The sequence below is a fragment of the Streptomyces sp. NPDC088553 genome, assembly GCF_044752965.1.
Lineage (GTDB): Bacteria > Actinomycetota > Actinomycetes > Streptomycetales > Streptomycetaceae > Streptomyces.
In genome coordinates, this window is sequence record NZ_JBIVMG010000017.1 from 55,976 (window position 1) to 110,546 (window position 54,571).

The 54,571-nt window shown below is 72.5% G+C and carries 55 protein-coding genes and 1 pseudogene (1 of these 56 only partly in view); 29 read left to right on the forward strand and 27 right to left on the reverse strand.

Annotation, left to right across the window (positions count from 1 at the left end):
- Window positions 1–47, reverse strand: partial view of a helix-turn-helix domain-containing protein gene (locus ACIP8Z_RS36895; protein WP_051820705.1) — the 5' end (the start) only. Its footprint begins 292 nt before the window's first position; 47 of the gene's 339 nt are visible here — the first part of the coding sequence; the start codon lies at window positions 45–47; the stop codon falls past the left edge of the window.
- A 44-nt stretch (window positions 48–91) separates the two neighbouring features.
- Entirely contained in the window at window positions 92–343 is a 252-nt protein-coding gene (locus ACIP8Z_RS36900) for a thiamine-binding protein (RefSeq protein ID WP_402091387.1), read from the reverse strand.
- 140 nt (window positions 344–483) lie between these two features.
- Here ACIP8Z_RS36900 and ACIP8Z_RS36905 point away from each other — a divergent pair, with 140 nt between their 5' ends.
- From ACIP8Z_RS36905 to ACIP8Z_RS36920, 4 genes are all read left to right on the forward strand, one after another.
- Entirely contained in the window at window positions 484–1,317 is an 834-nt protein-coding gene (locus ACIP8Z_RS36905; protein ID WP_402091261.1) for a TIM barrel protein, read from the forward strand.
- Window positions 1,318–1,406: 89 nt separating this feature from the next.
- The gene (locus tag ACIP8Z_RS36910) at window positions 1,407–2,297 is read left to right on the forward strand and encodes a 2-hydroxy-3-oxopropionate reductase (protein ID WP_402091263.1); all 891 of its coding nucleotides are present in this window, start codon (window positions 1,407–1,409) and stop codon (window positions 2,295–2,297) included.
- A 188-nt stretch (window positions 2,298–2,485) separates the two neighbouring features.
- Window positions 2,486–3,943, forward strand: coding sequence for a catalase (locus tag ACIP8Z_RS36915; protein ID WP_402091265.1), 1,458 nt, complete (start codon window positions 2,486–2,488; stop codon window positions 3,941–3,943).
- Between the two features lie 474 nt (window positions 3,944–4,417).
- A complete protein-coding gene (locus ACIP8Z_RS36920) occupies window positions 4,418–5,083 on the forward strand; it encodes an HNH endonuclease (RefSeq protein ID WP_402091267.1) in 666 nt (221 codons plus the stop codon).
- Here the strand turns inward: ACIP8Z_RS36920 and ACIP8Z_RS36925 are convergent.
- Window positions 5,019–6,245, reverse strand: coding sequence for an MFS transporter (locus tag ACIP8Z_RS36925; RefSeq protein WP_402091269.1), 1,227 nt, complete (start codon window positions 6,243–6,245; stop codon window positions 5,019–5,021). The two genes, ACIP8Z_RS36920 and ACIP8Z_RS36925, sit on opposite strands and share 65 nt — an antisense overlap.
- A gap of 73 nt (window positions 6,246–6,318) precedes the next feature.
- Between ACIP8Z_RS36925 and ACIP8Z_RS36930 the strand changes: the two genes are divergently transcribed.
- Complete coding sequence (locus ACIP8Z_RS36930) at window positions 6,319–7,368, forward strand: ArsR family transcriptional regulator (protein WP_402091271.1); 1,050 nt, start codon at window positions 6,319–6,321, stop codon at window positions 7,366–7,368.
- Here the strand turns inward: ACIP8Z_RS36930 and gcl are convergent.
- Window positions 7,358–9,136: a glyoxylate carboligase gene (gene gcl / locus ACIP8Z_RS36935; protein WP_402091389.1), complete on the reverse strand. Its 1,779-nt coding sequence runs from the start codon at window positions 9,134–9,136 to the stop codon at window positions 7,358–7,360. The genes ACIP8Z_RS36930 and gcl overlap by 11 nt on opposite strands.
- A 332-nt stretch (window positions 9,137–9,468) precedes the next feature.
- Between gcl and ACIP8Z_RS36940 the strand changes: the two genes are divergently transcribed.
- From ACIP8Z_RS36940 to ACIP8Z_RS36950, 3 genes are all read left to right on the forward strand, one after another.
- Complete coding sequence (locus ACIP8Z_RS36940; RefSeq protein WP_402091274.1) at window positions 9,469–10,656, forward strand: hypothetical protein; 1,188 nt, start codon at window positions 9,469–9,471, stop codon at window positions 10,654–10,656.
- A 147-nt stretch (window positions 10,657–10,803) separates the two neighbouring features.
- Window positions 10,804–11,607: a TIGR04222 domain-containing membrane protein gene (locus ACIP8Z_RS36945; protein ID WP_402091276.1), complete on the forward strand. Its 804-nt coding sequence runs from the start codon at window positions 10,804–10,806 to the stop codon at window positions 11,605–11,607.
- Between the two features lie 19 nt (window positions 11,608–11,626).
- The gene (locus ACIP8Z_RS36950) at window positions 11,627–12,205 is read left to right on the forward strand and encodes a GNAT family N-acetyltransferase (RefSeq protein ID WP_402091278.1); all 579 of its coding nucleotides are present in this window, start codon (window positions 11,627–11,629) and stop codon (window positions 12,203–12,205) included.
- On the opposite strand, the gene ACIP8Z_RS36955 is transcribed toward ACIP8Z_RS36950, so the two are convergent.
- On the reverse strand, window positions 12,202–13,872 hold the full coding sequence (locus ACIP8Z_RS36955) for an AMP-binding protein (protein WP_402091280.1): 1,671 nt from the start codon (window positions 13,870–13,872) through the stop codon (window positions 12,202–12,204). The two genes, ACIP8Z_RS36950 and ACIP8Z_RS36955, sit on opposite strands and share 4 nt — an antisense overlap.
- Complete coding sequence (locus tag ACIP8Z_RS36960) at window positions 13,869–15,554, reverse strand: AMP-binding protein (RefSeq protein WP_402091283.1); 1,686 nt, start codon at window positions 15,552–15,554, stop codon at window positions 13,869–13,871. The genes ACIP8Z_RS36955 and ACIP8Z_RS36960 overlap by 4 nt, the downstream gene beginning before the upstream one ends.
- Before the next feature lie 91 nt (window positions 15,555–15,645).
- Between ACIP8Z_RS36960 and ACIP8Z_RS36965 the strand changes: the two genes are divergently transcribed.
- Window positions 15,646–16,461: a response regulator transcription factor gene (locus ACIP8Z_RS36965; RefSeq protein ID WP_402091286.1), complete on the forward strand. Its 816-nt coding sequence runs from the start codon at window positions 15,646–15,648 to the stop codon at window positions 16,459–16,461.
- 51 nt (window positions 16,462–16,512) lie between these two features.
- On the opposite strand, the gene ACIP8Z_RS36970 is transcribed toward ACIP8Z_RS36965, so the two are convergent.
- From ACIP8Z_RS36970 to ACIP8Z_RS36995, 6 genes are all read right to left on the reverse strand, one after another.
- Window positions 16,513–17,397, reverse strand: coding sequence for an SUKH-3 domain-containing protein (locus ACIP8Z_RS36970; RefSeq protein ID WP_402091392.1), 885 nt, complete (start codon window positions 17,395–17,397; stop codon window positions 16,513–16,515).
- Window positions 17,357–17,620 carry a hypothetical protein gene (locus tag ACIP8Z_RS36975; RefSeq protein ID WP_402091404.1) on the reverse strand — a complete coding sequence of 88 codons (264 nt, stop codon included), beginning with the start codon at window positions 17,618–17,620 and terminating at the stop codon, window positions 17,357–17,359. Before ACIP8Z_RS36975 ends, ACIP8Z_RS36970 begins: the two co-directional genes overlap by 41 nt.
- An 11-nt stretch (window positions 17,621–17,631) precedes the next feature.
- A complete protein-coding gene (locus ACIP8Z_RS36980) occupies window positions 17,632–18,024 on the reverse strand; it encodes a YwqJ-related putative deaminase (RefSeq protein WP_318212844.1) in 393 nt (130 codons plus the stop codon).
- Entirely contained in the window at window positions 18,017–18,487 is a 471-nt protein-coding gene (locus tag ACIP8Z_RS36985; protein ID WP_402091289.1) for an SUKH-3 domain-containing protein, read from the reverse strand. Before ACIP8Z_RS36985 ends, ACIP8Z_RS36980 begins: the two co-directional genes overlap by 8 nt.
- A gap of 14 nt (window positions 18,488–18,501) precedes the next feature.
- Window positions 18,502–18,933 carry a YwqJ-related putative deaminase gene (locus ACIP8Z_RS36990; RefSeq protein ID WP_402091291.1) on the reverse strand — a complete coding sequence of 144 codons (432 nt, stop codon included), beginning with the start codon at window positions 18,931–18,933 and terminating at the stop codon, window positions 18,502–18,504.
- Window positions 18,934–19,051: 118 nt separating this feature from the next.
- A complete protein-coding gene (locus ACIP8Z_RS36995; protein WP_402091293.1) occupies window positions 19,052–20,170 on the reverse strand; it encodes a winged helix DNA-binding domain-containing protein in 1,119 nt (372 codons plus the stop codon).
- 257 nt (window positions 20,171–20,427) lie between these two features.
- Here ACIP8Z_RS36995 and ACIP8Z_RS37000 point away from each other — a divergent pair, with 257 nt between their 5' ends.
- Window positions 20,428–21,534: a magnesium and cobalt transport protein CorA gene (locus ACIP8Z_RS37000; RefSeq protein WP_402091296.1), complete on the forward strand. Its 1,107-nt coding sequence runs from the start codon at window positions 20,428–20,430 to the stop codon at window positions 21,532–21,534.
- 46 nt (window positions 21,535–21,580) lie between these two features.
- Window positions 21,581–21,979, forward strand: a complete 399-nt coding sequence (locus ACIP8Z_RS37005; protein ID WP_402091298.1) for a molybdopterin-binding protein — start codon at window positions 21,581–21,583, stop codon at window positions 21,977–21,979.
- Here the strand turns inward: ACIP8Z_RS37005 and ACIP8Z_RS37010 are convergent.
- The gene (locus ACIP8Z_RS37010; protein WP_402091394.1) at window positions 21,927–22,148 is read right to left on the reverse strand and encodes a helix-turn-helix domain-containing protein; all 222 of its coding nucleotides are present in this window, start codon (window positions 22,146–22,148) and stop codon (window positions 21,927–21,929) included. The genes ACIP8Z_RS37005 and ACIP8Z_RS37010 overlap by 53 nt on opposite strands.
- Between ACIP8Z_RS37010 and ACIP8Z_RS37015 the strand changes: the two are divergent.
- From ACIP8Z_RS37015 to ACIP8Z_RS37035, 5 genes and pseudogenes are all read left to right on the forward strand, one after another.
- Window positions 22,105–22,542, forward strand: a pseudogene (locus ACIP8Z_RS37015) ((2Fe-2S)-binding protein); the annotation flags it as partial. The gene ACIP8Z_RS37010 and the pseudogene ACIP8Z_RS37015 sit on opposite strands and share 44 nt — an antisense overlap.
- Before the next feature lie 26 nt (window positions 22,543–22,568).
- On the forward strand, window positions 22,569–22,850 hold the full coding sequence (locus ACIP8Z_RS37020; RefSeq protein WP_402091406.1) for a hypothetical protein: 282 nt from the start codon (window positions 22,569–22,571) through the stop codon (window positions 22,848–22,850).
- 136 nt (window positions 22,851–22,986) lie between these two features.
- Entirely contained in the window at window positions 22,987–23,202 is a 216-nt protein-coding gene (locus ACIP8Z_RS37025) for a MerR family DNA-binding transcriptional regulator (protein WP_402091300.1), read from the forward strand.
- A gap of 89 nt (window positions 23,203–23,291) precedes the next feature.
- Window positions 23,292–24,104, forward strand: a complete 813-nt coding sequence (modA, locus tag ACIP8Z_RS37030) for a molybdate ABC transporter substrate-binding protein (RefSeq protein ID WP_402091302.1) — start codon at window positions 23,292–23,294, stop codon at window positions 24,102–24,104.
- 82 nt (window positions 24,105–24,186) lie between these two features.
- Window positions 24,187–26,124 carry an ABC transporter permease gene (locus ACIP8Z_RS37035; protein WP_402091305.1) on the forward strand — a complete coding sequence of 646 codons (1,938 nt, stop codon included), beginning with the start codon at window positions 24,187–24,189 and terminating at the stop codon, window positions 26,122–26,124.
- 182 nt (window positions 26,125–26,306) lie between these two features.
- On the opposite strand, the gene ACIP8Z_RS37040 is transcribed toward ACIP8Z_RS37035, so the two are convergent.
- On the reverse strand, window positions 26,307–26,642 hold the full coding sequence (locus tag ACIP8Z_RS37040) for a YnfA family protein (protein WP_402091308.1): 336 nt from the start codon (window positions 26,640–26,642) through the stop codon (window positions 26,307–26,309).
- 5 nt (window positions 26,643–26,647) lie between these two features.
- On the opposite strand from ACIP8Z_RS37040, the gene ACIP8Z_RS37045 reads away from it, so the two are divergent.
- Together ACIP8Z_RS37045 and ACIP8Z_RS37050 are read left to right on the forward strand one after the other, a co-directional pair.
- Complete coding sequence (locus ACIP8Z_RS37045; protein WP_402091311.1) at window positions 26,648–26,869, forward strand: hypothetical protein; 222 nt, start codon at window positions 26,648–26,650, stop codon at window positions 26,867–26,869.
- Between the two features lie 201 nt (window positions 26,870–27,070).
- Complete coding sequence (locus tag ACIP8Z_RS37050; RefSeq protein ID WP_402091313.1) at window positions 27,071–28,243, forward strand: ABC transporter substrate-binding protein; 1,173 nt, start codon at window positions 27,071–27,073, stop codon at window positions 28,241–28,243.
- 5 nt (window positions 28,244–28,248) lie between these two features.
- On the opposite strand, the gene ACIP8Z_RS37055 is transcribed toward ACIP8Z_RS37050, so the two are convergent.
- Window positions 28,249–29,034: a DUF4239 domain-containing protein gene (locus ACIP8Z_RS37055; RefSeq protein WP_402091315.1), complete on the reverse strand. Its 786-nt coding sequence runs from the start codon at window positions 29,032–29,034 to the stop codon at window positions 28,249–28,251.
- A gap of 210 nt (window positions 29,035–29,244) precedes the next feature.
- Window positions 29,245–30,465 (reverse strand): hypothetical protein, encoded by a 1,221-nt coding sequence (locus ACIP8Z_RS37060; RefSeq protein ID WP_402091317.1) that lies wholly within the window; start codon window positions 30,463–30,465, stop codon window positions 29,245–29,247.
- A 344-nt stretch (window positions 30,466–30,809) separates the two neighbouring features.
- Between ACIP8Z_RS37060 and ACIP8Z_RS37065 the strand changes: the two genes are divergently transcribed.
- Window positions 30,810–32,018 (forward strand): serine hydrolase domain-containing protein, encoded by a 1,209-nt coding sequence (locus ACIP8Z_RS37065; protein WP_402091319.1) that lies wholly within the window; start codon window positions 30,810–30,812, stop codon window positions 32,016–32,018.
- A gap of 36 nt (window positions 32,019–32,054) precedes the next feature.
- A complete protein-coding gene (locus tag ACIP8Z_RS37070) occupies window positions 32,055–32,195 on the forward strand; it encodes a hypothetical protein (protein WP_402091321.1) in 141 nt (46 codons plus the stop codon).
- A gap of 11 nt (window positions 32,196–32,206) precedes the next feature.
- On the opposite strand, the gene ACIP8Z_RS37075 is transcribed toward ACIP8Z_RS37070, so the two are convergent.
- Window positions 32,207–32,410 carry a hypothetical protein gene (locus tag ACIP8Z_RS37075; RefSeq protein WP_402091323.1) on the reverse strand — a complete coding sequence of 68 codons (204 nt, stop codon included), beginning with the start codon at window positions 32,408–32,410 and terminating at the stop codon, window positions 32,207–32,209.
- 449 nt (window positions 32,411–32,859) lie between these two features.
- Between ACIP8Z_RS37075 and helR the strand changes: the two genes are divergently transcribed.
- Together helR and ACIP8Z_RS37085 are read left to right on the forward strand one after the other, a co-directional pair.
- Window positions 32,860–35,064 carry an RNA polymerase recycling motor ATPase HelR gene (gene helR / locus ACIP8Z_RS37080; RefSeq protein WP_402091325.1) on the forward strand — a complete coding sequence of 735 codons (2,205 nt, stop codon included), beginning with the start codon at window positions 32,860–32,862 and terminating at the stop codon, window positions 35,062–35,064.
- A gap of 144 nt (window positions 35,065–35,208) precedes the next feature.
- Window positions 35,209–35,628: a hypothetical protein gene (locus ACIP8Z_RS37085; protein ID WP_402091327.1), complete on the forward strand. Its 420-nt coding sequence runs from the start codon at window positions 35,209–35,211 to the stop codon at window positions 35,626–35,628.
- 21 nt (window positions 35,629–35,649) lie between these two features.
- Here the strand turns inward: ACIP8Z_RS37085 and ACIP8Z_RS37090 are convergent, their stop codons facing one another.
- Complete coding sequence (locus ACIP8Z_RS37090; RefSeq protein ID WP_402091329.1) at window positions 35,650–36,141, reverse strand: SRPBCC domain-containing protein; 492 nt, start codon at window positions 36,139–36,141, stop codon at window positions 35,650–35,652.
- A gap of 372 nt (window positions 36,142–36,513) precedes the next feature.
- On the opposite strand from ACIP8Z_RS37090, the gene ACIP8Z_RS37095 reads away from it, so the two are divergent.
- Window positions 36,514–38,268, forward strand: coding sequence for a beta-galactosidase (locus ACIP8Z_RS37095; protein WP_402091331.1), 1,755 nt, complete (start codon window positions 36,514–36,516; stop codon window positions 38,266–38,268).
- A gap of 8 nt (window positions 38,269–38,276) precedes the next feature.
- Here the strand turns inward: ACIP8Z_RS37095 and ACIP8Z_RS37100 are convergent, their stop codons facing one another.
- Window positions 38,277–39,104, reverse strand: coding sequence for a helix-turn-helix domain-containing protein (locus ACIP8Z_RS37100; RefSeq protein WP_402091334.1), 828 nt, complete (start codon window positions 39,102–39,104; stop codon window positions 38,277–38,279).
- A 242-nt stretch (window positions 39,105–39,346) separates the two neighbouring features.
- On the opposite strand from ACIP8Z_RS37100, the gene ACIP8Z_RS37105 reads away from it, so the two are divergent.
- Complete coding sequence (locus ACIP8Z_RS37105; RefSeq protein WP_402091336.1) at window positions 39,347–40,012, forward strand: DUF4097 family beta strand repeat-containing protein; 666 nt, start codon at window positions 39,347–39,349, stop codon at window positions 40,010–40,012.
- An 82-nt stretch (window positions 40,013–40,094) separates the two neighbouring features.
- On the opposite strand, the gene ACIP8Z_RS37110 is transcribed toward ACIP8Z_RS37105, so the two are convergent.
- The 3 genes from ACIP8Z_RS37110 to ACIP8Z_RS37120 all read right to left on the reverse strand — a co-directional run bounded on the left by ACIP8Z_RS37110 (window position 40,095) and on the right by ACIP8Z_RS37120 (window position 44,594).
- Window positions 40,095–42,524: an RICIN domain-containing protein gene (locus ACIP8Z_RS37110; RefSeq protein ID WP_402091337.1), complete on the reverse strand. Its 2,430-nt coding sequence runs from the start codon at window positions 42,522–42,524 to the stop codon at window positions 40,095–40,097.
- A 159-nt stretch (window positions 42,525–42,683) separates the two neighbouring features.
- Window positions 42,684–44,135, reverse strand: coding sequence for an RICIN domain-containing protein (locus tag ACIP8Z_RS37115; RefSeq protein ID WP_402091339.1), 1,452 nt, complete (start codon window positions 44,133–44,135; stop codon window positions 42,684–42,686).
- Between the two features lie 279 nt (window positions 44,136–44,414).
- Window positions 44,415–44,594, reverse strand: a complete 180-nt coding sequence (locus tag ACIP8Z_RS37120; protein ID WP_402091408.1) for a hypothetical protein — start codon at window positions 44,592–44,594, stop codon at window positions 44,415–44,417.
- Here ACIP8Z_RS37120 and ACIP8Z_RS37125 point away from each other — a divergent pair.
- Window positions 44,533–45,528 carry a LacI family DNA-binding transcriptional regulator gene (locus ACIP8Z_RS37125; RefSeq protein WP_402091397.1) on the forward strand — a complete coding sequence of 332 codons (996 nt, stop codon included), beginning with the start codon at window positions 44,533–44,535 and terminating at the stop codon, window positions 45,526–45,528. The genes ACIP8Z_RS37120 and ACIP8Z_RS37125 overlap by 62 nt on opposite strands.
- A gap of 460 nt (window positions 45,529–45,988) precedes the next feature.
- On the opposite strand, the gene ACIP8Z_RS37130 is transcribed toward ACIP8Z_RS37125, so the two are convergent.
- Window positions 45,989–46,972, reverse strand: a complete 984-nt coding sequence (locus ACIP8Z_RS37130; protein ID WP_402091399.1) for a LacI family DNA-binding transcriptional regulator — start codon at window positions 46,970–46,972, stop codon at window positions 45,989–45,991.
- Window positions 46,973–47,292: 320 nt separating this feature from the next.
- On the opposite strand from ACIP8Z_RS37130, the gene ACIP8Z_RS37135 reads away from it, so the two are divergent.
- From ACIP8Z_RS37135 to ACIP8Z_RS37150, 4 genes are all read left to right on the forward strand, one after another.
- Window positions 47,293–48,219, forward strand: a complete 927-nt coding sequence (locus ACIP8Z_RS37135) for a carbohydrate ABC transporter permease (RefSeq protein ID WP_402091341.1) — start codon at window positions 47,293–47,295, stop codon at window positions 48,217–48,219.
- 4 nt (window positions 48,220–48,223) lie between these two features.
- Window positions 48,224–49,225 carry a carbohydrate ABC transporter permease gene (locus ACIP8Z_RS37140; protein WP_402091343.1) on the forward strand — a complete coding sequence of 334 codons (1,002 nt, stop codon included), beginning with the start codon at window positions 48,224–48,226 and terminating at the stop codon, window positions 49,223–49,225.
- Between the two features lie 75 nt (window positions 49,226–49,300).
- Window positions 49,301–50,638, forward strand: coding sequence for an ABC transporter substrate-binding protein (locus ACIP8Z_RS37145; protein ID WP_402091346.1), 1,338 nt, complete (start codon window positions 49,301–49,303; stop codon window positions 50,636–50,638).
- A 167-nt stretch (window positions 50,639–50,805) separates the two neighbouring features.
- Window positions 50,806–52,086 (forward strand): radical SAM protein, encoded by a 1,281-nt coding sequence (locus ACIP8Z_RS37150; RefSeq protein WP_319321772.1) that lies wholly within the window; start codon window positions 50,806–50,808, stop codon window positions 52,084–52,086.
- An 80-nt stretch (window positions 52,087–52,166) separates the two neighbouring features.
- Here ACIP8Z_RS37150 and ACIP8Z_RS37155 read toward each other — a convergent pair whose 3' ends face one another.
- The 4 genes from ACIP8Z_RS37155 to ACIP8Z_RS37170 all read right to left on the reverse strand — a co-directional run bounded on the left by ACIP8Z_RS37155 (window position 52,167) and on the right by ACIP8Z_RS37170 (window position 54,500).
- A complete protein-coding gene (locus tag ACIP8Z_RS37155) occupies window positions 52,167–52,319 on the reverse strand; it encodes a hypothetical protein (RefSeq protein WP_402091348.1) in 153 nt (50 codons plus the stop codon).
- Entirely contained in the window at window positions 52,253–53,692 is a 1,440-nt protein-coding gene (locus tag ACIP8Z_RS37160; protein ID WP_402091401.1) for an MFS transporter, read from the reverse strand. Before ACIP8Z_RS37160 ends, ACIP8Z_RS37155 begins: the two co-directional genes overlap by 67 nt.
- A 101-nt stretch (window positions 53,693–53,793) precedes the next feature.
- Entirely contained in the window at window positions 53,794–54,159 is a 366-nt protein-coding gene (locus tag ACIP8Z_RS37165; RefSeq protein ID WP_030326370.1) for a metalloregulator ArsR/SmtB family transcription factor, read from the reverse strand.
- Between the two features lie 134 nt (window positions 54,160–54,293).
- A complete protein-coding gene (locus tag ACIP8Z_RS37170; RefSeq protein WP_402091350.1) occupies window positions 54,294–54,500 on the reverse strand; it encodes a cold-shock protein in 207 nt (68 codons plus the stop codon).
- Window positions 54,501–54,571 lie beyond the last annotated feature (71 nt).

Here is a 54,571-nt window from a genome sequence, read left to right on the forward strand (position 1 = left end):
ACGTCGTCGGCCTCCGCCTGCGCGGGGACGAGCAGCTCGGCGCCCATGGCGTCGACCAACGGCTTCACCGCGGTGACCAGAGGATGCTCGTTCACTTGTCGCCCTCCCCGATCACATTGACCTGGAGCGAGACGCGGGTGGCCCCGGCCGCGAGCGACTGGCGCAGCAGCGCGTCGACGGCGGTGAGCACCTCGTCGGCGCCGCCTTCCGCCGTGTTCCCGAAGGGGCCGACGTCGACCGCGTCCAGCTGAGCCGACTGGATGACCTCACGAGCCACGACCGCGTGCGCCGGCGCCTCGTCGAGGTCGAACGGCTCGGTCGTGAACTCCACTCTCAAACGCACCATGGCCCCACGCTACGGCCCCGATCCCGCCGACGGGAGCCCCGGACCTGCGGGGACCTCTTGACAAGTGTGGCAACCCCCTTGCAACATTCCGTCAGACAGAAACTTACTTCCGCGATACGGAAGGAGCGCCGCCCCTCATGGGATACACGGACCAGCGCTTCGATGTGAACCTGTCGATCCTCTTCACGGAACTCCCGCTCCTGGAGCGCCCCGCGGCCGCCGCCGCGGCGGGCTTCACCGCGGTCGAGCTGTGGTGGCCCTGGATCGACACCGCCACCCCCGAGCAGAGCGAGCTCGACGCCCTCAAGAAGGCCCTTGAGGACGCCGGCACCCAGCTGGTGGGCCTGAACTTCTACGCCGGACAGCTCCCCGGCCCCGACCGCGGAGCCCTCTCCGTGCCCGGGGACGAGTCGGACCGCTTCCGCGCCAACATCGAGGTGGCCGCCGACTTCGCCGCCTCGGTGGGCTGCAAGGCGCTCAACGCGCTCTACGGCAACCGCGTCGAGGGCGTCGACCCGCAGATCCAGGACACCCTCGCCCTGGAGAACCTGGTCCTGGCGGCCCGCGCGGCCGACCGGATCGGCGCGATCCTCCTCGTCGAGACCCTCAACAAGCCGGAGTCGCCGCTCTACCCGCTGGTGAGCGCCCCCTCCGCGATCGAGGTGATCGACAAGGTCAACGCGGCGACCGGGCTCGGCAACGCCAAGTTCCTCCTCGACATCTACCACCTGTCGATGAACGGCGAGGACGTCAGCCAGGTCATCGCGGAGTACGCGGCCAAGACCGGCCACGTCCAGATCGCGGACAACCCGGGCCGCGGCGCGCCGGGCACCGGCGACCTGCCGCTCGAGCAGCTGCTCGACGAGCTGAAGAAGGCCGGCTACGACGGCTGGGTCGGCCTGGAGTACAAGGCCGCCGACGCCGCCGCGTCCTTCGAGTGGCTCCCGGCCGAGGCCCGCCCCGCCCGCTGATCCACCGGCCGGCCGCGCTGACGACCCTCAGGTCCGCGGGCCCGCGCCCCCTCCCCCGTACCACCTTGTTTTCGAGAGGCACCCTCACCATGAGCACTCTTCCCAAGATCGCTTGGATCGGCCTCGGCATCATGGGTTCGCCCATGTCCGAGAACCTGATCAAGGCCGGCTACTCGGTCACCGGCTTCACCCTCGAGCAGGACAAGCTGGACCGGCTCGCCAAGGCCGGCGGCACGTCCGCCTCCTCGATCGCCGACGCCGTCAGGGACGCCGACGTCATCATCACGATGGTGCCCGCGTCCCCGCAGGTCGAGGCCATCGCCTACGGCCCGGCCGGCATCCTGGAGAACGCCAAGCAGGGCGCGCTGATCATCGACATGTCGTCGATCACCCCGCAGACCTCGGTGGACCTGGCATCGAGCGCCAAGGAGAAGGGCATCCGCGTCATCGACGCCCCCGTCTCCGGCGGCGAGGCCGGCGCCATCGAGGCGGTGCTCTCGATCATGGTCGGTGGCGAGAAGGCCGACTTCGACGAGGCCCTCCCGATCCTGGAGGCCCTCGGCAAGACCATCGTCCTCTGCGGCCCGCACGGCTCCGGCCAGACGGTGAAGGCCGCCAACCAGCTGATCGTCGCGGTCAACATCCAGGCCTGCGCCGAGGCCGTGGTCTTCCTGGAGAAGTCCGGTGTGGACCTCCAGGCCGCCCTCGACGTCCTCAACGGCGGTCTGGCCGGCTCGACCGTGCTGACCCGCAAGAAGGACAACTTCCTGAACCGGGACTTCAAGCCCGGCTTCCGGATCGACCTGCACCACAAGGACATGGGCATCGTCACCGACGCAGCCCGCAACGTCGGTGCGGCCCTCCCGGTCGGCGCGGTCGTCGCCCAGCTCGTGGCCTCGCTGCGCGCCCAGGGTGACGGCGGCCTGGACCACTCGGCCCTGCTGCGCGCCGTCGAGCGCCTCTCCGGCCAGCAGGTCTGATCCAGCGCCCCCATGTGCGGGGGCCCCAGATTTCCGGTCGGTGGCGGCGCTGACAACTGTCCTGTCGCGCCCAGGCGCCGCCGCCGACCGGAACACCACACTTCCTTTTCAACAAACTGTTGACGTCACGTTCGAGCCGAATTTACGCTCCTCGCACCGTCACCAGAGCTCCCGTACGGAAGGTCACGATGTCGAAGCGCGTGCTTACGACCGAGTCCGGCGCCCCCGTCGCCGACAACCAGAACTCCGCCACCGCCGGCGTCGGTGGCCCTCTCCTCCTCCAGGACCAGCACCTGCTGGAGAAGCTCGCGCGCTTCAACCGTGAGCGGATCCCGGAGCGTGTGGTGCACGCCCGCGGCTCCGGCGCGTACGGCTACTTCGAGGTGACCGACGACGTCACCGCGTACACCAGGGCGAACTTCCTCGGTGAGGTCGGCAAGAAGACCGAGACCTTCATCCGCTTCTCCACCGTGGCCGACTCGCTCGGTGGCGCGGACGCCGTCCGCGACCCGCGCGGCTTCGCGCTGAAGTTCTACACCGAAGAGGGCAACTACGACCTCGTCGGCAACAACACCCCGGTGTTCTTCATCAAGGACCCGATCAAGTTCCCCGACTTCATCCACTCCCAGAAGCGCGACCCGTTCACGGGCAAGCAGGAGCCGGACAACGTCTGGGACTTCTGGGCCCACTCCCCCGAGGCCACCCACCAGATCACCTGGCTCATGGGCGACCGCGGCATCCCGGCCTCGTACCGTCACATGAACGGCTACGGCTCGCACACCTACCAGTGGACCAACGAGGCGGGCGAGGCCTTCTTCGTCAAGTACCACTTCAAGACGAACCAGGGCATCCGCAGCCTCTCCGCCGACCAGGCCGCCGAGCTCGTCGGCAAGGACGCGAACTCGCACCAGACCGACCTGCTGCAGGCCATCGAGCGCGGTGTGAACCCCTCGTGGACCCTGTACGTCCAGGTGATGCCGGCCGCCGAGGCCGCGGACTACCGCTTCAACCCCTTCGACCTCACCAAGGTGTGGCCGCACAGCGACTACCCGCTGCAGCGCGTGGGCCGTCTGGTCCTCGACCGCAACCCGGACAACGTCTTCGCCGAGGTCGAGCAGGCCGCGTTCTCCCCGAACAACTTCGTCCCGGGCATCGGCCCCTCGCCGGACAAGATGCTCCAGGGCCGCCTCTTCGCCTACGCCGACGCCCACCGCTACCGCCTCGGTGTGAACCACACGCAGCTCGCGGTGAACGCCCCCAAGGCGACCGTGGCCGAGAACTACGGCCGCGACGGCGCCATGGCCACCCGCCAGGGCTCGCGCCACGACAAGAACTACGAGCCCAACTCGTACCAGGGCCCGGCCCAGACCGACGCGGCGCTCTCCGCCCCGCTCGCGATCCACGGCTGGACCGGCACCCACGAGGCGCCGCAGCACACCAAGGACGACGACTTCTTCCAGGCCGGTGAGCTCTACCGCCTGATGTCCGAGGACGAGAAGAAGCGCCTGGTCGCCAACATCGCCGGCGGTCTGTCCCAGGTGTCCCGCGAGGACGTCATCGAGAAGAACCTCGCGCACTTCGCCGCCGCCGACGCGGACTACGGCAAGCGCGTGGCCGAGGCCGTCAACGCCCTGCGCGAGGACTGACCGACCGGCACCACCCAGACTGCGTACGGCACCTGACGGGAGGTCAGCGCCGTACGTGGTCCGGATCGCCGACCCGGATGAGGGGTGGCCGGCGATCCGGACAAGCGTGAGGACCGCGGCGGCGTCGAGCCAGTGCGGTGGTAAGGGCGCCGATCCCCCTTCTTGACCTGAAAGAAGGGGAGCACCGGTCGCCCGTCGGCACCGCCGCGGTCCCAACGCCCTCTCCCTGAGAGGCACGGCACAACCCAAGACTCCGCCCGGCGGCGCGAACGTCCTGTCGCGCCAGCCTCGTGCCGTCGGGCGGTCACAAGCCGGAGAGCGCGGAACCAGGTTTACGGTCCCTGGTTCCGCGCTCTTCTTGTATGTGGACGCCCGTCAACGCATCGTTTCCGCGGTGAAGATCCGCACCCGCTCGGAGGAGCGCGCCGCGGTTCGGGTCCCCCGCACCCGGGCGGCGGCGCTATCCACTCGTACATGATCAAGAACCTGTTGCGCGGGCTCGCCCCGCTCGCCCTCGTCCTGTCCCCGCTCGCCGTCACCTCCCCCGCCCTCTCCGCGAACGTCGTGATGCTGCCCGACGCGCTCGCCGAGCTCACCGAGGCGGCCGAGGACCCGGGCGGCTACCGGGCGAGCGCGTTCCCCCACTGGAACGCCGGCCTCGACGCGACGGACGGCTGCGACACCCGCTCCGAGGTCCTGCTCGCCGAGGCCGTCGAGGCGCCCACCACCGGTGCCGGCTGCACGCTGGCCGGGGGCCGCTGGACCTCCTCCTACGACGGTCAGAGCGTCTCCGCCCCGGCCGCGCTCCGCGTCGACCACCTCGTCCCGCTCAGCGAGGCCTGGGAGTCGGGGGCCTCCGGCTGGACCGCCTCGCGGCGCGAGCGGTTCGCGAACGACCAGGGCGCCACCGCGACGCTCGTCGCCGTCACCGCCCGCAGCCTGCAGGACAAGGCGGGACGGGACCCGGCCGGCTGGGTGCCCTCGGACGCCGCCCAGTACTGCCGTTACGTCGGCGAGTGGGTGTCCACCAAGCTGCGCTGGGGCCTGTCCGCCGACAAGGACGAGGTCGAGGCGCTCAAGCTGTTCGCCGACGGTCCGTGCGAGGAGACGGTCGTGATCCGCTCGGCGACACCGGAGTAGGCCCCTGCGCCCTCCCCTCGGCCCGTGCCAGCGCATACGTCACGGCGAGCGAGGCGAGGGCGAGGAGCACCATCCCCGTGCGCGGTGACGTGTACTGGGCGAGGGTGCCGGCGAGCGCCGCGCTCACCCCCTGGAGCGCGAGCATCCCCGCGCTGTGCAGGCCGAGGGCGTGACCGCTCAGCTCCTCCGGCACCAGGGCCATCAGCCGCTCCTGGTGCAGGAGGCTCGCCGCGTAGCCGCTCGCCGAGACCGTCACCACGAGGAGCACGAGCGGTAGGGCCGGGTCCAGGGCGAACACCAGGAACGGGGCCGCGAGCAGTGCCTGGAGCGGGAACCGGGTCCGCCCGCGCAGCCGGGGCGGCAGGAAACGGCCGACGGCGGTGTCCCCGGCCAGCATCCCGAGCGCCGCGCAGGCGAAGAGGAGCCCGGCGCGCTCGGGGTCGTACGGCACGAAGAGCGACTCGCAGCCCACGATCAGCCCGTTGGGGATCCAGAGGGCCAGATAGGCGCGGCGGCGCGCGGGCGAGGACAACAGCCGCCGGTTGGTGCGCCAGGTCTCGCCGACCGAGGCCCGGCCGGCGGCGCGCGGCGGGCGGGCCCCGAGGCCGAGGCGGGCGAGGAGCGCGGCGGTGAGGTAGAGGCCGGCGCCCACGAGGACCGTGCCCCGCGGCGAGAACAGGGCGATCAGGAGGCCACCGGTCGCGAAGCCGCCGATCTGGCAGACGCCGACGGCCATGTTCGTCACCGAGCGGCCGAGGAGGTAGTCCTCGCGGGCGAGGATCTCGTTGAGGAGGCCGTGGCGCACGCCGCCGCCGAGCGAGGCGGCGAGCCCCTCGGCGAGCAGGACGGCGAAGACCGCCCAGGCCGGCAGCCCGGGAACCGCCAGGACGGCGGTGCCCAGGGCGAAGAAGAGCGCGATCCCGGAGATCGCGGCCCGCGGCGGCAGCCGGTCGGCGGCCGAGAGCAGGGTGGTCGCGCCGATCAGCTGGGCGAGCGAGGGCCCGAAGAGGGCGAGCGCGGAGAGGAGCGGGGAACCGGTCGCGCGGAACACGAGCGTGGCGAGCCCGAGCCCGACGACCGTCTGCGCGGCGGTGTGGACGGCTCCGGTGAGGAAGAGCGGGGTGAACTCGGGGGTGCGGAAGAGGTCGCGGTAGCGGGGCATGCGGGGAGTCTCGGGCGCGGGCCGCGGCCTCGATAGTGTTTCGCGGAGCGGCGAAACGACGGGGGCGGGCGGCATGGGCTGGTGGCAGATCGGTACGGACTCCCTCGCCGGGAGCAGGTTCGTCGTCTCCCCGCTCGCCGAGACGATCGCGGCCCTCAAGACCCTGCACTCGGCTGCCCGCGGCCACGGGTCCGGCGCCCACCCGGGCGAGCGCGCCTGGCTGGCCGCCCATCTGCCCGCGTACCGGGCGCGGCTCGCCGCCGAGCCGCTCGACGCGCTGCTCGTACGGGCGGCCATCGGCCCCACCTGGAACGCCGACTTCCTGACGCCCACGCCGACGGGCGACCGCGAGCGGTCCTTCGAGGAGGAGGTCACGGCGGTCCGCGAGGCAGAACCCGCCGACGCGGTACCGCAGTTGGAGGTCGCGGTCGGCGGCCCCGTACCGGAGCCGCTACGGTCGGAGACGGACCTGCCGCGGCGGATGGCGGCGGTCCTGGAGTGGGTGTGGCGGGAGACGGTGCTGCCCGACTGGCCGCGCCGCCGCCGGATCCTGGAGGCCGATGTGGTGGCGCGGACGGCCCGGCTGGCCCGGGACGGCTGGGCGGCGGCGCTCGACGAGCTGTGCCCGGGAAAGATGCGCTGGCTGGGCGACGGACGGCTCCAGGTCAACCCCCGCGCGTACCCGCCGCGTTCGGTCGACGGCGGTCGACTGCTGTTCGTCCCGGTGACCCCGGACACGGGCTGGGTCTCCTGGGAGGGCACGGAACGGTTCGCGGTGGTCTACCCGTGCGCGGGCGTCCTGGCGGACCGCGTGGGCCCCGTCGCACCCCAGGCACTCGGGGCCCTGCTCGGCACGGCCCGCGCCGGGGTCCTCGTACGGCTCGAATCCCCCGCTTCCACCAGCCAGTTGGTGGCGCTCACCGGGCAGGGACTCGGCTCGGTGGGGCGGCATCTGAAGGTGCTGCTCGACGCCGGACTCGTACGGCGGGGACGAGCGGGCCGGTCGGTGCTGTACGAGTGGACGGAGGCGGGCGCGGTGCTGGTGGCGGCACAGGGAGACCCCCGCCCCGGTGCTCCTCGGGGCGGGGGTCTCCCTCTGACGAGGGGGACGATCAGACCTTGAGGGCCTTGATCGCGGTCGGCGCGTGGCCGGGCTCGGTGGCCAGCTCCTCGAACTCGGTGACATCGCTCATGTCGACCGTCTTGCTCATCGCGATGTTGGTGATGCGCTCCAGGATGGCCTCGACGACGACGGGGACCTGGTGCTCGACGGCCAGCTTCTTGGCCTCCTCGAACGCCTCGCCCAGCTTGTCGGGGTCGGTGACGCGGATCGCCTTGACGCCCAGGCCCTCGGCGACCTTGACGTGGTCGACGCCGTAGACGCCGATCTCCGGGGTGTTGATGTTCTCGAACTCGAGGTTGACCTCGAAGTTGATGCCCAGGTTGCCCTGCGCCTGGCGGATCAGGCCCAGGTAGGCGTTGTTCACCAGGACATGGACGTAGGGGACCTTGTGCTGGGCGGCGACCGCCAGCTCCTCGATCATGAACTGGAAGTCGTAGTCGCCGGAGAGCGCGACGATCGGGGTCTCAGGGTCCGCGGTGGCGGCACCGATGGCGGCCGGGATGGTCCAGCCGAGCGGGCCGGCCTGGCCGCAGTTGATCCAGTTGCGCGGCTTGTAGACGTGCAGGAACTGGGCCGCGGCGATCTGGGAGAGACCGATGGTGGTGACGTAGCGGGTCTCCGGGCCGAAGGCCTTGTTCATCTCCTCGTAGACGCGCTGCGGCTTCAGGGGGATGTTGTCGAAGTGCGTACGGCGCTGGAGGGTCGCCTTGCGCTCCTGCGCCGAGGCGGCCCAGGCGGAGAAGTCCGGCAGCTTGCCCGCGGCCTTGAGCTCCTTGGCGATCTCGACGAAGAGCTCCAGCGCGGCCTTGGCGTCGGAGGCGATGCCGAAGTCCGGGGCGAAGATCTTGCCGATCTGGGTGGGCTCGATGTCGACGTGGACGAACTTCCGGCCCTTGGTGTAGGCGTCCATGTTGTAGCCGGTGTGGCGGTTGGCCCAGCGGTTGCCGATGCCGAGGACGAAGTCCGACTCCAGGAAGGTCGCGTTGCCGTAGCGGTGCGCGGTCTGGACGCCGACCATGCCGGCGGCCAGCTCGTGGTCGTCCGGGATGGTGCCCCAGCCCATCAGGGTGGAGATGACCGGGATGTTGGTCAGCTCGGCGAACTCGACGAGCAGGTCGGAGGCGTCGGCGTTGATGATGCCGCCGCCGGCGACGATCAGCGGGCGCTCGGACTCCAGGAGGAGGTTCAGCGCCTTCTCGGCCTGGGCGCGGGTCGCGGCCGGCTTGTAGACCGGCAGCGGCTCGTACGTCTCCGGGTCGAACTCGATCTCGGTCAGCTGGACGTCGATCGGCAGGTCGATGAGGACCGGGCCGGGACGGCCGGAGCGCATCAGGTGGAAGGCCTGCTGGAAGACGCCGGGGACCTGCGCGGCCTCCAGGACGGTCGTCGCGGCCTTGGTCACCGGCTTGGCGATGGCGGCGATGTCGACGGCCTGGAAGTCCTCCTTGTGGAGCTTCGAGACCGGGGCCTGGCCGGTGATGCACAGGATCGGGATCGAGTCGGCGATCGCCGAGTACAGGCCGGTGATCATGTCGGTGCCGGCCGGGCCGGAGGTACCGATGCAGACACCGATGTTGCCGGCCTTGGCACGGGTGTAGCCCTCGGCCATGTGGGACGCGCCCTCGACGTGGCGGGCCAGCGTGTGGCCGATGCCGCCGACGTTCTTGAGCTCGCGGTAGAAGGGGTTGATCGCCGCGCCGGGCACGCCGAACGCGGTGGTGACGCCTTCGCGCTTGAGGATCTCAACGGCCGCTGCGGCGGCGGTCATACGAGGCATGGGAGTGCTCCTGCTTCGGCCGGGCGGATCCAAGCCCACCGGTCGGCTCGGGAGCCCGGAGCGGCTTGTTTCCGTAATGCGGAAATACTGTTCTGCTATACGGAAGCAATGTAGGTCGGGCTCCGGAGAGCCGTCAAGAGAAGTCCGACCGGCGGGATCACGGAAGTGGCCGAACACCTCCCCCCGAGGCGTCCGATGGGTGGACGATGGGGCGGAACGACAGGGGGTTGGTTGTGGGTGAGTCGGTACCGGTGCGCTGCCCGGAATGCCTGCGCACGCAGGCGTACGCGGCACCCGTCTTCCCCTGCGCGTGCGGAAGCCCGGTGGCGCCCCCCGTGACGGCGGGCGCGACGGCGGAACCCATCACGCACCGGAACTGGACGGACGAGTGGGTCACCGTCCGCTGCGGAGCCTGCGGCCGCGAGGACGACTGGCCGCACCCGGAGACGGGCTGCGCGTGCGGGACGGTCCTGCGGATACCGGTGCGGGCGGTGGAGTCGGCGACCCCGACGGCCGGCGGGCCGGCGGAGGGCTCCGGAGGCGCCGCCGGAGCGTGGCCGGAAGCGGGTGCCGACCGATCGGGCAGGGGTTCGGGTACGCGTCCGGGTACGGGTACCGGCAGGGACACGGGTACGGGCTCTGCCGGGCCGGGAGCGATCGACGACGGCCGGGTTTCGCCCTCGCCGCCCTCGCCGCCCTCGTCCTGGTCCGGCCCGTCCGATCCGATCGATCCGTCCGGGCCGTCCAGCCCCTCGGGACGGATCGGTCCGCCCGGTCCGTTCGACCCGCCCGGTCCGTTCGACCCGTTCGACCCGTCCCAGCCGATCGCTGCGGGCGAGCCCCCGTCGCCCGGGGCGGACGCCTCCCCCGGTACGGAGCACCCCCAGCCCGTCGAACCCGGCTCGGCGTGGTTCGGTACGGGTCCCGGCGCCGCGGCAGCCGGCCCCGGCCCCGCGAGTACGGCCCCCGGAGCCGTACCCGGTCCCGGTCCGGACTCCGACGCCGTACCAGGTCCCGCTTCCCACCGTCACCCCGCGAACCCGCCGAGTCCGGGCGGCCCCCGTACCTTCGCCGAGCGCTACCCCTCCCACATACCCCTGCCGCCCACCGCCCCGCGTCCGGCGCCGGTGCGCGGAGACTTCCGGCCGCTGACGATCCGGACCGCGCGGGACGCGGTCGCCGCGGCCGCCGGGTATCTGCGCTGGCTGGGGTTCCGGGACGTGGTCCAGCCCGAGGAGCGCCCCGCGTCCGGGGTGGACCTGCGGGCGCCGGGGCTCGTCGCGCAGGTCGACCCGAGCACCCGGCCCACCGGGCTCCGGGCCGTCGAGTGCCTCTGGCTGAACGGACTGAGCGCCTCCTCCGTGAGCGTGTTCTTCTCGCTCGCCGGCTACACCTCGGAGGCCCGTTCGCGGGCCGCCGAGGTCGGCCTTCCGCTCTTCGTGCTCGACCTGACCGGCACCCCGCAGCCGGTGAACGGCGCCGCCGACGACCTGGCCTCGGGCGCCGCCTGAGGGTGCCGTCCGAGGCCGCCGTCCGGGTGCCTTCCACGGGCGTCGGCCCCGCTGACGCCGCGCCCACAACACCTCGGCATCCGAAACCGGCCATTCACGCGTGACGATCACGCTCCCCCGGGCACAACACCCTCGGGGGTGGGCGTCATGCCGACGGCGATGTGGTGGTTCATAGGAGCGGCCTGCGGTCAACTACTGCTCGCCGTCGTGTTGTTGCGAAGCCGCAGCAAGGAAAGCGAAGGGCCGCGTCCGGACGGCGTGCCGCCGCCGCAGGCCCTGGCGCTGCTCCGGGGCGGGCGGCGGGCGGCCGTCACCGTGGCGCTGGTGGCGCTGCACCAGCGCGGGGCGGTCGCGGCGGGCCGCAAACATACGATTCGGGCCAACGGCGGCCCCGGCCGCACCCGGGACCCCGTCCAGCTGGGGGTGCACGGGGCGCTCCACAGGGCGTTCGCCCTGCGTGATCTGGCGCTGCGCCCCGAGGCGCGGCGGGCGGTGGACGCGCTGCGCCGCGAGCTGCGCGGGGCGGGGCTGCTGCAGCCGCCGGCGCGGCTGTGGGCGGCCAGGGCGCTGCTCGGCTGCGTACCGCTGACGGTGGCGGCGGGGGCGTACGCGACGGGGGCGACCGGCACCGGTCTGGCCGGGGCGCTGGGCGCCGGGGCCGCACCCGTCCTGCTCGCGGCGGTGGTGCTGCTGCGGCTGCCGCCGGCGACCCGGGCGGCGCGGCGGCTCCTCGCCGGACTGCGGGAGCGGTACCCGCTGCCGGCGCATCGGCGGGAGGTGACGGACGGGTGGCTCGTCCAGCTGTACGTGGCGCTGTACGGCGATCCGGCGCTCGCGTTGTTCCTGCCCCATTTCTCGCGGGACGGCGGGCTGCTCGACCGGCCCGCCGAGGTGGACCGGAACCGGCCGCCGCAGGCACGAGGACCGATTCCGGGCGACGGCGCGGGGTGAGGCCGAGCCATACTGTCGTATGCGCATCAGAGCGGCCGCTCCGGCCGAACTCCCGCTGCTCCAGGACATCGAACGGGCGGCGGGCGAGCCGTTCCGCACTCTCGGCATGGCGGCGATCGCCGACGACGACCCGCTGCCCCTGGACGTCCTGGAGTCCTATCGCCGCGCGGGCCGGGCATGGGTGGCGGTGGACGCCGCCGACCGTCCGGTCGCGTATCTGCTGACCGACACGATCGACGGCTCGGCCCACATCGAGCAGGTGTCGGTGCATCCGGACGCCGCACGCCGGGGCGTCGGCCGGGCCTTGATCGAGCATCTGGCGGCGGCCGCCGGGGAGCAGGGCCTGGCGGCGCTGACCCTGACGACGTTCACCGAGGTGCCGTGGAACGCGCCGTACTACGCGCGGCTCGGCTTCCGTCCGCTCACCGACTCCGACCCGGCGCTCACGGAGGGCCTGCGCGCCATCAGCCGCGCGGAGGCGGCCCACGGCCTCTCGGTCTGGCCCCGGGTGTGCATGCGCCGGGAGGTCCGGCCCGCCCCGGCGGACCGGCGCGTGCCGGAGGCGCGACAGGCCCGGGAGGCCCGACAGGGGGGCTAGGAGGTTCGGGGCGCGTCGCCCGGCCGCTCCGCGAGGTCCTGGGCCGTGCCGCCCGGCTCCGCGTACCGCTGCCGCAGTTCCACCTTCCGTACCTTTCCGCTCACCGTCATCGGGAACTCGGTGAGGATCTCCACCCGGCGCGGGATCTTGTAGTGGGCGAGCCGGTCGCGGCAGAAGGCGGTGACGTCCTCCAGGGTGGGCGGGTCGGCCGGGTCGCGGGGGATGACGCACGCGAGGATCTCCTCGCCGTAGCGCTCGTCGGGCACGCCGACGACCTGGACGTCGGCGATCTTCGCGTACCCGTAGAGGAACTCCTCGATCTCGCGCGGGTACACGTTCTCGCCGCCCCGGATGATCATGTCCTTGATGCGGCCGACGATCTGGACGTAGCCGTCCTCGCGGATCACCGCCAGGTCGCCGGTGTGCATCCAGCGGCCGGAGTCGATCACCTCGGCGGTCTTCTCCGGCTCGTCCCAGTAGCCGAGCATCACGCTGTAGCCGCGGGTGCACAGTTCGCCCGCGGTGCCGCGCTCGACGGTGAGGCCGGTCACCGGGTCGACGACCTTCACCTCAACGTGCGGCATGACCCGGCCGACCGTGCCCGTGCGGCGCTCCAGGTCGTCGTCGCGGCGGGTCTGGGTGGAGACCGGTGAGGTCTCGGTCATGCCGTAGCAGATCGACACCTCCGCCATGTTCATCTCGGCGACGACCCGTTTCATCACCTCCACCGGGCACGGCGAGCCGGCCATGATGCCGGTCCGCAGGCTCGACAGGTCGTAGTCGGCGAAGTCGGGGAGGTTCAGCTCGGCGATGAACATGGTGGGCACCCCGTAGAGCGAGGTGCAGCGCTCCTCCTGGACGGCCCGGAGGGTCGCGGCCGGGTCGAAGGAGGGCGCGGGGATCACCATGCAGGCGCCGTGCGAGGTGGCGGCCAGGTTGGCCATGACCATGCCGAAGCAGTGATAGAAGGGCACCGGGACGCAGACGCGGTCCTGCTCGGAGTAGGCGATCATCTCGCCCACGAAGTAGCCGTTGTTGAGGATGTTGTGGTGGGAGAGCGTGGCCCCCTTCGGGAAGCCCGTGGTCCCCGAGGTGTACTGGATGTTGACGGGCTCGTCGCAGGAGAGCGGCTCGGGGCGCAGCTCTCCCGGCGTACGGGCGAGGAACGCGTCCCAGCCCGGGTCGCCGAAGTAGACCGCCTCGCGGAACTGCGGGCATTCGGAGCGCACTTGCTCGACCATCGCCCGGTAGTCGCTCGTCTTGTGCGCGAGCGAGGCGAAGAGCAGGCTGACCCCGGCCTGGTTCAGGACGTACGCCAACTCGTGGGGACGGTAGGCGGGGTTGATGGTGACCATGACCGCGCCGATCCGGGCGGTGGCGTACTGCACGAGGACCCACTCGGCGCAGTTGACCGCCCAGATGCCGACCCGGTCCCCCTTCCGCACCCCGCTGCCGAGCAGCGAGCCGGCCAACCGGTCGACGTCGGCGCCGAATTGCGCGTAGGTCCAGCGGCGTCCGGTGGGCACGTCGACGAGTGCCTCCCGGTCCGGCCAGGCGGCGACGGCCCGGTCCAGGTTGGCGCCGATGGTTTCGCCGAGGAGCGGCGTCTCCGACACCCCGTGGGCGTAGGAGAGTTCGGTGGGCCCGACGGTTCCGGACGTGGTCATGCGAGGTCCCCTTCCACGAATTCCGTGCCGCCGCCCTCGGCGGTCAGCCGGCGCAGTTCCACCCGCCGGATCTTGCCGGAGACGGTCTTGGGCAGCTCGGCGAACTCGATGCGCCGGACCCGCTTGTACGGGGCGAGGACCGCGCGCGAGTGGGCGAAGAGGGCCTTCGCGGTCTCCGCGTCGGGCTCCCAGCCGGCCGCGAGGACGACGTACGCCTTGGGGACGGCGAGCCGCAGCGGATCCGGGGCGGGGACGACGGCTGCCTCGGCGACGGCCTCGTGCTCCAGGAGCGCGCTCTCCAGCTCGAAGGGGCTGATCTTGTAGTCGGAGGCCTTGAAGACGTCGTCGGCGCGGCCGATGTAGGTGATGTACCCCTCGGCGTCCCTGGAGCCGATGTCGCCGGTGCGGTAGTAGCCGTCGGCCATTGCCTCCGCCGTACGCTCCGGGTCGCCGTGGTAACCGGTCATCAGGCCCACCGGGTTGGTGGACAGGTCGAGACAGATCTCGCCCTCCGCCACGTCCGCCCGCCCGCTCACCGGGTCGACGAGGGTGACCCGGAAGCCGGGGCTCGGGCGCCCCATGGAGCCCTCCTTGAGCCGCTGGCCCGGGCTGTTGGACACCTGGACGGCGGTCTCGGTCTGGCCGAAGCCGTCGCGGATGGTGACGCCCCAGGCGCGCCGCACCGACTCGATGACCTCGGGGTTCAGGGGTTCGCCGGCGGCGACGACCTCACGCGGCGGGGTCTTCAGCCGGCCGAGGTCGGACTGGATCAGCATCCGCCACACGGTCGGCGGGGCGCAGAAGCTGGTGACGCCGTTGCGCTCCATCTCGTTCATCAGCCGCTCCGGGTCGAAGCGCGTGTAGTTGTGGATGAAGACGGTCGCCTCGGCGTTCCACGGGGCGAAGAGGTTGGACCAGGCGTGCTTGGCCCAGCCCGGCGAGGAGATGTTGAGGTGCACGTCGCCGGGCTTGAGGCCGATCCAGTACATCGTCGAGAGGTGTCCGACCGGGTACGAGGTGTGGGTGTGCTCGACCAGCTTGGGGCGGGCGGTCGTACCGGAGGTGAAGTACAGCATGAGGGTGTCGTCGGCGCGGGTGACGCCCTCGGGCTCGAACACCTCGGACGCGCGGGCGGCGTGCTCGTACCCCAGCCAGTTCACCCCGTCGCCGCCGACCGCGATCCGGGTGTACTCCCCCGGGACGTCGTCGAACTTGGCGGTGTCCTCGGCGCGTACGACGACGTGCCGGGCGCGGCCCCGGTCGACGCGGTCGCGGAGGTCGGCGGGGCCGAGGAGCGGGGTGGCGGGGATGACGACGGCGCGCAGCTTCATGGCGGCGAGCACGGTCTCCCACAGCTCGACCTGGTTGCCCAGCATCACGATGATCCGGTCGCCGGCGCGGACGCCCTGGGTGCGCAGCCAGTTCGCGACGCGGTTGGAGCGCGCGGACATCTCGGCGAAGGACACCTTCGTCTCGGAGCCGTCCTCCTCGACGAGGTGGAGCGCGGTCCGGGCGTTGCCCTCGGCGATGACGTCGAACCATTCGAGCGCCCAGTTGAACCGGTCGGACCGGGGCCAGGCAAATCCCTCGTAGGCCGTCTCGTAGTCCTCGCGGTGCTGGAGCAGGAAGTCCCGGGCCGCCCGGAACCTCTCCGTCGCACTGGTCGCGCTCTGTGCCGTCATACGTCCTCCTCGTTGCGGGACCGGTCCCGGACATCGTGTAATCAGTGACCCAGGTCTCACTACCCCCGTTCGGGGGTGAAGGAGTGGTCCCGTGCCCGAGCAGAGGGAAACGACCGAGCTGCGCGCGGCGCTGCTGCGGCTGCGCCGGGGCAGCGGGCTGCCCGTGGTCTTCGGCGGGCTGCTCCAGGACGGGCGGGCGATGCGGATCGGCGAGACCTGCGGGGCGGTGACGCCCGCGCTGCACGGCCTGACGATCTCGACCGGCTCGGGCCTCGGCGGCAAGTGCCTGGCCCTGTCGCGGCCGTGCGCGGTCACCGACTACCCCTCGGCCCGGCACATCACCCACGAGTACGACGGCCCGGTCGCGGCGGAGGGGCTGCGCTCGGTGATCGCGGTGCCCGTCGTCGTACGCCGCAAGGTGCGCGGTGTCCTGTACGGGGCACTGCGCGACGCCCTGCCGATCGGCGAGCGGGTCTTCGACGCGGCCGTCGCGGCGGCCCGTGACGTCGAGCAGGCACTGGCCGTACGGGACGAGGTCGGCCGCCTCGACACCCCGCCGGCCCCGGGGCCCTCCTGGGAGGAGGTCCGCCAGGCGTACGGGGAGCTGCGTGAGCTGGCCCCGCGGGTCCCGGACCCGGAGCTGCGGGAACGCCTGCTCGCGGTCTGCGGCCGCCTGGAGACGGCCTCGGGAGCGCCCCGCGACCTCCCGGGGGTGGCGCTGACCCCCCGGGAGACGGACGTCCTCGCGGCGGTGGCCTCGGGCGCGACGAACGCGACGGCGGCGACCCGCCTGGGCCTGCGCCCGGAGACGGTCAAGGGCTATCTGCGCTCGGCGATGCGCAAACTGGGCGCGCACACCCGCCTGGAGGCGGTGGTGGCGGCACGGAGGTCGGGGGCGCTGCCGTGACGCGGGGACCGGCCCCGGGGGCCTGGGCCGGGGCCGACGGGATCCGCGCGCTCAGAGCGTGGCGGACCAGGTGTCGAAGGCCGTGACGCAGGCTCCAGGGCGGTCGCCGGGCAGCCGACCGAGGCTCCCGGGCCGGCGGCCAGGGTCAGGGCGAAGCCCACGGGGCCGCCGAGCGCGACGGCGCACGCGAGGTCCGCCAGCGGGGCCGCCGTGCCCCGCGGTGCGGGCACCGACAAGGAGCAGCTCGCAGGAAGCGGAGGTCTGCGCCGGTCCGGACAGCTCCGCCTCCATCGCCGCGACGAGGGAGGGCGCGTTGTCCTCCAGGGATCCCGGGCGCAGACGAAAGTCCTGCTCCAGGACGGTCACGCCGCTTCCGCGGAGCGTGGTGGCCCGCAGGCGGAGGGTCCGGGCGTCGAACACCCCGTGGGTGTGCAGGACGTAGACGGCGACCAGCGCCGCCCGGACGCCGGCCGCCAGGTCGGCCGGTTCGGTCCGCAGGAGCCACTGCCACTCCCGTCCCCGCAGCCGTACGGGCCGCAGCCCCTCGGTGAGGGCGAGGAGCCCCTCGCGCACGGTCTCGCCGTGCAGCCAGGTGCCTCCGGCCCCGAGGGAGAACAGCCGGCCCTCCTCGTCCACGGCCATCGGCGCGTCCGCGGCCGTGCGGCCGAGCGGGAAGAGGCGGGAGCCCAACCGGTCGGCGAGCCCGCGCAGGGGCGGGCCGCCGTACCGCGCCTCCTGGGGGTCGACGACGCAGCCGGTCGCCGCGACCTCGCGGCCCCCGCGGGCCGCCGTCCGCGGACGGAGACCGTGGAACTCCCGGACGGCGCGCTCGGCGGCGGGGAACAGGGGCCAGGGGCCCATGCCCGCCGTCTTGAGGACGGAGAGCATGGCGGCGTCACCGGCGTCCCGCCCGGGGTACCAGCCGGCCAGGACCAGGGGGGTCGTCGTCCTGCCCCTCCAGAAGCCGGGCCGGTGTGGGCCCGGTGGACGCGGGCGCGGGCCCGGCCGGCGGTCCCTCGGCCGACGCGGAACCGGCCGCACCCCGCTCGGAGGTGTTCTGTCCGGCCGCGATCTGCCCGGCGGCGGTGGCCTTCGACGGCTGAACAGCCATGGTCCGCTCGGTCGACGGCTGATCGGCCGCGCTCTGCTCGGTCGTCATCGTCGCCCCGGTCAGGCGTCCTGGAGGACCGTGATGCCCAGCGTCTCGGCCAGGGCCGCGCAGGACCGGCAGAGAGGGGCGGGCGTGCCGTGCTCGGGGTCCCCGTGGGGGCGCACCTTGCGGGCGACGAGGGCCGCGCCCGCGAAGTGCGCGGGCGCCTCGGCAAGGCTCGTGACCCCGCCGTCCGGGCGCTGGGCGTCGACGGCGTACAGCCGGTCCGAGACGAGCGCGGACTCAGCGCAGTACCCGAGGAACGGCTCGCGCAGGCTCGGCGCGAGCCCGTCGAAGAACTCCCGTACGGCGGGGTGGAGTCGGGGTTCGCCGTCACCGGTCAGATTGGTCTGGCTGGTGATCGTCCCCTGGACGAGGAGCGAGGCGGCGGTTCCCGGAACGGTGTCAGACAAAGTAGTCCCGCGCTTCCTGCTGGGGGCCGCGCAGCAGACAGCTGATGGCCTCGTACGTGTTCGCCCCCAGGAAATAGGGACCGGTGTGGTGCATGAGAAAGAAACGCCCGGTCTCGTCGATGAGGACCATGGAGCCGTCGAAAGACTCGTAGCCGACGGGAAAGAGCTTCTTCCCCACGTTCGCAGCGAGTTCGGCGACGTCCTCGGCACTCTCCTCGTAGATCCAGTGCGGAGTGAATGCGACGGCGTCGGGCGGCGTTCCCGGAATCACCAGGCGGATTCCGCCGAATTCCCGGACGAAGTCCTGGGCGGCCCGGAAGGCCTCGACGGGGTGTCCTTCCTCGGCGAAGCGTTCCGTGACGACACCGAGGAGTTCGGGCAGCTGCGCACCGACGTCCCGCCCGCGTGTCCAGCCGACCTCGGCGAGGACCGCCTCGACTTCCTCCGTCGTCATTCTCGGCATGTGCAGGCTCCCTCTCAGTGGTACGCGATGACGCCGGCGAGGGGCAGCATTTTCTCACAGGACCGGCAGGGCGGTTTGTACTCGCCGTGCAGCAACTGGTCGTCCGCGGGGCGCATGTCGCCGATCCGGACCGAATAGACGCGGGACCCTTCCATGGCCTTCCGTACGTCCTCGGCCGTCACGATACCGGTTCCGTTCGGATCCAAGTGGTGCAACCGGTCCGAAATGAGGGAGACTTCCGCGCATTTCCCGTGGCCGCTGCCCAGCCGCTCGTTCTCCGCCGTCATGTCGTTCTTCACGCGGTCCAGGATCTGCTGCGGCGCCGGGTGGGTGGACATCGCGGAGTCGCCGGTGTTGGTGCTGCTGGAATGCGCGGTCGAGCGCGTCCCGCCGGTTCCCACCAGATCCAGCAGCGTGTCCGCCCAGTCCGGCACCGTCACAGCCATGAACGACATCCCCCCATGCCTACAGGCATTCGCAGAACGCACGTGCGAACAGCCTGTGGCGTCGCGAGGATTCCCTCAACGCGCTTCGCGCGCCGCCGAGCCTTCTCCTCACGACTCGTCAACTCTCCGCGAGCACGATGTCGTAGGGAGTGCCGGGCGGCGACATGAGCCGGAGGGTCCGCTCCGCCTCTGAAGTGAGGGCGATGCGCTCCCCACGCGTCACTCGTGCGAACGGCTCGACGGTGAGGGTGGTGCGGTCCTTGCCCTCGTCGAGGCGCCAGAGCCCGGCGAGGAAGCCGTCGAGGAGGAAGACGCGGTGGGCCTGGTTGCCGGTCCAGGTACGGCCCTTGAGCTCGCGGGGCACGACACGGCTGCGGTCGGCGTGCGACAGCAGCAGGTTGTCGAACTCGGGGAGGAAGCGCGGCGGGGCCGGGGTGTCCTCGTCGGGGCGGGGCGCGTCGGGCAGGTCGAAGAGTTCGGTGCCACGCTCGTCCTGGAAGACGAGGAGCCGGGGACGCAGCCGCTCGAAGGCGGGGCCGAGCTTGGTGAGGCCGCACCAGGTCTGCATGTCCTTGACGGAGGCGGGTCCGAAGGCGCCGAGATAACGGAGCACGGTCTCGTCGAGATCGGCGGCGCCGTCGGCAGGATCGTCGAACCACTGGTCGGTCGTGGTGAGCGCGACCTGGCCGCCGCGCCCCCAGAGACCGCGCGGGGTGACCTGGACCAGGGGAAGGAGACAGCGGGCGGCGACGGAGAGCGACTGCGGGTCCGCGTCGGGCCACTGGGGAAGCAGTTCCTCGCGCAGCTCCTTGGGGGTGCGGGGCCGCTCGGCGACGAGCGCTCGGGCGAGGTCGGCGAGCCGGTCGAGGTCGACGCCGTCGAGGCCCCCGCGGGAGACGAAGATGGCGAGCTCGCGGTCGATGGCCCCGCCCTGGGTGAGCCCGCGCAGGGCGACCGCGTCACGGGCGGTGTGGGTGTGCACGGTGGAGCGCATGGTGACGATTCGGGCGAGGTCACGGGACTCCATGAGCGCCGACAGCTGCTCGGGCCGGAACCCTTCGAGGCGGGCGGCGAGCGCGTAGTACGGGGGCTTGGTGTTCTGCGCCTGCAGGCCGAGAAGGTGCTCGACGGCCTCCGTGACGCCCAGGGAGGCGGGGCGGAGGAGCAGCTGGCGGTCGAGGGTGGCACGGTTCAGGGCGCGGGCACCGAGCACGGGGTGGGTCGTCTTGAGGGCCATACGGGCACGCTACTCGGACTTGCGGACAGATACGGTCCGCAAGGCGGGATCGAGGGGAAGGCGAGGGGTCACGAAGCCGGGACGGGCCGCCGGGGGCAGGCCGCGGGGGGCAGGCCACCGGCAGCAGGCCGCGGGGGACAGGCCCCCGGCAGCAGGCACGGGTGCGGACCGCAGGGGGCAGGCGCCGACCCCAATCCTCACCATTCACCTGAAACCAACCCCATATATCCTTCCCGGAGACTCAGGAGGTGCACGAGATGTCCGACCGTCGCCCACGTCCGGCATGGCGCCGCTCCCCGGCGGAGCCGCCCGCGACCGCCGCTCCGGAGGCGCCGGAGGAACGGCGGAGCGTGGTGCAGGCGAGCCTGTACCGGGACGGCCGGCGCGTCTCGTCCCCGTCGACGCTCGCGGAGACCTTCCGGCAGCTGCGCGAGCACCCGGACGGCATGGCGTGGATCGGTCTCCAGCGCCCGACCGAGGAGGAACTCCACTCCCTGGCGGCCGAGTTCGACCTCCATGAACTGGCCGTCGAGGACGCGATGGAGGCGCATCAACGCCCCAAGCTGGAGCGGTACGGCGAAACGCTCTTCGTGGTCCTCCGGGCGGCCCGCTATCTGGACGCGCAGGAGGAGGTCGAGTTCGGCGAGCTCCACATCTTCGTGGGCCCGGACTTCCTGATCACGGTCCGCCACGGCGCCGCACCGGACCTCTCCACGGTCCGCCGCCGCATGGAGAAGGACCCGGAGCTGCTCGCCCTGGGCCCGGAGGCGGTCCTGTACGCGATCCTCGACGCGGTGGTCGACGGCTACGCGCCGGTGGTGGCGGGCGTCCAGAACGACATCGACGAGATCGAGACGGAGGTCTTCGGCGGCGACCCGGCGGTCTCCCGCCGCATCTACGAACTCTCCCGGGAAATGGTCGAGTTCCAGCGCGCCACCCGCCCCCTGGTCGGCATGCTGCACGGCCTGATGGCCGGCTTCGCCAAGTACGGCACGGACGAGGAACTCCAGCGCTACCTCCGCGACGTGGCGGACCACGTCACCCACACCAGCGAGCGCGTCGACGGCTTCCGCCAGGCACTCGCGGACATCCTCACGGTCAACGCGACCCTGGTCACCCAGCAACAGAACGCGGAGATGCGAGCGTTGGCGGAGGCGGGCTTCGAACAGAACGAGGAGATCAAGAAGATCTCCGCCTGGGCGGCCATCCTCTTCGCCCCCACCCTGGTCGGCACGATCTACGGCATGAACTTCGACCACATGCCGGAGCTGCACTGGGCGGGCGGGTATCCGTTCGCCGTGGTGCTGATGGCGGTGGTGTGCGTGAGCCTGTACGTGGTCTTCAAGAAGAAGGACTGGCTGTAGGCGGCGCTCGGGAAGCGGAGGCGCCGGTGTGACCTAGAGTGCGGGTGTGCCGTCGTACAGCATTGGGCAGGCCGCTCGGCTGCTCGGAGTGAGTTCGGAGACCGTTCGCCGGTGGGCGGACGGCGGGCGTCTGCGCATGGACCGGGACGGCTCGGGCAACCGGGTGATCGACGGGGTGGGGCTCGCGCGGTTCGCGCAGGAGCGGAGGGCCGGGCCGCGCGCCGTCCCCGAGGACGAGATGTCGACCTCGGTGCGGAACTCCTTCGCGGGGATCGTCACCGGGGTGCGGATCGACGACGTGGCCGCGCAGGTGGAGGTGCAGTCCGGGCCGCACCGGCTGGTGTCGCTGGTGACCCGGGAGGCCGTCGAGGAGCTGGGGCTCGACGTCGGGGTCACGGTGACGGCGCGGGTGAAGTCGACCAGCGTGCACATCGACCTGCCGTGACCGGCCGCGACCAGCGGCAGAGGAGTGCGGCGCTCAGGTCCACCCGGTCGTCGAGGCGGGACAGGTCCCTGCCGGTGAGGGTCTCGACGCGTTCGACGCGGTAGTGGACCGTGCTGACGTGGATGTGCGGGGCCTGCGCGGTCCATGTCGACGGGGCACCCGTGCACAGCTGCCTCTACCCCGCCGTGCGCGTCGAGGGCCGGTCCGTCACCACGGTGGAGGGGCTCGCCTCCCGGGACGGCGAACTCCACCCCGTACAGCAGAGGTTCCTCGACGCGCAGCGGTACCGGTGCGGCTCTGCACCGCCGGCTTCCTGATGACGGCCGCCGCCCTGGAAGCCGAGCGGGAATCCGCTCACCACGACGGCAAGCTCTACGATCTCCCCCGCGCCTCAAGGGCAACATCTGCCGATGCACCGGCCACCGGGCGGTCGAGGACGCCGTCCGGGGCGCGCGGTACACCGAACGGCCCTGTGCGGACAGGCGGTGGGCCGCAACGTCGCCGCCCCGGTCGGACCGCAGGTCGTGACCGGCACCGCCCGCCACCCCTTCGACGTCGAGGTGCGCCGGTCGCGACCCTCTTCGAGACCGTGCGGCTCGACGAGCGCGGCGAGGTCACCACGCCCGCGTTCCGCCGCCACCGGCTTCCCCAGTACGCGGACGTCCCACGCACCGAGGTGCACTTCACGGAGACGTCCGACGCGATCGGCCCGCTCGGGGCGAAGTCCATGAGCGAGAGCCCGTTCGACCCGGTCGAACCCGCGTTCGCCAACGCCCTGCGGGACGCCACCGGCATCCGCTTCACCGAGCTGCCGGTGACCCGCGACCGCGTCCGGCTCGCCCTCGACCTCCGGGCAGGGTCCGAGGCGTGAGATCCCCGTACCGACCCGTGACACGTCGCGGCACGGCGGGATCTGTCGTCACTTCCTCCAACCCCCCTCTCATTCGCGATGGAGAGTCCCACGACGTTGTTGCAGATGAGATCAGACACGGCCTACGGTGTCGCATATGCAGTCCTACACGATCGGGCAGGCCGCTCGCCTGCCGGGCGTCAGCCCGGACACGGCGCGGCGCCGGGCGGACGCGGGCAGGGTTGCGACCCACCGCGACGAGAGCGGTCGGCGCGTCATCGACGGGAAGGCCGTGGAGGAACTGGGACTGGAAGTCGGCCTGCAGGCCACCGCCCGCGTGAAGTCGACCAGCGGGCACATCGACCGCACCTGACCACACCTCACGCAGTACCGAGCTTCTCGGCCGTCGGCGCGGCCGCCTCCCAGCGCCCCTTCCGTTCGCATCAAGGAGTCCAGACCCTCATGTCTCTCACGCTCACCCCCGCCAGACGTCGCACCGCCGCCGCCGTGCTCACCGCCGCCCTGCTCGTGCCGCTCGCGGCCTGCGGGAACAGCGACGACACCGGTAAGGCCGCCCCCGGCCCCTCCGGCTCCGCGAGCGGCGCGCCCGCGGCGAACCTCACCGTCCTCGCCGCCGCCTCGCTCACCGACGTCTTCAAGACCGCCGGTGCCGCGTACGAGAAGTCCCACCCGGGCACGAAGCTCACCTTCTCCTTCGCCGGCTCGCAGGAGCTCGTCGCGCAGGTCTCGCAGGGCTCGCCCGCCGACGTCCTGGTCACCGCCGACACCAAGAGCATGGACAAGGTGGAGGCCGACACGGGCACCCCGGCGATCATCGCGAAGAACCGGCTCGTCATCGCCACCGGCGAGGGCAACCCCTACAAGGTCGACGACCTGAAGGACCTGGCCGACACCAAGCTGAAGGTCGTCCTCGCCGCGCCCGAGGTACCGGCCGGCAAGTACAGCAAGCAGATCCTGGACGCCCAGAAGGTCACGGTGAAGCCGGTCTCCCAGGAGCCCAACGTGCGCGCCGTCCTCAGCAAGGTCGAGCTCGGCGAGGCCGACGCCGGCCTCGTCTACAAGACGGACGCCGCGAGCGCCGCGGACAAGGTCGACGCCGTCGAGATCCCGGACGACCAGAACGCCATCGCGAAGTACCCGGCCGCCACGATCAAGGACTCCGAGAACGCCGAGGCGGCCGCCGCGTTCGTCGCCTGGCTCTCCTCGCACGAGGGCCAGAAGATCCTCCAGGACGCCGGCTTCCAGAAGCCGTGACCGTCCGGGATCACCAGATCGTGAGGGCCGTCCGTCCCGGGGGAACGGACAGCCCTCCTCCTCCATGTCTTCGGGGTCGACGATGAAACGAGCAGGCGTACGCACGGCCGGCACCCGGCCGCCCCTGGCTCTCGCGCTGCCCGCGCTCCTGGCGGTGGCCTTCCTGACCCTGCCGCTGCTCGGCATCCTCGTCCGGACGGAGTGGGGCGAACTCGCCGACCACCTGCGGTCACCCGGCACGGTCGAGGCGCTGAAGCTCTCCCTCGTCGTGTCGTTCTGGGCGCTGGGGCTCTCCCTGCTGCTCGGTGTGCCGCTCGCCTGGCTGCTGGCCCGTGTGCCGTTCCCCGGCAAGGCGCTCGTCCGCTCCCTCGTCCTGCTGCCGATGGTGCTGCCGCCGACGGTCGGCGGTGTGGCGCTGCTGCTCGCCTTCGGCCGACGCGGGCTCCTCGGCCCCTGGTTCGAGAGCACCTTCGGCATCACCTTCCCGTTCCACACGGCGGGGGCGGTGATCGCGGCCACGTTCGTCGCGATGCCGTTCCTGGTCATCAGCCTGGAGGGCGCGCTCGGCGGGCTGCGGCCGCGGTACGAGGAGACGGCGGCCTCGCTCGGCGCCTCGCCGGTACGGGTCTTCTTCACCGTCACGCTGCCGATGGTCGCGCCCGGCCTGATCGCGGGCGCGGCCCTCACCTGGGCGCGGGCACTGGGCGAGTTCGGCGCCACGATCACCTTCGCCGGGAACCTGCCGGGAACCACGCAGACGCTGCCGCTCCAGGTCTACCTCCTGCTCCAGGACGAGCCCGAGGCCGCCACCTCCGTCTCGCTCCTGCTCCTCGCCATCGCCATGGGCGTACTGATCGCCCTGCGCGGCCGCTGGACGGGAACGCCCCCGGAACGCCGTCCCCGCCCCGCCCCGGAGGCCGGGCCCGAGGAGCCGGCGCCGGTCCCGCAGGCTCCTCCCGCGCCCGCCACGGCGAAGGACGCCGAGCGCTGGGCGCTGCACGCGGAGGTCACCGGCTTCACCCGGCTCACCCTGGACGCCGACCCCGGCACCACCATCGCCGTTGTCGGCCCCAACGGCGCCGGGAAGACCACCCTGCTCCGCGCCCTGCTCGGCCTCACCCCGCGCGCCCACGCCGGCCTGCGGCTCGGCGACGAGGACGTCACGGCGCTGCCCCCGCACCGACGGCATGTCGCCTGGGTCCCGCAGGACGGCGCGCTGTTCCCGCACATGAGCGCCCTCGCCAACACGGCGTACGGGCTCCGTGCCCAGGGCGTCGGGCGTGCCGAGGCCCGGCGCGAGGCCCTGACCTGGCTCGACCGGCTCGGGGTCGGCCCGCTCGCCCACCGCCGGCCGACCCAGCTCTCCGGCGGGCAGGCCCAGCGCGTCGCCCTGGCCCGGGCGCTGGCCGCCCGGCCGCGGCTCCTCGTCCTCGACGAGCCGCTCGCCGCGCTCGACCAGACCACCCGCGCGCATGTACGCCACACCCTGCGGACCCACCTCGCCGGCTTCGGCGGCGTCTGTCTGATCGTCACCCACGACCCGGTCGAAGCGGTGTCGCTCGCCGACCGGGTGCTGGTCCTCGACGAGGGCCGGGCCCTCCAGGACGGGGCCCCCGTCGAGGTCACCCGGCATCCCCGCTCCCCCTGGGTCGCCCGCATGCTCGGCCGTAACGCCTGGCCCGGCACGGCGACCCCGGAGGGCCTCGCGCTGGACGGCGGCGGCGCCCTGGTCGCGACCGACCCGCCGCCGCCCGGCACCGCCGCGCTCGCGATCGTCGCGCCCGAGGCGGTGTCCGTCCACCGCGAGAAGCCGGAGGGCAGCCCCCGTAACGTCTGGCCCGGCACCGTACGTGAGATCACGGCGAGCGGGAGCCGGCTCCGGGTCCTGATCACCTCCGACCGGGCCCCCGACCTCGTCGCCGAGATCACCCCGCAGTCGGCCGCCGAACTCGGCCTCGCCGACGGGGTGCCCGTCTGGACCAGCGTCAAGGCGACGGAGGCGACGATCGTCCCGCTGTGACGGCCGCGTGCCGTGCCGGGGCGCGTGTGTCTGTTCCGGTACGACGACGATCCCGAGCCCGGGGAACACGGCCCGGCCGGGCCGTCGCACGTGCCCGTCCGCCCGGGAGGCGGCACGGAAACCGTGGTCCGGGCGTACCGCGCGCCGCTGCGCGCGCGGACCGCCGGTCCTGCTGCGGGCGGTCAGTCGCCGCGCGGCACGTACATGATGACGGCCATGCCCGCGAGGCAGACCAGCGCGCCGGTGACGTCGTAACGGTCGGGGCGGTAGCCGTCGGCGACCATGCCCCAGGCGATCGACCCGGCCACGAAGATCCCGCCGTACGCGGCGAGGATGCGACCGAAGTCGCCGTCGGCCTGGAGCGTGGCCACCACCCCGTACAGGCCGAGGGCGATCACCCCGGCGCCGATCCAGACCCAGCCCTTGTGCTCGCGGATGCCCTGCCAGACGAGCCACGCGCCGCCGATCTCGAAGAGGGCGGCCACCACGAACAGGGCGACGGAACGAGCGACAGTCATGATCGGTGAGCCTACCGGCGGCCCATCTGGACCCTGGGCAGCCCGCCGTGCTGATCGGTGAGGAGCCGTCCCCGGAGGCCGAGACCCTGTCCGCTCTGATGCGCGCCGCCTGGACGTCCTTCGCCGCCCACGGCGATCTCGGCCGGCCCGCGTACGACACCGGGCAACGGCTCGTCCGGGTCTTCGACGCCCACCCCGTCGTCACCGCCTACCCGGAGGAGGCCTGATCTGGCGGGACCTCGCCTTCCCCGTCCTTTCGGTGGTCACATAATCGCTTGCCCGTGGGTCGCGGTGGTGGGTGCAATGGCCGGCATGATCACCCAGGTGCGCCCGCCCCGGCGGGAGGAGACGGGCGCGTGCCGCCTCGCCGTTCCGTGCTCCGGTCCGGGCGCCCCGCGACCGACTCGTCACACGGGAGACGCCACCGCATGAGTACGCCCCTCTCGACGCCCGGAGCAGCGCGGACCGACGGATCGCCCCTCCGGATCGGCACTCTCGTTCCCCTGACCCCGCCCGGCTGGGTCGAGGCAGGCCGACACCTGCTCGCCGGACTGGAGCTGGCCGTTCGCGAGATCAACGACGCCGGGGGGATCGGCGGCACCGGCGGGATCGGCGGCACCGGCGGTGCCGTCGGAATCGGCGGGACCGGTGGCAGGCCGCTCGAACTCGTGGTCCGGGACACCGCGGCCGATCCGCGGCGGGCCGCGGCGGCCGTGGAGGAACTGGCCGGGCTCGGCGTGGCCGCGCTGGCCGGGGAGTACCACAGCGTCGTCGCCCGTGCCGCCGCCGCCAGGGCGGACGCCCTCGGCCTGCCGTACCTCTGCTCCTCGGCCGTCCTCGACGCGCTCACCGACGAACCCACGGACAGGGTGGCGCGGCTCGCCCCCGCGCAGTCCCACGGCTGGCGGATCTACGCCGACTTCCTCCTGGCAGCGGGGCACCGTCGTGTAGCCGTCGCCGCCCAGCCGAGCGTCTACTGGGCGTCCGGGACCCGCATCCTGCGGGACCGGCTCGCTCCTCACGGTGGCACTGTCATCCCGCTCGACATGGGCGAGCTCACGCCCACGGCCGTGTGCGACGCCCTCGTCGAGCGGCGCGCCACCGCTCTCCTCCTCCTCGTGGGCCATCCCGAGCCGGCCGTGCCGCTCGTCCGGGCCGTCCGCCGCGACCGGCGCCTCGCCGAGATCCTGATCGGCGCTCCGGCCGGGCAGCCGGAGTTCGCCACGTGGGCGTCGGCGCTCGGCGAGGACGGCGCCGCGATCCCGTTCCTGCGCTACCTGCCCGAGCACGTCGGCCCGCGCGGCGCCCGGGTCGGGACGGCCCTGCGCGAACGGCTCGGCGAGGCGCCCTCCTTCGTCGCCTTCGAGGGCTACGACACCGTCACCGTCCTCGCCGACCTGCTGCGCACCCACGGCACGGACCGGGCGGGCGTCACCACGTCCTGGCCGCACGTCGACGTCGAGGGCACCCGCGGCCGGATCCGGTTCTCCCGCACGGCGGGCATCGGCGTGTGGCAGTGGGCATGGCCGCCGGTCCAGGTCGTCGACCGGGATCCGGCGGCGCCCGAACGTTTCCGCGTCCTGCACACGGGACCGGCCTGAACCCGCTACCAGTAGCGCTCCAGGGCCCCTTCCTTGTACGGGGCCGGGCTCACGCTGAGTTCGCCGGCGAAGGGGCGGTCCAGGACGAAGACCAGGAGCAGGCTGAAGCCGATCAGGGCGGCGACGGAGGCGACGAAGAGGAGCTGGATCCGCAGCTTGCGCATGCCGTACAGGAAGGTGAGCGGGATCAGGACGAGGGCGCCGCCGAAGGCGAGGACCTGGAGGAGCGGGGGCAGTTCCTGTTCGGCCATCGTGAGGCGGGCCCGGCGCTGCGAGGCCACGCCGTTGAGGTGGCCGACGGCCTCCTCGTAGAAGACCTCTTCGCGCGGGGTCCTGGGGTCGTACGCCTGGAGCACGTCGTAGACGTTCTGGAGCTTCGCGGCGGTGGCCCCGTAACTCGGCTGTCCCTCCCGCATCCGGGGCCACTGGACCTCGACGACGGAGTGGACGTAGCCGCTGAGCGCCTCGTCGACGCGGGCGCGGACCGGCGGCGGGAAGGCTGCGGCATCACGGGCGATGAGCGCGACGTCGGTGGCCTCGGCGGCCACGATGGTCTGCGTGCTCTCCAGCTGCGTCCAGAGGGTCACGATGACGAAGGCGAGGATGATCCCGTAGATCGCACCGAACATGCCCAGGGTCACCCCGACCATGTCGTTGTGCTCGCCGTCGGCCAGCGAGGGGTGCCTGCGGCGCAGCAGCATGCTGCCGGCCACCGCCACGAGGACGGTTCCGCCGACGGTGACCACGGCCAGGGTGAAGGTGCTGAATTGATTGAGCAGCCAGAGCGACATGTGCGGGAAGTCTAGGGATCCGGCCGCCCGTCGCCCGGCGCACGCGGAGCGCCCGTTCGCCGCCACAACCGCCGGGGCGCGCGCCTGTGCGCGTGCGCGCCGCGGACGTCCGCGCCCGAGGTTCACACCATCGAGTGAGCGGGCCGACGCCGCCCAGCCGCGGACGTCCTGCCGCCTCCGCCCAGCCGAGGACATCCTGCCGAGGGCGTGTCAGTCATAGGTGCTGTGCCTGCCCGCCTCCTCGTCGACGGCGTACGGGTGGACGTAACGGTCGTCGTCGAAGGGGGTGAACCACGTGCCGATCGCCAGCGGGGTGACGCCCAGGCCGGCGAGGGCGGGGTCCTCGCCGACGCCGTCCCGCGCGTCGTCGTAGAGCCACTCGAAGTCCATGTCCTCGTACACCTCGTCGGCGAAGCGCTCCAGGGCCTCCGCGACGTCGTCGCCGAGGAGCCCGTACAGGTCGAGCGTGGAGTGCGCCTGCTGCAGGAGCAGCTTGAGTACGAGTTCCTCCGCGAGGCAGCCGAGCGCGCGGAAGCTCCCGTCGGTGAACCGGGTGGTCAGGGCTATGGCGGTCACGAGGAAGCGGCGCGCGAAGAGTTCGTCGTAGGCGAGGCCGTAGCGCGGGGGCAGCTCGGCGAGGTGCCACAGTTCGGCCCGGCACTCGGCGACGTTGGTCTCCTCGTCGGCGAGGGTCTGGACGTCGTCGTACAGCTCGTCGATGAGGACCTCCGAGGCGTAGACCAGGGCTCCGGCGGCCAGTTCGGCGGCCTCGGAGGCGCGGGCGGGCGTCGCGCCGTCTTCCGCGGGCTCCTGCCGCTCCCCCTGGCCCCTGGGCTCTCCCCGCTCCTCGGGGTCGGTGCCGCCGAAGAAGAGGGGCCCGAAGGAGATCAGGCGCGGGGCCAGGGCGCGGATCTGGGCCTCCAGGCCGGCCCGGTCCTCGTCGTCGTCCCCGCTCCCGTCGGCGCTGTCGGCTCCGTCGACGGGCCGGGTCGGGTGGGTGACGTCGCCGGGGCCGGCCCCCGCCGTGTGGTGGGCGCGGCGGGCCCGGAGGTCGTTGGGCGGCGCGTCCGGCCCGTCGGCGGCCTCCAGGCTCTCGCGGGTCAGATCGATGTGGAGTTTGACCTCGCTGCTCTCGACCACCCAGTCGGCGAGGAGCTCGGAGCGTTCGAGGACCTCCGCGGCGACGGAGCCGACGGCGTCCTCCGCGGTCTCCAGGGAAGGAGCGTGGACGAACACCTTGACGATCGACCCGCGCGGGTGGACGGCGACGATCGTCTCGAGGACGTCGACCTCGACCCCGCCGGGCCCCTCGATCCCCTCCACCGCGTCGAAGCCGTGCTCCAGGAGTGCGGACGCGCCGACCTGTTGCAGCGCGTCCAACTCGCCGGCACCGTCGGGCAGGCACGTTTCCACTGTTACGACGTAGCTCACGTGGGCAAGCGTGCCAGGCGGGGCCCCGTCACCGGGGCGGAATCCCGGGAGAATCCGGGCCTGCCGGGGAGTTCCCTCCGCCCAGGGCGGGCGCCTCCGGGCAGGCGCCGCCGAAGCGGGTGCGGCAGGACTCCGGGAGGGTACGCCCGGAGGCGGCGGGCGGCCCGGTTCGCCGGGCCGGCGCCCTTTCGGCGCCCGCCCTGACCCCAGGGCCGCCCCGGTGACCCCGGTGGCGCCGAACGAGTGGACTTGGCGGGTGCTGGGGCGGGGCGGGGGTCCGGCGTGCGGGGTGGCGGTGGTGATGTGGCCGTCCCTGCCCGTGACCCTGGAAGAGGTCTGTCGACATGCGACGTACCCCCTATCGCCGATTGTTCGCCGCGACGGTCCTCGTGGCCTCCGTGCTCGCGCCGATGGCGGCGACGCCCGCCACGCCCGTCCACGCCGCGGCCGCCACCGTCGTCGACCGGCACGGTGACGACGACTGTCCGCCCGGCGGGCTCGGCCCCGAGCTGACCGCCCGGCTCGACAAGACGATCGCGGACGTCCGCGAGCAGGCCGGGATCCCCGGTGTCGTGGTCGGGATCTGGATGCCCGGCAAGGGGAGCTACGTCCGGGCCACCGGGGTCGCCGACAAGGTCACCCGCGAGCCGATGTTCGCCGACACCTTCATCCGGATCGGCAGCGAGACCAAGACCTTCACGGTCACCGCGCTGCTCAAGCTCGTCGACGAGGGCCGCGTCGGCCTCGACGACCCGATCGCCAAGTACGTCCGGGGCGTCCCGAACGGCCACCGGATCACCTTGCGGCACCTCGCCGGGATGCGCAGCGGTCTCTTCCCGTACACCGCCGACGCGGACTTCGTCCACGACCTGCTGAGCGACCCGCAGCGCTACTTCACCCCGCGGGAGTCGCTCGCGTACGGCTTCAAGCACAAGAACACCTTCAAGCCCGGCGCGCAGTTCCAGTACTCCAACAGCAACCTCGTCCTCCTCGGCCTCGTGATCGAGAAGGTCACCGGTCAGCGGCTCGACGACTTCATCGAGCGGCGGGTGCTCCGCCCGGCGCACCTGCGGCACACGCTCCTCCCCGAGGGCCCCGAGTTCCCCGAGCCGCACGCCCGCGGCTACACCGACCAGACGCTGGACGGCACGACCGCGGACGCCACCGACTGGAACCCCAGCTGGGCCTGGGCAGCCGGTGCGATGATCTCGGACCTGCACGACCTGCGCCGCTGGGCGAAGATCCTCGCCACCGGTGAGCTGCTGAGCCCCGAGACGCAGGCGCAGCGCCTCAACACGCTGCCGACCGGCTTCCCCGGCCTGAGCTACGGCCTCGGGATCTTCGACGCCGACGGCTGGATCGGGCACAACGGCTCCATCCCCGGCTACGAGACCGTGACGGTCTACCTGCCCTCGCAGAAGGCCACCATGGTCCTCATGCTCACCACCGACTCCCAGGTGGGAGGCCAGGAGCCGTCCACTCTGCTGGCCCGGGCGATCACGTCGGTCATCACCCCGGACAACGTCTACGACGGTGCGGTCTCCCCGCGCTAGACCTCGCGGAGATCGCGCCGGCGCGCGGCGAGGCGGATGCCGGTCGAGGACCTCCTGGCCGCGCTCCCGGCGACCCTCGCCTCGCTGCTCGCGGCCGCGGAGGGCGGCCACGCCGCCCTGGGCCGGGGCGAACTGACCTCCTCGGCCGTGGCGTTGCCGGCCGAGCGGAAGGGCTGACGGCCCGCCCTTCACAGGCGTCCGGGCAGGCTCACCAGCCGGCAGCCGTCGGTCGGCCGGTGCCCGTACTTCAGGTCCTGGCGGGCGGTCGCGAGCCGGAGGCCGTCGCGGCCGGCGAACAGCCGGTCGAGGACGACGGTGGTGACGAGTCGGCCGAGCGCGGCGCCGATGCAGGAGTGGGCGCCGCGCCCGAACGCGAGTTGACCGTCCCCCACCCGAACTCCCGCGTGATGTCGAGCTGTTCGGCGCGCCCCTTGTACGGAGAGCTCGTCGGCCTCGCGCTCGACGTACTCCCGCAGGGCGACTTCACGTACTCGGCGGGCAGACCGACAGAGGACGCCTCCGTCAACTCACCCTGCGGGGCGCTGTCTTCGGGGCCGCCCGGGATCGCGCTCCGGTCGCGGGCCGGCCGGGGCTCCACGAGGGCGGCCTTGACGTCGGCGTACCGGGTGACGAGTCGGGCGGGCGTCCGGAGGCCGGGAAGGACGACACGGGGCGGCGCCTGGAACCGGCGGCGGGGACGGCAAAAAAAGAAGGGCAAGAAGGTGCGCTCACCTCTTGCCACTTACAACTTATACCGCACAGGGGGGCTTGCGGCAAGGCCCCCGCCGTACCGCAGAATCACTCTCCTCAGCCCCGGACCTGCAGAAATGAGACTCACCCAGTGCGTGTGCTTTCGTCGGTGGACCAGTCGCGCGGCACCAGTGCCTTCGACCTTCCCGACCGCCTCTCCCCCAAGGCCGACCCGGCGTTGATCGCCGGTGACGAGCGGCACTTCGCGGCCATCGCGAAGAGCCTGCAGGAGACGATCGCCGAACTGTCCGACCGGCTCGACGCCACACGCAAGGCTCCCGGCGGTGCCGGCCGGGAGGCGATGGACCGCGACGCGGAGATCCACCGGCTGACCGGGCGCCTGCGCACGCTGCGCCGCTTCGGCCTGGACCTGTGCCTCGGACGCATCGTCGGCGGGGAAGGCGCGGAAGGTACGGAGGGGGTGGACGGCGGCGACGGCGCGGAGCCCGTGTACATCGGGCGGCTCGGCCTCACCGACAGCACCGGCCGTCGTCTGCTCGTCGACTGGCGCTCCCCCGCGGCCGAGCCGTTCTTCGCGGCGACCCACGCCAGCCCGATGGGGCTGTCGAGCCGCCGCAGGTACCGCTGGAGCGGCGGCCGGATCAGCGACTACTGGGACGAGGTGTTCACCGCCGACGGCCTCGACGAGCACGCGGCGCTCGACGACCAGTCGGCGTTCATCGCCAGCCTGGGCGGCAGCCGTTCGCCCCGGATGCGCGACGTGCTCGCCACCATCCAGGCCGACCAGGACGCCATCATCCGGGCGGGCTCCCGGGGCACCCTCGTCGTCGACGGCGGACCGGGTACGGGAAAGACCGTCGTCGCACTGCACCGCTCCGCGCACCTGCTGTACGCGGACCCGCGCCTCGGGCACCGTCGCGGCGGTGTCCTGTTCGTCGGCCCGCACCAGCCGTACCTGGCGTACGTCGCCGACGTCCTCCCCAGCCTCGGCGAGGAGGGCGTACAGACCTGCACCGTGCGGGACCTGGTGGCCGAGGGCGCCAAGGCGGCGACCGAGCGCGACCCCGAGGTGGCGCGGCTGAAGTCGTCCGCCGGCATGGTGCGGGCGATCGAGGCGGCCGTCCGGTTCTACGAGGAGCCGCCCACCCACGGGTTGACGGTCTCGACCGACTGGGCCGACGTCCGGCTGACCGCCGGCGACTGGGCCGAGGCGTTCGAGGCGCCGGAGGCGGGGACGCCGCACAACGAGGCGCGCGAGCAGATCTGGGAGGAGCTGGGCTCGATCCTCCTGGGCAAGCTCGGCGACGAGATCCCGGAGGACGAGTTCCGCCGGGCGCTGCGGCAGGACGAGGAGGTGGCCGGGGCGCTCCACGGCGCGTGGCCGCTCCTTGAGGCGACCGACCTGGTCGGCGACCTGTGGTCGGTCCCCGCGTACCTGCGGAAGTGCGCCCCGTGGCTCGACCGTGCGGAGGTCAGGACGCTCCAGCGGGAGGACGCGCAGGCCTGGACGGTGTCCGACCTGCCGCTCCTGGACGCGGCGCGGCAGCGGCTCGGCGACCCGGAGGCGGCGCGGCGGAAGCGCCGGCAGCAGGCCACCGTCGCCGCCGAACGGGCGCGCATGGCCGATGTCATCGCCGACGTCCTCGCCGCCGACGTCGACGGCGAGGGCGCGGTGACGATGCTGCGCGGGCAGGACCTCAAGGACAGCCTGGTCGACGAGGCGGCGCTGCCCGGCGTCGAGCCCGACCTGCTGGCGGGCCCGTTCGCGCACATCGTGGTGGACGAGGCGCAGGAACTGACGGACGCCGAGTGGCAGATGCTGCTGCTCCGCTGCCCGTCCCGCAGCTTCACCATCGTCGGTGACCGCGCCCAGGCCAGGAACGGCTTCACGGAGTCGTGGCAGGAGCGTCTGGAGCGGGTCGGGCTCGACCGGATCACCGTGGCGTCGCTGAGCATCAACTACCGGACGCCGGAAGAGGTCATGGCGGAGGCGGAGCCGGCGATCCGGGCCGCGCTGCCGGACGCGAACGTGCCGACGTCGGTCCGCAGCAGCGGTGTCCCCGTCGTCCACGGCCCGGTGACGGAACTGGACTCGATCCTCGACGAGTGGCTCGACGCCCACGCCGACGGGACCGCGTGCGTCATCGGCGATCCCCGGTTCCGTCCGAGGCCCCGCGTGCAGTCGCTCACGCCGAGCCTGTCGAAGGGCCTGGAGTTCGACCTGGTCGTCCTCGTCGACCCGGAGAAGTACGGCGTGGGCATCGAGGGAGCGGTGGACCGCTATGTGGCGATGACCCGCGCGACCAGGCAGCTCGTCGTCCTGACCAGCGACTGACGGCGGGCGGGACCCGTCCGGAGGCCCGGTCCGGCACCCGTCCAGGTGCAGGGCCGGGCCTCCCCTGCCTCCGTGGGGCGAACCGGTGTCGTGCGTGGGCGCGCCACGGACGTTCCTGAGATCGGATGACGTATCGATAGGTGCATGACTCAGACACGCGCACACGCCGCCGCTTCCGTTCACCACGACCAGGTCGTTCCCGGTGGGGAGTGCCCCGAGGTCGCGTCGCTTGTCGCGCCGTACCTGCGCATCATCCGTTCCGCTCTTCCCCCCGTGGAGGCGGAACGATTCTTCGTACGGGCGCTTGACGCGCACGAGGAGGAGCGGCGCCGGGCGGGAGCCCCCCAGCTCGGGTTCAGCGCGTACCTCTCGGACGGTCTCGGTGAGACCTGGGGCGGATCCCTGGCGCACACCTCCGCCTGGGAGGCCATGCAGGCGATCCGCCAGCTCGTCCGCAAGGCCCCGCGCGCCGACCTCGCCGCGTACCTGCGACTCGGTCTCCGGCTGGTCGGCGAACTCGGCACCGCGACCCCGGGCCGCGCGCCGGTACCGGTGGGCGCCTGATCCTCCGCCCGCGTCCGGCGCTCAGCCCTCCGAAGGGTTGCGATCGCTCTCCGGCTTGTCCCGCAGCCAGGAGTCCGGGCCCGGGTCGCCGCCTTCGGCCCGGGTCGCGAGCCGGTCCACGTAGTGCTGCCAGCTCTCCGCCTGGGCCTCGCAGGCCTCCGTGGAGGGCAGGCCGCTGTGGATCAGGTGGAGGAGGGTGCCGTCCGGGGTGGGTTCGAGGGTGATCTCGATGGTGCTGGAGCCCGGCGGGACGGGCAGGGGGCCGGACTCCCAGCCCCAGCTGAAGACGACCCGCCGGTGCGGGGAGACGGTGATGAAGCGGCCGGAGGCGATGCTCTCCCCGGTGACCCGGGTGCGGTACGAGCCGCCCGGCTCGAAGGAGAAGGAACCGTCGGCGCCCATCCACGACAGCCACTTCTCGCGGTCGGTGAGGAAGCCGAAGACGGTCTCGGGGCGGGCGGCGATGCGCCGCTCCAGGGTGACGGTGTCCATGGGGGTCGGGGGGATCGTCATCGGGGCTTCTCGCTTCGTTCGGCCTCTTCGGCGAGCCGGGCCAGGGTGTCGGACCTGATGGCCCTGATGGCCCTCCTGGCGCAGCGTAACGAGACCGGCGCCCCGCGGCACGTCGAGGTACCGGGGGACGGCGCCGCGTGGCTACGTCCGTCCGCCTTCGGATGTTGGACCGGACGATGAGAACAGAAGGCTCGTAGCTGGCTCACAATCACTGGACGAATCGTCGGGTCGACCTGGCATGCGCGGTTCCTCGCCCCGGCGGTCGCGCCGGGGCGGCCTTGCCGGACGGCGCACCGCAGGGGGTTGCCCTACGAGTATGTTTACGTAAACATACTCGTAGCAGCCATCCCCGAGCACAGGAGCCGCCACCCCATGCCCGTTCTCCAGACAGACACGGCCGGTTTCCTGCTCGACGGCCGACCCTTCCGGCTCCTGTCCGGCGGACTGCACTACTTCCGGGTCCACCCGGAACAGTGGGCCGACCGCCTGCGCAAGGCCCGGCTCATGGGGCTCAACACCGTCGAGACCTACGTCCCCTGGAACCTCCACCAACCGCGCCCCGACACCTTCCGCCTCGACGGCGGCCTGGACCTGCCGCGCTTCGTCGAGCTCGCCGCCACCGAGGGGCTGCACGTCCTCCTCAGGCCCGGCCCGTACATCTGCGCCGAGTGGGAGGGCGGCGGGCTTCCGTCCTGGCTGCTCGCCGAACCGGACATACGGCTGCGCTCCCGCGACCCTCGGTTCCTGGCGGCCGTCGACGACTACCTCACCCGCCTGCTCACACCCCTCCGGCCGCACCTCGCCTCACAGGGCGGCCCGATCCTCGCCGTACAGGTGGAGAACGAGTACGGGGCGTACGGCGACGACACCGCCTATCTGGAGCACCTCGCCGGGTCCCTGCGCCGCTGCGGGGTCGACGTCCCCCTGTTCACCTGCGACCAGCCGGCGGACCTGGAGCGCGGCGCCCTGCCCGGGGTCCTCGCCACGGCCAACTTCGGCAGCCGCTCGGCCCACCAGCTGGCCGCCCTGCGCGCCCGGCGCCCCGAAGGGCCGCTGATGACATCGGAGTTCTGGATCGGCTGGTTCGACCGCTGGGGCGCGCACCATGTGGTCAGGGACCCGGACACGGCGGCCCGGGAGCTGGACGAACTGCTCGCCACCGGCGCGTCGGTCAACTTCTACATGTTCCACGGCGGCACCAACTTCGGCTTCACCAACGGCGCGAACGACAAGGGGACCTATCGCCCCACCGTCACGTCCTACGACTACGACTCCCCGCTCGACGAGGCCGGCGACCCGACGGCGAAGTACACGGCCTTCCGTGACGTCATCGCCAAGTACGCCCCCGTTCCGAGCGAGCCCGTACCCGCCCCCGGACCCAAACTCGCGCTGCCCGCCGTCGCGTTGACGGAGAGCGCCGAGCTGCTTCCGCACCTGGCCGCGCTCTCCCCGTCGGCCGTGGAGTCGCGTCGGCCGCTCACGATGGAGGAGCTGGAGCAGGACTTCGGCTTCGTCCTCTACGAGACGAGGCTGCCCGTCGGGGGGCCTGCACTCCTTGAGGTCGAGCAGGTCCGCGACCGTGCCCAGGTGTTCGTCGACGGACAGCCCGTGGGCGTCCTGGAGCGCGAACTGCACGAGCACGCACTGGCGTTCACCGTGCCGCAGGCGGGCAGCGTCCTCACCGTCCTCGTCGAGAACCAGGGGCGGGTGAACTACGGGCAGGGCATCCACGACCGCAAGGGCCTGCTCGGGAAGGTCCTCCTGGACGGGGTCGAGCTCTCCGGCTGGACCAACCACCCCCTCCCCCTGACCGACCCGACCGGCATCCCCTTCGCACCCACCACGGCGACGCCCGTCGGGCCCGCCTTCCACCGGGCCCTCTTCGAGGTGGCCGAGACCGCCGACACCTTCCTCCACCTGGACGGCTGGACCAAGGGCAACGCCTGGATCAACGGGTTCCCGCTGGGCCGCTACTGGTCGCGGGGGCCGCAGCGTTCCCTGTACGTCCCCGCCCCGGTGCTGCGCACCGGCACGAACGAGCTCGTCGTCCTCGAACTCCACGCGGGTCACCGGGCGCGTACGATCACGTTCCGCGCGGCGCCGGACCTCGGTCCGACGGAGGAGTAGGGCTCCGCTCAGGCAGTGCCGTCCGCGGGTGTCGGCGTCGCGGGCGTCACTGCCTCCGTCGGCGTCTCGGGCTTCGTCGGCGCGGGCCCCGTCGGCGCCGGCTTCGTCGGCGTCTCGGGCTCCGTCGGCGCGGGCTTGCTGGAGAGGATCGAGCGGGCCTGCTCCGCCGCGCGGGCGGTGCTCTCGGACACGAACTCGAGGAAGCGGGCGATGCCTTCGAGGCGGGCACCGGCCGGCGTGCCGGAACCGAGGACACCCACGCCCTGACGTGCGGTCTCGACGATCTGGAGGGCGGCGCGGGCGCTGGCCATCATCGACTGGTACCAGATGTCGTCGTCGACGACATAGCGCTCACGACGGCGCTCGTCGCGCTCACGCCGGACGAGCCCCTGGCTGTCGAGGAACGCGATCGCCTTGGAGATGGACGCCGGGCTTACCTGGAGATGCCGGACGAGCTCGGAGGCGGTGAGGCTGCCCGAGTCGGTGAGGCAGAGACACGCCATCACCCGGGCCATCATCTTGGGCGTCCCCGACTGTATGAGGACGGTCGTGAAGACCTCCTCGAACTCACGCACCGCTTCGGCGTCGCGCCCGTCGGCCCGCACGGGCGCCTTCGGGTCCCGGGTCGTGGCCTGCTTGCGGCGGGCCCGGTGCTCGGTGGCCCGGTGGGCGAGGTCGGAACGGTAGCCGGTGGGGCCGCCGTTCCTCATGACCTCACGCGTGATCGTCGAGGTCGGCCGGTCGAGACGCCTGGCGATCTCGGCGTAGGCGAGGCCGTCCGCCAATCCCAGCGCGATCTGCTGACGTTCCTGCTGGGTGAGCCTGCCTCCCGGCATCGGGTCTCCTTCGTGGTCCTCGGGGACCCCACTATAGCGTTCACCGTCAATCCATTGCAACGAACAGAGAGAGGCGTGTTGCGTTACGCGCAGACCCATTGCAATGAAATTGCCTCTCCCACCTGCAATGCCGCGTTTTCCACGCAATGACGCTGTTGCCAGACCAATGAACGCAACGTAGCTTTTCCCTCATCGGAAACGACGGGCCCGCGAGTGGGCCCACCCCAAGAAGGAGAAGCACCGTGCAGAAGTTCGCCACCACCACCGCCATCACCACCGTCCTCGACATCCCCGCCGGCCGTATCCAGCTCATCGCCGCCGACCGGGACGACGCCACCGTCGACATCCGCCCGGCGAACGCCGCCAAGAGCGCCGACGTGAAGGCGGCCGGGCAGGTCTCGGTCGAGTTCGCCGACGGTGTCCTGCGGATCGCCGCCGCTCCCGCGAAGAACAAGATCCTCGGCGACTCCGGATCGGTCGAGGTGACCGTCCAGCTCCCGGCCGGCTCCCGTGTCGAGGCGAAGGCCGCCGCCGCCGAACTCCGGGGCGTCGGACGGCTCGGCGACGTCGCCTTCGAGGGCGCGCAGGGCCCGGTCAAGCTCGACGAGGCTGCGAGCGCGCACCTCACCCTGCTCGCCGGTGACATCACGGTCGGCCGCCTGGGCGGTTCCGCCGAGATCAGCACCCAGAAGGGCGACCTCCGCATCGCCGAGGCCATGGGCGGCACCGTCGTCCTGCGCACCGCGGCGGGCGACATCACGGTCGGCGCTGCCCGCGGCGTCTCCGCCGCCCTCGACGCCGGCACCAGCTACGGCCGCGTGAACAACGCCCTCGCCAACACGGGCACCCCCGCCCTGACCCTCCACGCCACCACCTCCTACGGCGACATCACCGCCCGCAGCCTCTGATGCGGACCGCCCGAGGGCGGCGCCCTCCGACCGGATGTCGGAGGACGCCGCCCCGTCGGCGTTCGCGGCCGCGCCGCGTCCGTCAGGCGAACCGCAGCTGCTGGTTCGTGCCGCCTGTGCAGGTGGACTGGCGGAGAGACGCCCCGTCCGACTCCGAAGACCCCTCCACGTCCAGGCACTTGGCGCTGTGCCGCGCCACGAGGGTGACGTGGCCGGAGGCGGCCTGCCGTACCGCCCACTCCTGGTTCCGGCCACCGTTGCAGGTGTACTGGAACACCTGGGCGCCGTCGGCGGTCGAAGCCCCGCTGACGTCGAGGCACTTGCCGCTGTGCCGGGCGACGACGCTCACGTAGCCGGTCACGGTGGGCCGGAGCACCCACTGCTGGTTCACTCCCCCGTTGCATCCGTACTGCACGACGGCCGCGCCGTCGGCCGCCGAGCCACCTGCCACGTCGAGGCACTTGGAGCTGTGCCGGAACACCGGCGCCCGCCAGGCGTCGGGCGCGGCCGTGCGGAAGGTCCAGGACTGGTTGGCCCCGGTCGTCGGCCGGTAGACGCCCGCCTCGGCCCCGTCGTGCGTCGCCGCGCCGAAGACGTCCAGGAGCAGGCCGGACGCGCTGTTGACGAGCGTGGCGTGGCCGTCGCCCGTGGTGGAACGCATCCACCGCTGTTCGGCGCCGGTTCCGGGGGCCGCGAAGCCGAGCGTCCCGGACGTCACCGCGAGCGCCCTGCCCGTCCTGGCGTTGGTCACGCGGTACGTGGCGTCGCTGCCCCAGTCGGTCGCCGAGAGCTTGGTGAAGGTCCACTGCTGCGCGGGGTCCGCCGGGTTCGACGTGCGCTGCACCGGTCGGTCCTGCCCCGCGGCGGAGCTGACGGCGAGCGCCATCCCGCTGTGGTCGTTGAGGATCTGCCGGACCGGGCCGACCGGCGCGCTCGTGGCGGCGGTGTTCACTCCCGTGACACCCGGCAGGACGAAGGTGGTGACGGAGCCGGCGCCGACGGTGGCCTTCAACGTCCTGCCCGCCGTGGCGAGGTCCGTACCGCGCTGGACGTCCCGGGTCGCGTCGGTGGTGTAGCGCTCGACGGTCCCGCCGACGGTCCCGAAACCGTCGAGGTCGAGGGTGAGTTCACGGTCCGCCCCGCTCCGGTTGGTGTGGACGAGGACCAGCCCCTGCCCTCCGGGCCGTACCGCCGCGAGGGTGTCGGGGTCGTCGGTGGCCAGGACGCGGGCACCGGGCCGGACGAACCGGCTGTACTGGGCCATCACCCCGTACTTCTTGTTCCTGCGGAGCGGTTCGGTGGCCGCGTCGGCGGGGGTGAAGTCGGTCTGGATGAGGCCCCAGTTGGAATTCTCCCGGTCCGGCGTCATGTTCTCGTAGTCCTCGACGGCCTGCCACAACACCCAGGCGCGGGGCTCCAGTTCTCTGATGTCGTCGTTGATCCGGCGGGCCAGGTCGAGTCCCGGGCTCATGTCGGTGAAGCTCTGCGGCACGCTGCCGCCGAGGTCCACCTCCGACATCCACAGCGGGGTGGCCTCGCCCTTGGCGATGTCGCGGACGCCGGTGCGCCCGCCCGTCCCGTACGTGTGGGTGTTGATCCGGCCCACGGAGTCACGGACGGCGGGTGCGTACCGCTCCCAGTTCGCGCGGGCCGTCGACGGGTTCGTCTCGTCCATGGCGGCGATCGGGGTGGTGTCGCCCCGGGCGTCGAGGGCGGCGCGCAGCGTGCTGATCATCCGGGCCTGCGAGGCGGGGTCCCAGTGGGAGCCCTCCTGGCGTCCGCCGGCCCGCCAGTAGTCGGTGTTCGGCTCGTTGACCGGGGAGATCGAGTCGAAGGTGACGCCCGAGCCCTGCTCGGCGCGCCGGAGGGAACCGGCGAGGTAGGCGGCGAACCGCTCGTACTGGTCGGCGCGGAGGTTGTCCTGCCGGGGGTCGGTCGCGCCGGAGACGAGACCGCTGCGGGTCATGAAGTACGGGGCGGAGTTGGAGAAGGCCTCGAAGGTGTCGGCGCCGCGGGCCTTCGCGGCGGAGAGCCACCAGCGCTGGTTGGCGTCGGCCGCGTCGTTCCAGTGGGCGGGGTCGTCCGGGTCCCACCAGTCGGGGGACTCGGCTCCCGGCCGGTTCCAGTAGCCGGGTACGGCGCCGCCGGCGCGCATGTAGGGGACGGTCTCGGGGCTGTCGCCGCCGCCGATGTTGTAGCGGGCGACCGTGAATCCGAGGCCGTCCGCGCTGTAGAGGGCGTCCGCGAGGGCGTTGCGCCGCTCGTCGGGCCAGCCGCCGGTGACGTTCGCGAACCAGGCGAGGGCGGTCCCCCACCCTTCGAAGGCGGGCTGCTGGTAGCCGGGGTCGGGCCGGACGGTCAGCGCCTCGGCCGCGGCGGCGACCGCCGTGGGCGCGGAGGCCGCCGGGGCGGCGGCGACGGTGGGCAGGACGAGCGCGGCGGTGGCGGCGAGGGCGCCGAGCCGGGTGTTCCGTCGGCGCCCGGGGGCGCTTCGGGCGGAGGAGGGCTGCACGTGGTCACTCCCTGGGGGGTGGGACGGTGTGGGTCGGGCGGGCGGGGACTGGCGTGCGGGGGGGGGCGCTCGTGCGCGGGCGGGGGCGCTCGGACACACACGCACGGGCGGGCGCACGTGGACGAACCCGCACGGACGAGCGCGCACGGGCGGCCGTGGTCAGACCGTCGTACGGCTCCACCGCTGGTTGGCGCCGCTGTTGCAGGTCCACTGGACCAGCTCGGTGCCGTCGGCCGTGGACGTGTTGGTGACGTCGAGGCACTTGCCGCTGTGGACGGCGACCAGCTGGAGGCCCGTACTCGCGCCGGTCGCGCTCCACCGCTGCCCGGCCCTCCCGTCGCACGTGTACTGCGCGACGGCGGCGCCGTCGATGGCCGAACCGCCTTTCACGGTCAGGCACTTGCCGCTGTGGCGGGCGACGATCTGGACCTGGCCGCCACCGGCGCTCCGGAGCCAGAACTGCTGGTTGACGCTGTTGCCGCCGCAGCTCCACTGGATGAGGGCGCCGCCGTCGGCGGTGGACCGGTCGGCGACGTCGGCGCACTTCCCGCTGTGCGCGGCGATGAGGGTCTCCCAGCTGCCGAGACCCTTCACCGTGCCGGCCGCCGTGTCCACGGTGATCTGCGGGAAGTAGTCCATGGTCATGGTGGTGCTCGTGGGGAAGCGGAGCGGCAGCCAGACGTACTGGGAGTCATTGACGTTGCCGCCCGTGGAGTTGCCCCAGCGGTCGCCGAGGAAGAGGTACGAGGTGCCGGCGGTGCCCTGGACGGGCAGGACGTACGCGGTCTGGGAGCCGTACGCGGTCCCGTCGCCGATGTCCTTCAGACCGCTCCAGGTTCCGGTGACGCTGGTCGCGGTGCCGTACTTCTGCTGGTTGGGGGACCAGCCGGTGGCGCCGGAGGTGAGCAGGAAGTAGACGCCGTCTCGCTGGAAGAGGGCCGGGGCCTCGCGCCACTGTCCGGGCCAGAGCTTCTGGACCTGGGACGCGATGCCGGTGTAGTCGGCGGTCAGCCGGTAGACGTGGAGGTCGGCGTTCTCGTTGGCGGCGGAGATCATGTACCCCGCGCCGTCGGTGTCGACGAACGTCGTGATGTCACGGGACATGTGGCCGAGCGGGCGGAAGCTGCCGAGCCAGGTGTAGTCGCCGTCGACGGTCGAGGAGACGGCGACCGCGGCGCGCGCCTCGCCGTAGTCCGTGGCGTTCTCCGTGTGCATCCACATCACGAACCGGCCGGTGGCCGCGTTGTACATGACCTTGGGGCGCTCGATGTTGGCCGACCGCAGCTCGGGGTCGGTGCTCTGCGTGAGGACGTGGTTCCGGAACTCCCAGGTCCTCAGGTCGGTGGAGCGGTAGGCGGAGACGTACCGGAAGGTGTTGTCCGCGTTCCGGTTCTCGCCGAACCAGTAGTAGTACGAGCCGGCCTTGACGACTCCGCCGCCGTGGGCGTGCACGGGGTTTCCCGCCGGGTCGGTGAACTGCGTGGCGTTGGTGACGGTGGCCGTGGCGGCCTGGGCCGTACCGCCCGGGCCGAGGAGGGAGCCGAGAAGGGAGAGGAGGACGGCACAGAGCGCGGTGAGCGCCCTGAACGTCCCCGAGGGAGTGCGTCGCATGATCGCGTACCTCGTGGCTGTGGGGAGGGAGAGGGAAGGCGAGGCGGTAACGGCCGGACGCACCAGGGGTGCGGGGAGCCGGCCGGGGCGGGAACGCGCGCGCCGAGGCCTGGACGACCGCCGTGTTTCGCGGAGGTGTCGCCCTTCGATGTTCGCGTAAACACGAGCGGTCCGGGGGAGAGTCTGGGAGGGGCGAATCGGACTGTCAAGGAATCGGACGACATCCACGAGGGTTTGACCGCCCCAGATGTTTGCGTCAACATGCACGCAGTACGGCAGTCACGCAGTACGGCCCCCGCGCGCGGTGGCCTCCAGTTCCCTCCGGAAGGTCCCGTGCGTGGTGACGGACAGGAAGACGAAGTCCCCGCGGTCGCGGCCGGCCCGGCAGTGGCCCTCCATGGCGGACGTCGCCACGATGGCGGGCGTCTCCTCGCAGACCGTGTCACGCGTGGCGAACAACCGTGAGAACGTCGACGCGAGCACCCGCGAGAAGGTGCTCTCCGCCATGCAGACGCTCGGCTACCGCCCCAACACGGCGGCCCGCGCCCTGGTCACGGGCAGGTTCGGCGCCCTGGGCGTGGTCAGCTTCGACGTCGGCGCGCACGGCAACGCCCGCACCCTGGCCGCGATCGCCGACGCCGCCCGCGAGGCGGACTTCTCCGTCAACTTCATGGGCGTCAGGGCCCAGACGGAGGCCGCCGTCCGGCGCGCGTTCCAGCATCTGATGCTGCAGTCCGTCGACGGCATCGTGCTCATCGAGTCGCAGATGCTCGACACCCCGTCGCTCCATCTCCCCCCGTCGATGCCGGTGGTCGTCGCCGACGGCGACACCGGCCACCGGTATCCCAACGTCGACTTCGACCAGGCCCACGGCGCGCACGGCGTCGTGAGCCACCTCCTCGGCCTCGGGCACCGGACGGTCTGGCATCTGGCGGGCCCACGCGACTCGTTCGCGGCGCGGCGGCGCTCCGAGTCCTGGGAGCGCACCCTGACCGCCGCGGGCGCGCCCGTGCCCCCGGTGCTGTACGGGGACTGGACTGCGGAGTCCGGCTACCGGGCCGGCCTCGGCATCGCCCGCCGGCGGGAGGTGACCGCCGTCTTCGCCGCCAACGACCAGATGGCGCTCGGCATGCTGCGGGCCCTGCGCGAGTCGGGGCGTGACGTGCCCGGGGACATCAGTGTGGCCGGCTTCGACGACATCGCCGAGGCCGCGTATCTCCATCCGCCGCTGACGACCGTGCACCAGGACTTCGAGGTGGTCGGGCGGCACTGCGTCGCGCTGCTGCTCGACCAGATCGAGGGCCGCACGGACGGCCCCCGCCGCAGGGCGGTGGAACCGGTCCTGGTGGTCCGGTCGAGCACGGCCCCACCACCACCGGGCACTTCGGCCTGACGCCCACGGCCCGCGCCACGACCGGGGCCTCGGCCCGGCCAACCCCCGAACCCGCCACCACCGGGGACGTCGTCGACCTGACCTCCTTCGCACCCGCCACCACCAAGCCGGCTCCCCCTCGCACCCGCCACCACCGGGGACCTCGGCCTGACACCCCTCGCACCCGCCCCACCGGGGCCTCGGCCTGGCCTCCCCCGCACCCGCCCCCACCGGGGGCCTCGACCTGGCCTCACCCGCGCCCGCCCCCACCGGGGGCCTCGGCCCGGCCTCCCCCGCACCCGCCCCCACCCGGGGCCTCGACCTGGCCTCCCCCGCACCCACCCCCACCGGGGGCCTCGACCTGGCCTCACCCGCACCCGCCCCGGGGGCCTCGACCTGGCCTCGCGCGCCCGCCACCGCCATCGGGAGCCCTCCCGTGCCCCGCACGGGCCTCGCCCCCGCCCCCGGCGGAGACCCCGGCTCACCGCCCCGGCGCCCCCGTGCTCGCCCGCTCCGTCAGGGTCGTCGGGACGAGGCGTACCCCCGTGACCGTCTCGCCGCGCAGCTCCCGCAGCACCGCGTCCACGCACAACTCGCCCACCCGCGCGAAGTCCTGGCGCACGGTGGTCAGCGGCGGGATGAAGGAGGCCGCCTCCGCGATGTCGTCGAAACCGACGACGCTCACGTCCTCGGGCACCCGTCTTCCCCGCTCGTGGAAGGCCCGGAGCACGCCGAGGGCCATCTGGTCGTTGGCCACGAACACCGCACGGCAGCCGGGCTCGTCGGCGAGCCGGAGCCCCGCCTCGTAACCGGACTCGGGTGTCCAGTCCCCGCGCAGGACGGGCGGCACCTTCCGCCCCTCCTCGCGCAGGACCGCCTCCCAGGCCTCCGCACGGCGGCCGGCCGCGAAGGACTCCTCGGGGCCCGCGACGTGCCAGACCGTGGTGTGCCCGAGGTCGAGCAGGTGTCGCACCGCCGTGCGGGCGCCCTGCCGCTGGTCGGCGTCCACGACGGGGAAGCGGCCGGTGGCGTCGGAGTCCACGACGACCACCTTGACGTGCGGGGGAAGGGTCAGCGACGCGGTGTCGAGGAGGTGGACCTCCATGATGAGCACGACGGCGTCGACGGCCAGTTCGTCGAGCCGGGTGAAGGCGCCCCTGACGTTGTCCTGGGTGGGCGCGTCGAGCGGGATGAGGGTGACCGCGTATCCCGCCCGGGAGGCCGATCCGGCGATGGCCTCCAGGGTGCGGACGTTGCCGGTGCTGGAGAGGCCCATGGTGATGACGCCGATGGCCCGGAACTCGCCGCGTTTGAGGGCGCGGGCCGCGCTGTTGGGCCGGTAGCCCAGCTCCCTCATGGCGTCGAGGACCTTCGCGCGGGTGCTCTCGACGACGGCCGCGTCACCGTTGGAGACGCGCGAGACCGTCTGCGAGGAGACCCCCGCGAGCTGGGCGACGTCCGCCATGGAGACCCGGCGCGGCCTGCCGCGCGCTCCTCGCGAACCGTCGCCGCCGGCCGTCGCCGAGCCGCCTGCCGTGTTCTTCTCCGCCACCCGAATCCCTCTCATTCACCGCTGCTCCGTGCTTGACGCCCCCCAGTGGGAGTGTCACCATCACGCTACCGATGATTACGTAAACATTTCTCGTCGGCCAGCCCACGCGGGGCCGATTCACGGCCGCCAGGCCCTCTCGCCTCGCCTGCGCCACCGCTCACGCATCGTTCATCCCGCCCCGCCCCGCTCCCCGTCTCCGGACCCGCTCGGTCACCGACGCAAGGAACCCCGCCATGACGCTCCTGTCGACGCGCGCTACGGCAGCACCACCGCCCCGCCCACGAGCTCGCTTCCGTCTCCGCAAGGAGGCCCTCGTGGGCTGGGGATTCGCCGGCCCGTTCGTCGCGGTCTTCGGCCTCGTCTTCCTCGCGCCGATCGGATACGCGCTGTACCTGAGCCTCTTCCAGGACCGGCTCATCGGCGGCACCTCCTTCGTCGGCCTCGACAACTACGGCAAGGCGCTCACCGACCCCCGCTTCTGGGAGGGGCTGACCCGGGTCGGCCTCTTCCTCCTGGTCCAGGTGCCCGTCATGCTGGGCATCGCGCTGCTCGTCGCCCTCGCGATCGACAGCGGCCGGCTCTACGGCAGGACCTTCTTCCGCGTCTCGATCTTCCTCCCCTACGCCGTGCCGGCCGTCGTCGCCAGCCTCATCTGGGGCTTCATGTACGGCACGCGGTTCGGCCTCGTCGGGAACGTCGACGACGCGTTCGGGATCTCCCTGCCGGACCCGCTCTCCCCCTCCCTGGTGCTCGCCTCCATCGGCAACATCGTGACCTGGGAGTTCGTCGGCTACAACATGCTGATCTTCTACGCCGCGCTCAAGGTCGTCCCCCGCTCGCTCTACGAGGCCGCGGCCATCGACGGCGCCGGCGAGTGGCGGGTCGTCACCTCGATCAAACTGCCCGCGATCCGCGGCGCGCTCGTCATCGCCACCATCTTCTCGATCATCGGCAGCTTCCAGCTCTTCAACGAGCCGAGCATCCTGCAGAAGCTCGCCCCCAACGCGATCACCAGCGACTTCACCCCCAACCTCTACACCTACTCGCTGTCCTTCTCGGGCCAGCAGCACAACTACGCGGCGACCGTGGCGATCGTGATGGGTGTCCTCACCGCGATCATCGCCTACGCGGTCCAGCTGCGCGGCATGCGGAAGGGCTGAGCCGATGACCACCTCCCTCACCAGCACCGCCTCCGGATCCGGTACGCCGACCGCCCCGCGTACCCCCGGATCCGGCGCGGAGGCCCGCACCCGTACGGACGCCGGAACCGGCACCAGTACCGGCACCGACAAGCGCCGGAAGCGCCCCCCGCACACCCCGCTCAACCCCCGCCCCAGCGTGCCGCTGACCCTCGTGACCGGCCTCGTCCTCGTCTACACCCTGCTGCCGCTCGCCTGGCTGGTCATCAACGCCACCAAGGACCAGAACGGACTGCTCGACTCCTTCGGACTCTGGTTCGCCGACGACAGCCACTTCTGGGACAACATCGGCCGGACCCTCTCGTACGACGACGGCGTCTTCGTCCGCTGGCTGCTCAACACCCTGCTGTACGTCGTCGCCGGCGCGGGCGGCGCCACCGTCCTCGCCGTCCTCGGCGGGTACGCCCTCGCCACGCACGACTTCCCGGGCCGCCGTGCGGTGTTCGCGGTGGTCCTCGGGGCCGTGGCTGTGCCCGGCACCGCGCTCGCCGTCCCCACCTTCCTGATGTTCAGCAACATGGGTCTCACGAACACCCCGTGGGCCGTGATCATCCCGTCCCTGATCTCGCCGTTCGGCCTCTATCTGATGTGGGTCTTCGCCGCCGAGTCCGTCCCCACCGAACTCCTGGAGGCCGCGCGCATCGACGGCTCCGGCGAGCTGCGGACCTTCTTCACGATCGCGCTGCCGCTGCTGATGCCGGGGACCGTCACGGTGCTGCTGTTCTCGATGGTCGCGACCTGGAACAACTACTTCCTGCCGCTGATCATGATCAAGGACCCCGACTGGTACCCGCTGACCCTCGGCCTCAACGCCTGGAACGCCCAGGCCCAGACGGCGGGCGGCGAGGCCGTGTTCGACCTCATCATCACCGGCTCCCTGCTGACGATCGTGCCGATCGTCGCCGTCTTCCTGCTGCTCCAGCGGTACTGGCAGTCCGGCCTGGCCGCGGGCAGCGTCAAGGAATAGCCCCTCCGCCCCCCCCTCCCCTCCGCACCCCTTCCTTCCCTCTCTCCGCCGTACCCTCGACCAGGAGCACAGCCCATGAGAACGCACATCACCCGCCGCCTCCTCGGCGCCCTCGCCGTCGTCTCCACGCTCGCGCTGACCGCCACGGCCTGCGGCTCCGACGCCTCGGACGGCGGTGGCGACAGCGGACCGAAGGACGTCGCGGCCGCGCTCGCGAAGGGCGGCAAGGTGACCGTGTGGGCGTGGGAGCCCACGCTCAAGAAGGTGGCGGAGGACTTCGAGAAGAAGTACCCCGCGGTCGACATCGAGCTGGTCAACGCGGGCACCGGCGACAAGCAGTACACCGCCCTGCAGAACGCGATGGCGGCCGGCTCCGGCGCACCCGACGTGGCGCAGGTCGAGTACTACGCGCTCGGCCAGTTCACCATCGGCAAGTCCGTCGAGGACCTGGCCTCCTACGGCGCCCAGAAGTACGGCACGACGTTCACCGCCGGCCCGTGGAACGCCGTCACCGAGGACAAGGCCGTCTACGCCCTGCCCATGGACTCGGGCCCCATGGCGTTCTTCTACAACAAGAAGGTCTTCGACAAGCACGGCATCAAGGTGCCGACGACCTGGGACGAGTACGTGGAGGCGGCCCGCGCCCTCCACAAGGCCGACCCCAAGATCTTCATCACCAACGACACCGGTGACGCCGGCGCCACCACCAGCCTCATCTGGCAGGCCGGCGGCCGTCCGTACCGGACCGACGGCACGGACGTCACGATCGACTTCGGCGACGCGGGCACCAGGAAGTACACCGCGACGTGGCAGAAGCTCCTCGACGAGAAGCTGGTCGCGCCGATCAGCTCGTGGAGCGACGCCTGGTACAAGGGCCTGGCCGACGGCTCCCTCGCCACCCTCTCCATCGGCGCCTGGATGCCGGCCAACCTGACGTCCGGGGTCGCCTCCGCCTCAGGCGACTGGCGGGTCGCACCGCTGCCTCAGTGGACGAAGGGCGACAAGACCAGCGCGGAGAACGGCGGCAGCTCGCTCGCCGTGCCGAAGGCCGCCAAGAACAAGGAACTCGCCTACGCTTTCACGGAGTTCGCGACCACGGGCGCCGGAGCCAGTGCCCGGGTCGCCGCGGGCGCCTTCCCCGCGACCCGCGCGGACCTGGAGTCGAAGGCGTTCCTCGACACCGCCTTCCCGTACTTCGGCGGCCAGCAGGCCAACCGGATCTTCGCCGAGTCCGCCCGCAACGTCGGCGAGGACTGGTCCTACCTGCCGTACCAGGTGTACGCGAACTCGATCTTCAACGACACCGTGGGCAAGGCGTACGTCTCCCCCACCACGCTCACCGACGGTCTGAAGCGGTGGCAGGAGGCCGGCGTGACGTACGGCAACGACCAGGGCTTCACGGTCAACAAGTAGCCGGCGGCGCGCAGCCCCCCTTTTCCCCCGGCCGCCGGGCGGGTCCCGGTCGACGAGACCGACGCACGCGCGCGTAGCGTGAGGTGTGTCGGCTCCGTCGTCTCTCACCTGGAGATCCGCCTGTGTCCAGCGCCGCCCCGACCCGTACCGCCGTCGTCGAATCCCTCATGGACCGCTTCCCCGGAGTCCCTCCGGAGGCCGTGTTCAAGGAGGACCTGCTGCGCGGCGGGCTCGCCTTCGACCCGTCCGCGCTGAGCGGGAACGAGGGGGGCGAGGTGAAGCCGAAGTCGTACTTCATCTTCTCCTTCGACCACCGCACGCTGCCGGAGCTCGGTGAGGCGGCCCTGAACCGCCCGCCGGAGGAGATCGTGCTCACGGGCGGGCCGTACGGGCTCCGCCGCACGGTGGTGTCGGTACGGGTCAACCCGTCGTCCCCCTACCGGGTGGCGCCGGACGCCGACGGGGCGCTCGCGCTGTTCCTCGACGGCGTCAGGATCGCCGACGTCGGTCTGCCGCCGATGCCGGAGTACTACCGGCACCCGCTGGCGAACGGCAAGTCCGTGATGGAGGTCGCGCCGACCATCCAGTGGGGCTACCTGATCTATCTGACGGTCTTCCGGGTCTGCCAGTACTTCGGCGCCAAGGAGGAGTGCCAGTACTGCGACATCAACCACAACTGGCGCCAGCACAAGGCGGCGGGCCGCCCGTACACCGGGGTGAAGCCGGTCGACGAGGTCCTGGAGGCCCTGGAGATCATCGACCGCCACGACACCGCCCGCACCTCCACCGCGTACACCCTCACGGGCGGCGCGGTCACGTCCCAGGTCGGCGGGAAGGACGAGGCCGACTTCTACGGCCAGTACGCGCGCGCGATCGAGGAGCGGTTCCCGGGCCGATGGATCGGCAAGGTGGTCGCGCAGGCGCTGCCGAAGGAGGACGTGCGGCGGTTCCACGACTACGGCATCCGGATCTACCACCCGAACTACGAGGTGTGGGACCGCCGGCTGTTCGAGCTGTACTGCCCCGGCAAGGAGCGCTACATCGGCCGGGACGAGTGGCACCGCCGGATCCTGGACTCCGCCGAGATCTTCGGGCCGCGCAACGTCATCCCGAACTTCGTCGCGGGCGTCGAGATGGCCAAGCCCTCCGGTTTCCTGACGGTGGACGAGGCGATCGCCTCGACCCGGGAGGGCCTGCGGTTCTTCATGTCGCGCGGGATCACGCCCCGGTTCACCACCTGGTGCCCGGAGCCGACGACCCCGCTGGGCCGGGAGAACCCGGACGGGGCACCGCTGGAGTACCACCTGCGGCTCCTTGAGGCGTACACGGCGACGCTGGAGGAGTACGGCCTGACGGCGCCGCCCGGGTACGGGCCGGCCGGTCCGGGGCGCGCGGTGTTCTCGGTGAGCTCGTTCATGGACGCGCTGCCGCCGGCGCCGGGCGAGTAGCCCGGCGCGGGGACGCGAAGGAGCCGGTGCCCCCTCGGGGGTACCGGCTCCTTCGCGAAGGCGGGTCGGGCTGGGCCGCGTCAGACGGTGACCTCCGCCTTCTCCGTCTCGTCGGTGATGTCGGTGGCGTCCGCGGTGCCGGTCGGCGCCGGCTTGCTGTCCCGCATCACCAGGGTGGCGAGGACGGCCGCCGCGAGGACGCCGACGGCGCCGGTGGTGATGGTGGTGGACATCGAGGAGGCGGCCTGGAGATGCGGCTGCCGCGCTGAGCGGAGGCGGGGGCGGGGGCTTCAAGGGCCGGGGCCGCCGCGGCGGGGGCCTCTGCGGCGGGGGCGGGCGCCCGCCGGCTCGTGGCCGGGTCCGCGTGCGGCCACAGCCTCGCCGCGGCCGTGGCCCCCGCGAGGGCCACGGCGGTGAGCACGGCGGCCGAAGCGGCCGGGCCGGTCGTCGCGGCGAGCAGGCCGGCGAGCGGGTAGGTGAGCAGCCAGCAGGCGTGCGAGAGGGAGAACCGGGCCGCGAAGGCGGCGGGCAGGTCGCTGCCCCGGACGGAGCCGCGCACCACCCGGCCGCCCGGGGTCAGCACGGCCGAGCCCGCGGCGCCCGTGACCAGCCAGACCACGAGCAGGGCGGGCCAGGACCAGGCTCCGGGCGTGACCGTGAGGCCGAGGGCGAGCAGCCCCAGGGCCCCGGGCAGGACGAAGCCGGCCCGCACCATGACCACGCGGTCGCCGCCCCGCTCCAGGACGCGCGGCAGCAGCAGGGCCACCGCCATGGAGCCCGAGCCGTACGCGCCGAGTGCGAGGGGTACGTCCCCGACCGGGCGGCCGAGGGTGTCGCGGACGAGGATCACGGTGTCGACGAGGACGACGGCCCCGGCGGCCGCGACGGCCAGGTCGAGGGCGAGGAGGGCCCGCAGCCGCGGGGCGGCGAGGACGAGCCGGATCCCGGAGACGGCCCTGGCGTACGCACGGGGGCAGGGGACCGCGCCACCTGCGGACTTCGGCTCCTGGCCCGGGGCGGGGTCCGGCTCCGGGTCGGGGCCGGGCAGGGTCGTCGTGCGGACCAGGAGGGCGGAGGCGACGAACCCCGCGGCGGTGCCGGCGAAGAGCCAGGCGTACGGGACCACCGTCAGCAGCGCGGCGGCGAGCATCGGGCTCGCCAGGCTCTCCAGGTCGTAGGCGAGCCGGGCGAGCGACAGGGCGCCGGTGTAGTCGCGTTCGTCGGGCAGCACCCGCGGGATCGTCGCCTGGAAGGCCGGGGTGAAGGCGGCCGAGGCGGCCTGGAGCAGCAGGATCAGGACGTACACCTGCCAGACCCGGCTGACGAACGGCAGGGCGAGCACGACCGCCGCGCGCGCCAGGTCCATGGAGACGAGCAGCGCCCGCCGGGGTACGCGGTCGGCGAGGGCGCCGACGAGCGGGGCGAGGGCGACGTAGGCGGCCATCTTGATCGCGAGGGCGGTGCCGAGGACGGCGGCGGCGTTCGCGCCCGCCAGGTCGTACGCGAGAAGGCTCAGGGCCACGGTCGCCAGGCCGGTGCCGGTGAGGGCGACGACCTGCGCGCCGAACAGACGGCGGTAGGTGGGGTTGCGCAGCACGGACAGCATGAGGACGCCCCGGTCGGCCACGGCGGACTGTGGACGTCACCAACGTAGCCGACATGTGCACACTTGCGCACATGTTGATGCCAGGGAGTCGCGGTGAGCCCTCAGTCGTGCCAGGGCTCGCCGCTCACCTCGTGATCGGCGCGACTGATCGCCTCGACCACGAGCCGCTTCAGGTGCCCGTCCGGCATGGCGTACACGACCCGGCGTCCGTCCTTGCGGGACTGGACGAGCCCGGCGAGGCGCAGCTTGGCCAGGTGCTGGCTGACGGCGGGGCGCGCGGCCCCGCAGGCCTCCGTCAGGGCGGTCACATCGGCCTCGCCGCGGGTGAGCAGCCAGACCAGGTGCAGCCGGGTGGGGTCGGAGAGCAGGCCGAACACCTCCGCCGCCGCCGAGAGTTCGAGCGCCCCCGGCGTCCGCTCGTGCGGCCGGGACGCGGCCGCGGCCGCGGGATCTACGCGCTCAGACATGGGCCCATCGTAGGCAGGCGGACGGGCGGCCCTCAGCCGCACGCGAGGGTCACCGGCGCACACCCCCGCCCGGGGCCCGGCCCGGCCCTCCCACCCGGGGCGCCGCCGGTGGCGAACCCGCACCGGCCCGCCCGTCAGACGCGCAGCTCCTTCGCCTCGAAGCGGCCGTCGCCGAGGACCAGGACGAAGGAGACCTGCTGCCCCTCGGAGAGCACGCGGGCCTCGCCCTCGATGTCCTCGGCGCTGAAGTAGACCTGTTCCTCGGAGCCCACGGGAACGACGAACCCGTACCCACCGGCACGGTTGAAGGACTGCACGAACCCTTTGCTTCTGCCTTCCACGGCGGCCTCCTCGTCGTCGTCACCGGGGGCGCGGCGGAGGGGCGAGAACCCCGGTCGACCGCATCCGTGCC

Coding starts and splice junctions, on each gene's coding strand:
- ACIP8Z_RS36920 (WP_402091267.1), top strand. CDS start 4,418: ATGATCAAGAACCTGTTGCGCGGGCTCGCCCCGCTCGCCCTCGTCCTG.
- ACIP8Z_RS36925 (WP_402091269.1), bottom strand. CDS start 6,245: ATGCCCCGCTACCGCGACCTCTTCCGCACCCCCGAGTTCACCCCGCTC.
- ACIP8Z_RS37055 (WP_402091315.1), bottom strand. CDS start 29,034: ATGTCGCTCTGGCTGCTCAATCAATTCAGCACCTTCACCCTGGCCGTG.
- ACIP8Z_RS36975 (WP_402091404.1), bottom strand. CDS start 17,620: ATGACGACCGAGCAGAGCGCGGCCGATCAGCCGTCGACCGAGCGGACC.
- ACIP8Z_RS37040 (WP_402091308.1), bottom strand. CDS start 26,642: ATGACTGTCGCTCGTTCCGTCGCCCTGTTCGTGGTGGCCGCCCTCTTC.
- ACIP8Z_RS37140 (WP_402091343.1), top strand. CDS start 48,224: ATGACCACCTCCCTCACCAGCACCGCCTCCGGATCCGGTACGCCGACC.
- ACIP8Z_RS37135 (WP_402091341.1), top strand. CDS start 47,293: ATGACGCTCCTGTCGACGCGCGCTACGGCAGCACCACCGCCCCGCCCA.
- ACIP8Z_RS37065 (WP_402091319.1), top strand. CDS start 30,810: ATGCGACGTACCCCCTATCGCCGATTGTTCGCCGCGACGGTCCTCGTG.
- ACIP8Z_RS37025 (WP_402091300.1), top strand. CDS start 22,987: ATGCAGTCCTACACGATCGGGCAGGCCGCTCGCCTGCCGGGCGTCAGC.
- ACIP8Z_RS37145 (WP_402091346.1), top strand. CDS start 49,301: ATGAGAACGCACATCACCCGCCGCCTCCTCGGCGCCCTCGCCGTCGTC.
- ACIP8Z_RS36905 (WP_402091261.1), top strand. CDS start 484: ATGGGATACACGGACCAGCGCTTCGATGTGAACCTGTCGATCCTCTTC.
- ACIP8Z_RS37160 (WP_402091401.1), bottom strand. CDS start 53,692: ATGCTGTCCGTGCTGCGCAACCCCACCTACCGCCGTCTGTTCGGCGCG.
- ACIP8Z_RS37130 (WP_402091399.1), bottom strand. CDS start 46,972: ATGGCGGACGTCGCCCAGCTCGCGGGGGTCTCCTCGCAGACGGTCTCG.
- ACIP8Z_RS36990 (WP_402091291.1), bottom strand. CDS start 18,933: ATGGCTGTGACGGTGCCGGACTGGGCGGACACGCTGCTGGATCTGGTG.
- ACIP8Z_RS36910 (WP_402091263.1), top strand. CDS start 1,407: ATGAGCACTCTTCCCAAGATCGCTTGGATCGGCCTCGGCATCATGGGT.
- modA (WP_402091302.1), top strand. CDS start 23,292: ATGTCTCTCACGCTCACCCCCGCCAGACGTCGCACCGCCGCCGCCGTG.
- ACIP8Z_RS37125 (WP_402091397.1), top strand. CDS start 44,533: ATGGCGGACGTCGCCACGATGGCGGGCGTCTCCTCGCAGACCGTGTCA.
- ACIP8Z_RS36960 (WP_402091283.1), bottom strand. CDS start 15,554: ATGACGGCACAGAGCGCGACCAGTGCGACGGAGAGGTTCCGGGCGGCC.
- ACIP8Z_RS37090 (WP_402091329.1), bottom strand. CDS start 36,141: ATGACGATCCCCCCGACCCCCATGGACACCGTCACCCTGGAGCGGCGC.
- ACIP8Z_RS37155 (WP_402091348.1), bottom strand. CDS start 52,319: ATGTCCACCACCATCACCACCGGCGCCGTCGGCGTCCTCGCGGCGGCC.
- ACIP8Z_RS37100 (WP_402091334.1), bottom strand. CDS start 39,104: ATGCCGGGAGGCAGGCTCACCCAGCAGGAACGTCAGCAGATCGCGCTG.
- ACIP8Z_RS37095 (WP_402091331.1), top strand. CDS start 36,514: ATGCCCGTTCTCCAGACAGACACGGCCGGTTTCCTGCTCGACGGCCGA.
- ACIP8Z_RS37085 (WP_402091327.1), top strand. CDS start 35,209: ATGACTCAGACACGCGCACACGCCGCCGCTTCCGTTCACCACGACCAG.
- ACIP8Z_RS37165 (WP_030326370.1), bottom strand. CDS start 54,159: ATGTCTGAGCGCGTAGATCCCGCGGCCGCGGCCGCGTCCCGGCCGCAC.
- ACIP8Z_RS36950 (WP_402091278.1), top strand. CDS start 11,627: ATGCGCATCAGAGCGGCCGCTCCGGCCGAACTCCCGCTGCTCCAGGAC.
- ACIP8Z_RS36915 (WP_402091265.1), top strand. CDS start 2,486: ATGTCGAAGCGCGTGCTTACGACCGAGTCCGGCGCCCCCGTCGCCGAC.
- ACIP8Z_RS37000 (WP_402091296.1), top strand. CDS start 20,428: ATGTCCGACCGTCGCCCACGTCCGGCATGGCGCCGCTCCCCGGCGGAG.
- ACIP8Z_RS36995 (WP_402091293.1), bottom strand. CDS start 20,170: ATGGCCCTCAAGACGACCCACCCCGTGCTCGGTGCCCGCGCCCTGAAC.
- ACIP8Z_RS37150 (WP_319321772.1), top strand. CDS start 50,806: ATGGACCGCTTCCCCGGAGTCCCTCCGGAGGCCGTGTTCAAGGAGGAC.
- ACIP8Z_RS37035 (WP_402091305.1), top strand. CDS start 24,187: ATGAAACGAGCAGGCGTACGCACGGCCGGCACCCGGCCGCCCCTGGCT.
- gcl (WP_402091389.1), bottom strand. CDS start 9,136: ATGACCGCCGCCGCAGCGGCCGTTGAGATCCTCAAGCGCGAAGGCGTC.
- ACIP8Z_RS37070 (WP_402091321.1), top strand. CDS start 32,055: ATGCCGGTCGAGGACCTCCTGGCCGCGCTCCCGGCGACCCTCGCCTCG.
- ACIP8Z_RS36930 (WP_402091271.1), top strand. CDS start 6,319: ATGGGCTGGTGGCAGATCGGTACGGACTCCCTCGCCGGGAGCAGGTTC.
- ACIP8Z_RS36955 (WP_402091280.1), bottom strand. CDS start 13,872: ATGACCACGTCCGGAACCGTCGGGCCCACCGAACTCTCCTACGCCCAC.
- ACIP8Z_RS37050 (WP_402091313.1), top strand. CDS start 27,071: ATGAGTACGCCCCTCTCGACGCCCGGAGCAGCGCGGACCGACGGATCG.
- ACIP8Z_RS36945 (WP_402091276.1), top strand. CDS start 10,804: ATGCCGACGGCGATGTGGTGGTTCATAGGAGCGGCCTGCGGTCAACTA.
- ACIP8Z_RS37115 (WP_402091339.1), bottom strand. CDS start 44,135: ATGCGACGCACTCCCTCGGGGACGTTCAGGGCGCTCACCGCGCTCTGT.
- ACIP8Z_RS36985 (WP_402091289.1), bottom strand. CDS start 18,487: ATGCCGAGAATGACGACGGAGGAAGTCGAGGCGGTCCTCGCCGAGGTC.